At 51.0% G+C, this 57671-nt stretch carries 51 protein-coding genes (2 of these 51 running past the window's edge); 12 read left to right on the top strand and 39 right to left on the bottom strand.

All coding sequences use genetic code 11. The features are described 5' to 3' along the window. The 10 genes from DSCA_RS18135 to DSCA_RS18180 all read right to left on the bottom strand — a co-directional run. Positions 1-977, bottom strand: the 5' portion of a protein-coding gene (locus tag DSCA_RS18135) for an AMP-binding protein (protein ID WP_155317765.1). It extends 613 nt beyond the left edge of the window; the window shows 977 of its 1590 coding nt (coding positions 1-977); it begins with the start codon at positions 975-977; its stop codon lies beyond the left edge, outside the window. 20 nt (positions 978-997) lie between these two features. Then, the gene (locus DSCA_RS18140; RefSeq protein ID WP_155317766.1) at positions 998-2149 is read right to left on the bottom strand and encodes an acyl-CoA dehydrogenase family protein; all 1152 of its coding nucleotides are present in this window, start codon (positions 2147-2149) and stop codon (positions 998-1000) included. A 95-nt stretch (positions 2150-2244) separates the two neighbouring features. Further along, positions 2245-4014, bottom strand: a complete 1770-nt coding sequence (locus DSCA_RS18145; RefSeq protein WP_155317767.1) for a class I adenylate-forming enzyme family protein — start codon at positions 4012-4014, stop codon at positions 2245-2247. Between the two features lie 52 nt (positions 4015-4066). Next, positions 4067-5224, bottom strand: coding sequence for an acyl-CoA dehydrogenase family protein (locus DSCA_RS18150; RefSeq protein ID WP_155317768.1), 1158 nt, complete (start codon positions 5222-5224; stop codon positions 4067-4069). A 50-nt stretch (positions 5225-5274) separates the two neighbouring features. Beyond that, positions 5275-6066, bottom strand: a complete 792-nt coding sequence (locus DSCA_RS18155; RefSeq protein ID WP_155317769.1) for a TIGR03084 family metal-binding protein — start codon at positions 6064-6066, stop codon at positions 5275-5277. Then, positions 6063-7862: an acyclic terpene utilization AtuA family protein gene (locus DSCA_RS18160; RefSeq protein ID WP_155317770.1), complete on the bottom strand. Its 1800-nt coding sequence runs from the start codon at positions 7860-7862 to the stop codon at positions 6063-6065. The genes DSCA_RS18155 and DSCA_RS18160 overlap by 4 nt, the downstream gene beginning before the upstream one ends. Beyond that, entirely contained in the window at positions 7859-8470 is a 612-nt protein-coding gene (locus DSCA_RS18165) for a gamma carbonic anhydrase family protein (protein WP_155317771.1), read from the bottom strand. The genes DSCA_RS18160 and DSCA_RS18165 overlap by 4 nt, the downstream gene beginning before the upstream one ends. Before the next feature lie 127 nt (positions 8471-8597). Next, the gene (locus DSCA_RS18170) at positions 8598-9125 is read right to left on the bottom strand and encodes an acetyl-CoA carboxylase biotin carboxyl carrier protein subunit (RefSeq protein WP_167527850.1); all 528 of its coding nucleotides are present in this window, start codon (positions 9123-9125) and stop codon (positions 8598-8600) included. Between the two features lie 92 nt (positions 9126-9217). Next, entirely contained in the window at positions 9218-10702 is a 1485-nt protein-coding gene (accC, locus tag DSCA_RS18175; protein ID WP_155317773.1) for an acetyl-CoA carboxylase biotin carboxylase subunit, read from the bottom strand. A 49-nt stretch (positions 10703-10751) separates the two neighbouring features. Continuing rightward, the gene (locus tag DSCA_RS18180) at positions 10752-12368 is read right to left on the bottom strand and encodes a carboxyl transferase domain-containing protein (RefSeq protein ID WP_155317774.1); all 1617 of its coding nucleotides are present in this window, start codon (positions 12366-12368) and stop codon (positions 10752-10754) included. Between the two features lie 445 nt (positions 12369-12813). On the opposite strand from DSCA_RS18180, the gene DSCA_RS32965 reads away from it, so the two are divergent. Beyond that, entirely contained in the window at positions 12814-13149 is a 336-nt protein-coding gene (locus tag DSCA_RS32965) for a sigma 54-interacting transcriptional regulator (RefSeq protein WP_155317775.1), read from the top strand. Positions 13150-13530: 381 nt separating this feature from the next. Here DSCA_RS32965 and DSCA_RS18190 read toward each other — a convergent pair whose 3' ends face one another. The 17 genes from DSCA_RS18190 to DSCA_RS18270 all read right to left on the bottom strand — a co-directional run bounded on the left by DSCA_RS18190 (position 13531) and on the right by DSCA_RS18270 (position 30096). Next, a complete protein-coding gene (locus tag DSCA_RS18190) occupies positions 13531-15285 on the bottom strand; it encodes an acyclic terpene utilization AtuA family protein (RefSeq protein WP_155317776.1) in 1755 nt (584 codons plus the stop codon). A gap of 159 nt (positions 15286-15444) precedes the next feature. Beyond that, positions 15445-16215: an enoyl-CoA hydratase/isomerase family protein gene (locus DSCA_RS18195; RefSeq protein ID WP_155317777.1), complete on the bottom strand. Its 771-nt coding sequence runs from the start codon at positions 16213-16215 to the stop codon at positions 15445-15447. 228 nt (positions 16216-16443) lie between these two features. Next, positions 16444-17613 carry an acyl-CoA dehydrogenase family protein gene (locus tag DSCA_RS18200; RefSeq protein WP_155317778.1) on the bottom strand — a complete coding sequence of 390 codons (1170 nt, stop codon included), beginning with the start codon at positions 17611-17613 and terminating at the stop codon, positions 16444-16446. A 413-nt stretch (positions 17614-18026) separates the two neighbouring features. Beyond that, on the bottom strand, positions 18027-19637 hold the full coding sequence (locus DSCA_RS18205; protein ID WP_155317779.1) for an AMP-binding protein: 1611 nt from the start codon (positions 19635-19637) through the stop codon (positions 18027-18029). Between the two features lie 565 nt (positions 19638-20202). Next, a complete protein-coding gene (locus DSCA_RS18210; protein ID WP_155317780.1) occupies positions 20203-20628 on the bottom strand; it encodes an acyl-CoA dehydrogenase family protein in 426 nt (141 codons plus the stop codon). Further along, positions 20628-21092: an acyl-CoA dehydrogenase family protein gene (locus DSCA_RS18215; protein ID WP_167527851.1), complete on the bottom strand. Its 465-nt coding sequence runs from the start codon at positions 21090-21092 to the stop codon at positions 20628-20630. The genes DSCA_RS18210 and DSCA_RS18215 overlap by 1 nt, the downstream gene beginning before the upstream one ends. Then, positions 20975-21331 carry an acyl-CoA dehydrogenase family protein gene (locus DSCA_RS33255; protein ID WP_155317782.1) on the bottom strand — a complete coding sequence of 119 codons (357 nt, stop codon included), beginning with the start codon at positions 21329-21331 and terminating at the stop codon, positions 20975-20977. Before DSCA_RS33255 ends, DSCA_RS18215 begins: the two co-directional genes overlap by 118 nt. A gap of 244 nt (positions 21332-21575) precedes the next feature. Then, positions 21576-22775: an acyl-CoA dehydrogenase family protein gene (locus DSCA_RS18225; protein WP_155317783.1), complete on the bottom strand. Its 1200-nt coding sequence runs from the start codon at positions 22773-22775 to the stop codon at positions 21576-21578. 395 nt (positions 22776-23170) lie between these two features. Further along, positions 23171-23608 (bottom strand): AMP-binding enzyme, encoded by a 438-nt coding sequence (locus DSCA_RS18230; protein ID WP_155317784.1) that lies wholly within the window; start codon positions 23606-23608, stop codon positions 23171-23173. A 2-nt stretch (positions 23609-23610) separates the two neighbouring features. Next, on the bottom strand, positions 23611-24777 hold the full coding sequence (locus DSCA_RS18235; RefSeq protein ID WP_155317785.1) for an AMP-binding protein: 1167 nt from the start codon (positions 24775-24777) through the stop codon (positions 23611-23613). Positions 24778-25088: 311 nt separating this feature from the next. Further along, complete coding sequence (locus DSCA_RS33260) at positions 25089-25199, bottom strand: transposase (RefSeq protein WP_407924254.1); 111 nt, start codon at positions 25197-25199, stop codon at positions 25089-25091. Continuing rightward, positions 25150-25635, bottom strand: coding sequence for an AMP-binding protein (locus tag DSCA_RS33265; RefSeq protein ID WP_155317787.1), 486 nt, complete (start codon positions 25633-25635; stop codon positions 25150-25152). The genes DSCA_RS33260 and DSCA_RS33265 overlap by 50 nt, the downstream gene beginning before the upstream one ends. After that, positions 25526-26053, bottom strand: coding sequence for an acetyl-CoA carboxylase biotin carboxyl carrier protein subunit (locus tag DSCA_RS18250; protein WP_167527850.1), 528 nt, complete (start codon positions 26051-26053; stop codon positions 25526-25528). Before DSCA_RS18250 ends, DSCA_RS33265 begins: the two co-directional genes overlap by 110 nt. A 92-nt stretch (positions 26054-26145) precedes the next feature. Continuing rightward, complete coding sequence (gene accC / locus DSCA_RS18255) at positions 26146-27630, bottom strand: acetyl-CoA carboxylase biotin carboxylase subunit (RefSeq protein WP_155317773.1); 1485 nt, start codon at positions 27628-27630, stop codon at positions 26146-26148. A 49-nt stretch (positions 27631-27679) separates the two neighbouring features. Beyond that, positions 27680-29296: a carboxyl transferase domain-containing protein gene (locus tag DSCA_RS18260; protein WP_155317788.1), complete on the bottom strand. Its 1617-nt coding sequence runs from the start codon at positions 29294-29296 to the stop codon at positions 27680-27682. Between the two features lie 47 nt (positions 29297-29343). Beyond that, positions 29344-29790 (bottom strand): transposase, encoded by a 447-nt coding sequence (locus tag DSCA_RS18265; protein ID WP_155317789.1) that lies wholly within the window; start codon positions 29788-29790, stop codon positions 29344-29346. 15 nt (positions 29791-29805) lie between these two features. Beyond that, the gene (locus DSCA_RS18270; RefSeq protein ID WP_155317790.1) at positions 29806-30096 is read right to left on the bottom strand and encodes an IS1595 family transposase; all 291 of its coding nucleotides are present in this window, start codon (positions 30094-30096) and stop codon (positions 29806-29808) included. Between the two features lie 578 nt (positions 30097-30674). Between DSCA_RS18270 and DSCA_RS18275 the strand changes: the two genes are divergently transcribed. Then, the gene (locus tag DSCA_RS18275) at positions 30675-32111 is read left to right on the top strand and encodes a sigma-54 interaction domain-containing protein (protein ID WP_155317791.1); all 1437 of its coding nucleotides are present in this window, start codon (positions 30675-30677) and stop codon (positions 32109-32111) included. 218 nt (positions 32112-32329) lie between these two features. On the opposite strand, the gene DSCA_RS18280 is transcribed toward DSCA_RS18275, so the two are convergent. Both DSCA_RS18280 and tnpA read right to left on the bottom strand, forming a co-directional pair. Next, positions 32330-33994, bottom strand: coding sequence for an IS1634 family transposase (locus tag DSCA_RS18280; protein ID WP_155315006.1), 1665 nt, complete (start codon positions 33992-33994; stop codon positions 32330-32332). A 747-nt stretch (positions 33995-34741) separates the two neighbouring features. Continuing rightward, complete coding sequence (gene tnpA, locus DSCA_RS33270; RefSeq protein ID WP_407924197.1) at positions 34742-35047, bottom strand: IS200/IS605 family transposase; 306 nt, start codon at positions 35045-35047, stop codon at positions 34742-34744. Between the two features lie 316 nt (positions 35048-35363). On the opposite strand from tnpA, the gene DSCA_RS18290 reads away from it, so the two are divergent. From DSCA_RS18290 to DSCA_RS18330, 9 genes are all read left to right on the top strand, one after another. Then, entirely contained in the window at positions 35364-36515 is a 1152-nt protein-coding gene (locus DSCA_RS18290) for an acyl-CoA dehydrogenase family protein (protein WP_155317793.1), read from the top strand. 394 nt (positions 36516-36909) lie between these two features. After that, a complete protein-coding gene (locus DSCA_RS18295) occupies positions 36910-38556 on the top strand; it encodes an acyl-CoA synthetase (protein WP_155317794.1) in 1647 nt (548 codons plus the stop codon). A gap of 68 nt (positions 38557-38624) precedes the next feature. After that, positions 38625-39809 carry an acyl-CoA dehydrogenase family protein gene (locus DSCA_RS18300; RefSeq protein WP_155317795.1) on the top strand — a complete coding sequence of 395 codons (1185 nt, stop codon included), beginning with the start codon at positions 38625-38627 and terminating at the stop codon, positions 39807-39809. A gap of 194 nt (positions 39810-40003) precedes the next feature. After that, positions 40004-41338: a hydroxymethylglutaryl-CoA synthase family protein gene (locus DSCA_RS18305; RefSeq protein ID WP_167527853.1), complete on the top strand. Its 1335-nt coding sequence runs from the start codon at positions 40004-40006 to the stop codon at positions 41336-41338. Beyond that, positions 41339-42544, top strand: a complete 1206-nt coding sequence (locus tag DSCA_RS18310) for an acetyl-CoA acetyltransferase (RefSeq protein ID WP_155317797.1) — start codon at positions 41339-41341, stop codon at positions 42542-42544. 43 nt (positions 42545-42587) lie between these two features. Next, positions 42588-43418 carry an SDR family NAD(P)-dependent oxidoreductase gene (locus DSCA_RS18315; RefSeq protein ID WP_155317798.1) on the top strand — a complete coding sequence of 277 codons (831 nt, stop codon included), beginning with the start codon at positions 42588-42590 and terminating at the stop codon, positions 43416-43418. Positions 43419-43488: 70 nt separating this feature from the next. After that, a complete protein-coding gene (locus DSCA_RS18320; RefSeq protein ID WP_155317799.1) occupies positions 43489-44328 on the top strand; it encodes a MaoC/PaaZ C-terminal domain-containing protein in 840 nt (279 codons plus the stop codon). A 199-nt stretch (positions 44329-44527) separates the two neighbouring features. After that, a complete protein-coding gene (locus tag DSCA_RS18325; RefSeq protein ID WP_155317800.1) occupies positions 44528-45733 on the top strand; it encodes an acyl-CoA dehydrogenase family protein in 1206 nt (401 codons plus the stop codon). A 69-nt stretch (positions 45734-45802) separates the two neighbouring features. Then, positions 45803-46921 (top strand): acyl-CoA dehydrogenase family protein, encoded by a 1119-nt coding sequence (locus tag DSCA_RS18330; protein WP_155317801.1) that lies wholly within the window; start codon positions 45803-45805, stop codon positions 46919-46921. An 83-nt stretch (positions 46922-47004) separates the two neighbouring features. Here the strand turns inward: DSCA_RS18330 and DSCA_RS33275 are convergent, their stop codons facing one another. The 9 genes from DSCA_RS33275 to DSCA_RS18375 form a co-directional block, all read right to left on the bottom strand. Beyond that, complete coding sequence (locus tag DSCA_RS33275; RefSeq protein ID WP_155320478.1) at positions 47005-47310, bottom strand: transposase; 306 nt, start codon at positions 47308-47310, stop codon at positions 47005-47007. A 252-nt stretch (positions 47311-47562) separates the two neighbouring features. Beyond that, on the bottom strand, positions 47563-47775 hold the full coding sequence (locus DSCA_RS33280) for a transposase (protein ID WP_155320479.1): 213 nt from the start codon (positions 47773-47775) through the stop codon (positions 47563-47565). 87 nt (positions 47776-47862) lie between these two features. Further along, positions 47863-48987 (bottom strand): CaiB/BaiF CoA transferase family protein, encoded by a 1125-nt coding sequence (locus DSCA_RS18345; protein WP_155317802.1) that lies wholly within the window; start codon positions 48985-48987, stop codon positions 47863-47865. A 36-nt stretch (positions 48988-49023) separates the two neighbouring features. After that, the gene (locus DSCA_RS18350) at positions 49024-50193 is read right to left on the bottom strand and encodes a thiolase family protein (protein ID WP_155317803.1); all 1170 of its coding nucleotides are present in this window, start codon (positions 50191-50193) and stop codon (positions 49024-49026) included. Next, on the bottom strand, positions 50190-50609 hold the full coding sequence (locus DSCA_RS18355) for a Zn-ribbon domain-containing OB-fold protein (RefSeq protein ID WP_155317804.1): 420 nt from the start codon (positions 50607-50609) through the stop codon (positions 50190-50192). The genes DSCA_RS18350 and DSCA_RS18355 overlap by 4 nt, the downstream gene beginning before the upstream one ends. Positions 50610-50746: 137 nt before the next feature. Then, on the bottom strand, positions 50747-51898 hold the full coding sequence (locus DSCA_RS18360) for an acyl-CoA dehydrogenase family protein (protein WP_155317805.1): 1152 nt from the start codon (positions 51896-51898) through the stop codon (positions 50747-50749). Positions 51899-52019: 121 nt separating this feature from the next. Next, positions 52020-53687: a long-chain-fatty-acid--CoA ligase gene (locus DSCA_RS18365; protein ID WP_155317806.1), complete on the bottom strand. Its 1668-nt coding sequence runs from the start codon at positions 53685-53687 to the stop codon at positions 52020-52022. Positions 53688-53748: 61 nt separating this feature from the next. Beyond that, on the bottom strand, positions 53749-54531 hold the full coding sequence (locus DSCA_RS18370) for an enoyl-CoA hydratase/isomerase family protein (RefSeq protein ID WP_155317807.1): 783 nt from the start codon (positions 54529-54531) through the stop codon (positions 53749-53751). Positions 54532-54562: 31 nt separating this feature from the next. Beyond that, a complete protein-coding gene (locus DSCA_RS18375) occupies positions 54563-55330 on the bottom strand; it encodes an SDR family NAD(P)-dependent oxidoreductase (RefSeq protein ID WP_155317808.1) in 768 nt (255 codons plus the stop codon). A 287-nt stretch (positions 55331-55617) separates the two neighbouring features. Here DSCA_RS18375 and DSCA_RS18380 point away from each other — a divergent pair, with 287 nt between their 5' ends. Further along, positions 55618-57153, top strand: a complete 1536-nt coding sequence (locus DSCA_RS18380; RefSeq protein WP_155317809.1) for a sigma-54 interaction domain-containing protein — start codon at positions 55618-55620, stop codon at positions 57151-57153. A 404-nt stretch (positions 57154-57557) separates the two neighbouring features. Here DSCA_RS18380 and DSCA_RS18385 read toward each other — a convergent pair whose 3' ends face one another. Further along, positions 57558-57671, bottom strand: partial view of an acyl-CoA dehydrogenase gene (locus DSCA_RS18385; RefSeq protein ID WP_155317810.1) — the final stretch only. 1740 nt of this gene lie beyond the right edge of the window; only the last 114 of its 1854 coding nucleotides appear in the window; its start codon lies off the right edge, out of view — the gene reads right to left on this strand; the stop codon is at positions 57558-57560.

The raw sequence follows: 57671 nt of genomic DNA on the forward strand, positions 1-57671 counted from the left end.
TGCCCAGTTCCGAGAAGAAAATCAGCTCCAAACGTTTCAATCGCTTCCTCCAAAGTGCGGCGATCCATCGGCGTCATTGCGTAAACACCTGTTTTTAAGGAACTCAGATCTACCGATTTTATCTTGGGGTGATCGAGCATAGCCCGATACATCGCCGGCAGGCATAACATCATTTGAATCCGCTCTCGTTCGATCGCATCGAGAAGAAGCCCAGGATCGAACGCACGAAAGATTACCACCTTGCCTCCAAGGTGTAAGGCGCTCAGAGCAAATGTTTGTTGGGCACAGTGAAACATGGGCAAGACCGTGCAAGTGACGGTGTTCAGCCCCATATTCATTTCGATGGGGTTTGTCAGGGACATGATAAAAGTGGAAAGATGCGCTACCATCACTCCCTTAGGCAGGGATGTCGTACCGCTGGTATACAAAATCTCAAAGACATCCCGGTCTCGGATGATCACGTCTTCTACCTCATCAGGGGAGCCTTGAGAAATGAACTCTTCGAAATCGATGTAGGGCGAGCGAACCGTCTGCCCGGTCGCTGATATTCCGACCAACAATTCAAGATTCGGCAGATCCTTCCGGATCGCATCGGAAATGGCCACGAGTTGGTCGTCCACCACCAGTGCTTTTACCTCCGCATGATCCAAAATGTAGGCCACATCCTTGGGACTCAAGCCTGGATTAATGGGCACGACGGTTATACCGGCCTTGGCGCACCCGTAAAGTGAGATAAAATATTCGGTACTGTTCAGTCCAAGAAGTCCGACGCGATCCCCTTGACGAATTTCAGCATTTCTTAGTGCGCGAGCGAATTGATTCAGCTTTTGATTCAATTCTCCATAGGAAAGCCGAATTTCCTTGCCGTCACGGTTTTCTACCAGGGCTATTTTTTCTTTCGAAGTTGACGCCCGGCGGCGGAATATATCTCCTACTACCGCTCTTTCTATCAAGTTGTTGTTTAGCTCTTGAGTCATCTGGGCCTCCTTTGTGGTGGTCAAAATCCTTCGAGTTTACCCAAGGCGTCACATAATACTTCACTTGCGCCGCCGCCAATAGAATACAGCCGAGCATCCCGAAAAGCCCTCGAAATCCACATTTCGTTCATAAAGCCCATACCGCCGTACATCTGCAAGCAACCGTATGCCACTTTGTTGAACAATTCCCCACCGATGACCTTACCCTGGGAAATTTCACGGGTGGCATCCAGGCCCACGGATTTCATGCGTACAATGTGGTAGGTTAGCTGCCGAAGGCACTCGATCTCGCCAAGCCAATTCACCAAACGGTGGCGTAATACCTGCTTCTTTATTAAAGGCTCACCGAAGACGATCCGTTTCTTTAAGTAGGCTACCGTTTCGCGGATCAGTTCCTCCGCACAGGCATAGCACAACGGCAGCGTCGAGAATCGCTCGTGTTGGAACTGCTTCATTTGGTAGATGAACCCCTCGCCTTCCTGGCCGATGAGGTTCCGTGCCGGAAGACGCAGATTGTCAAAATACAACTCGGCCGTATCGCTGCTGCGCATGCCAAGCTTGTCCAGTTTCCTGCTTACTTTGAATCCTGGCAGATCCGTCGGCACGACAAACAGGCTGAAAGAGTGGTAGCCGGGATCCTCGCTGGTACGAGCCAGGAGGGTCAGAAAGTCAGCCTGGGTTCCATTGGTAATATAGGTCTTGGACCCGTTGAGAACATAATCATCGCCGTCTTTCTTGGCGTAAGTCCTCAGGGCCGCCACGTCGGAACCGGCATCTGGCTCGGTAACGGCAATCGCCCCCACCATTTCACCTTTGATAGCGGCTCGCAAATAGGTCTCTTTAAGATACTCGCTGCCGAACTCGGCGATGGCCGGGGTGGCCATGTGGGTTTGCACGGCAATGGCCATCGGAATACCGCCGCAACGGATACGGCCGCATTCTTCCAGCATGATGACGTCATACCAGTAATCCAGCCCCTCGCCTCCGTATTTCGGATCATAGCGGATTCCTAGAAACCCCAGCGCTCCCATCTCCTTAAACAGATCGTGCAGGGGTGCGATACCATCTTCTTCCCATTCTTCGACAAAGGGATTTAGGCGTTTATTGACAAAGTCCCTGATCGACTTGCGAACCTGCTCGTGTTCCTTGTTGAAATAGATAGTATGGCTCATAGCCTGGTGTCTCCTGTGAATGACTTCATGACCGGTATCGAAAAACCTGATGGGCTCTGGTTTGGAACAAGCACACAAAAGAAACAGGGGACTCGTCAGTCCCGCAATTTGCGGCGTAGAATCTTGCCGACCGCGTTTTTGGGCAACCCCTCCATGAAAACAATCTGGCGCGGTACTTTGAACGTGGCCAGGTGGGTCTTGCAGTGGTCGATGAGCTCCTGCTCGGTTACTTTGCCCTTGTGTTCCGGCTTCAGCGCCACCACGGCTTTGACGGTCTCGCCGCGGTATTCATGAGGCACACCCACCACGGCAGCTTCGGCCACGGACGGGTGTCGGTAGATTACATCTTCAACTTCGACAGGCGCGATGTTGTATCCCGAAGCCACGATCAAGTCCTTGATACGGTCCACAAAATGGACAAAATCCTCATCGTCGATAAATCCGCTGTCCCCGGTGCGGAACCATCCATCCGGAAGAAAAGCCTCGGTAGTCTGTTCGGGTTTGTTCAGGTACCCGCGGGCGACCTGCAGGCCACGATAATAGATCTCACCCTGGACATTCCTGTTCACAATGGTGCCGCTACTATCGGCGACTTTGACCTCGGCAAAAATGGGCACCCCGAGGGCATCCGACTTAGCTTTTCGGCCGGGGATTGAAAGCACTCCGCCGCTGTTGGTTTCGGTCATCCCCCATCCGTTTACCAACTCCACGCCAGTGGTTTTGGACCACTGGTCCTGAACCGCCACGGGAACAGGTGCGCCACAACCGATGGTCAGCCTCAGGCAGTCAATATCGCTGTTTTTCAACAGTTCGGCGCAGGACATCAATGCAATGAAAAATGTAGGCGGCGCGAAAATAACATTGACCCGATACTGCTCGACCACACGAATTGCATCCTTGACATCGAACATGGGGATGGGAATCACCGTCCCCCCTTGATAAATGGTCGGCAACAGGTGCAGCAAATACCCACCGGTATGAAACATGGGCATAATCGAAAAATTCACCTCCCGACCGATCCAGCCCCGCAGTCCGTGGGTGTGGGTCAACGAATTGAATACCAGATTGAAATGAGTTTCGATGACCCCCTTGCTTTTGCCTGTTGTACCAGCGGTGTATAACAATAAGGCGGTGTCCGTTATGGGGTCGCATGTGGCGTTTTCGGTCAGAGGCGCTTGTTTTTCCAGATTTTCAAAAAAATCCATTGTGTTGGGGATGGACGGCTTGGGAATATCCCACAAAGGTTTCACGGCACTGGAAACGATCGCCTCTGGGGCTGCGAAATCCTTAATATTTGTCACGATGACCTTTTCGATGACCCCCTCTTGATGCAATGCCTTGGCCTTATCGTAGAAAAGATCAAGGATAAACAGGCATTTCGCCCGGGAATCCTCGACCTGATAGGCGACCTCATCGGGCTGGTACATGACATTGATCGGGCAGTGGATCGCTCCGATCTGCCAGGCACCATACATGGCGACAATGTGCTGAAGGGAGTTGGGAAGGAGGGTGGCGATCACATCCCCTTTTTGCATGCCGATCTTTGTAAGCAGAGACGCATATTGACCCACTAGTTTATCCAGTTCCCGATAGGTGATCGCCCTATCGAAAAAGATGACCGCTACATCTTCCGGGCAGCGGTTGACGGATTCCTTGAACAGGTCAAAAATCGACATGCCTGGAATGGCCGGAAGATCCTCGGAAAACCAGGACGGATGGCTGATAACATACGCATCTTCCGGTTTGTACTGCAGGCCTTCCGCGATCCATTTCTTGGGATAACCGATCCTCTGGTAGCATTCGTGAAATGCATCGTCAAAAAACTCAGGCCCCATCTCTTTTCTCGCTCCCATGATCTTATCCATGAAAACCCTCCTTAGCTTTTTGAGAAACAATGATTGAATCCAGTCGATGCCTTCACAATAACTTGGATATTATTTCCTTCATGATTTCCGTAGTCCCGCCGCCGATGGACAAAATACGATTATCCCGGTATAGGCGTTCCACAAGGTGTCCCCGCATATACCCGTAACCACCAAATAGCTGCACCGCATCGTAAGTAACCCGGTCGCTGACGCCACACGCAAAATTCTTGGCCATTGAAATCTCTTTAACCTGATTCAAACCTGTATTCATCTTCGAGGCCACCCGGTATGTGAATTCTCGACTGACCTCGACCAGCGTGGCCATATCCACCAATTTATGGCGGGTCACCTGGAAAGCCTGAAGCGGTTTGCCAAATGCCATGCGTTCTTTTGTATAGTTGGCCGCTTCTTCCAGCGCCAGTTGGGCGGTGATGTTGGCCATGACGCTTAACTGCAACCGCTCCATCTGAAAATTTTCCATGATCGTATAAAAACCACCGTTTTCCTCCCCGATCAGATTCTCCGCCGGTACGCGGCAGTTATCGAAAAAGATCTCGGCCGTGTCCGATGCCCACCAACCGGTTTTTTTCAACCCTTGGCTTACGGAATATCCGGGGGTTTCCTTTTCGATAACGAGAAAACTTATCCCATGTGCTCCGGGTTTTCCGGTACGCACTGCACAGGTGAGTTGATCGGCCCTGATACCGCTGGTAATGAAGGTTTTAGAACCGTTAACGATATAGCAGCCACCGTCCTTTATTGCAGTCGTCTGCAGATTGGCCACATCCGATCCCCCCGAAGGTTCGGTGATGCCCAGTGCTGCAATGCGTCTGCCTTCAAGTACGGGCCTTACGAAACGCTCCTTTTGTTCTGCGGTTCCTTTCTTGACGATAGGCGGTAGAGCAATGTTCAACGACCCGATACCGGCGGCGAACCCGCCGGATCCGGACCGCATCATCTCCTCGCACATGACGATCATGTCGAAGACATCACCACCACTGCCCCCCATTTCTTCCGGATAGCTAATTCCCAGAAAACCGAGATCGCCAAACAGAGTATACAAGGCCTTGGGGAACTCACCGGCTTCCTCCCACTCATCGATAAAAGGCAGTACTTCCTTTTTTATCACATCCCTTATGGCCTTGCGGGTGAGTTCCTGCTCTTTGGTGAAATAGTTCAGTTCTTTGGTTTTCGGACTGTTCTTCTTCATAAAACCTCCATCCAATTTGCCGATCTGGCTTTAGGGAACCAGAACCGGTCTCAACGGAAAGTACCTGCCGGCGGTCCGTTGTCCGGTGGACCGGCAAAGGCCTGGGCGTTTAGCATCCACTGCCGCGCCGTCCTCCCGTCGCAGACAAGGGCTGTGTCGTCAACATGACGCCGCTGGGTCACCACCAGACAGAATTCTTCGGCCGAGCCGGTGATGGTTTCGACGGCGGTTTCATCGCCCCAGGTCCATAGATTGCCGGAAGGTGCGGTCAGGGTCACGAAAACCGGGGTGTCCGGTACGATCATGCCGCGATTCGAGAAACTCCACCCGAACGTAGTAACACCCAGATGGGCAACATGCTTCAGGCCGGGACTGACCGGCCGCTTCTTCTTCAACACATCGTAGATATCCTGCCCATGGGCCCATGTTTCCATGAGACGGGCAGAGGCGAAAGACGATGCACTCATGGGAGGACCATACCAGGAAAGACGATCATGGGGATCGAGACGGAGCAAGGCCTCTATGAGCTTTCTGCGCTCTTCCCGCCACCATTGAAGCAGCTGTTCAATAACCATGGCCCTGCCCTTGGCGAGAGAGACTTCTATAAAGTCGGCCATCTCTTTGATTTTCTGCTGAATTTCAACCAAATGCTGGTCAAAGCTTGCAGGGTCTGCGGCCGACAATCGGGCCGTATAGTCAAAGTATGCCAAATGGCAGATCTCATCCTTGACCGTCCACCCGTCGCACAAAGTAACTGCCGCCCAGTCATCCGGCTTTAAACTGGAGACCAACGTATCCAACGTGTTTTGCTCCCAAGTAAGATCACTGCAGATCTGATTCACCGGTCCTCCGTATCCTTCGAATTATTTAGTAGAATGGACTCGGGCATTTCTACTTCTTTGACTCGCAGATATTCTCCTAGAGTTTTGGCTTGGGGATCGCTGCGTACCGATGCGGCGACACCATCCCCAAGCAGACCTCGAATATAAAAGTTGATGGCCAGTAGATTGGGCAGTTCATAGCGATCGATGGAGTAGGAGCCACAGTCCGGAAGCAGTTGCACCAGTTTTTCCACTGTTAAAAAGTGACGTAAAAAACCATACGCTTCCGGGGTTTTGGCCCAGACGCCGAGATTGGCGTTACCGCCTTTGTCTCCGGAACGGGTGGCAAACGCCCGACCCAGGGGCGCACGGATAAAAGGTCCGCCGGGCAATGTTCCAGATTCGTTGATGGTGGCTAAATCAGGTTCCGTGTCATGATTTCCCGGCGCGGCGGTTACGTCGATGGAGATATCGTCGATAAATACATTCTGTCGGATGTGTCGAGCCGACACCAATGCCGGCCAATGGACTACCGCTCGTGCTCCCTTCGAAGGCGGAGCAATGACATTAAAACCAGGAATACTGGATAGGGCGAGTTCCACCACTTTGGAGGAAAATAGTCTGCCTACTTTTGACTCATCAGGGTCTATAACGGTGATGCGCAAAAATGCGCACGCCTCGTCGTTCGAGGCCGGATCCAGCTTGTCGGATCGAATCAGCTGTACATCCACCGTCTGGAACTGTTCGTCTCCCCCCAGGTTTTCGAACAGACCTTCTTTAACGATCTCGGCCTTCTCATCGATATCAAGTCCGGTCAGAACCACGGTCATGGAATTTTTATACCCGCCCAGGGTATTGATGCAGACCTTGGCGGTGTCGGTGGGAGGCTCGCCCCGTGTGCGTCCGCCCCGAACCCGGTCCGGCCCTATCTGATCCAGCGATAAAGTATCGAAGCGAGCCACCACATCCGGTGTCAGGTATCGCGGCGATGCGATTTCATAAAGCAGCTGGGCGCTTACCGTCCCCACGGAAACCAACCCGCCCGTATTTGGATGTTTGGTGATGACGAAACTGCCGTCTTCGAAAATTTCTGCAATCGGAAACCCCATATTCGAATAGGAAGGCACCTCTTTAATGAAGGAATAGTTGCCGCCCGTTGCTTGGGTGCCGCACTCAATGATGTGGCCGGCCGCGTATGCCCCTGCCAAGCGGTCCCAGTCGGTGCGTTCCCATCCGAAATGCCAGGCGCTCGGTCCCGCCACAAGGGCCGCATCGGCCACCCGTCCGCAGACCACAATATCCGCCCCCCGACCCAGCGCTTCCGCGATGCCCCAACCCCCAAGGTAGACATTGGCGGTGATGGGCATCGCACCCGAGTCCGCCAGGTCGATGCCTTTGTCGATGTGGGTAAAGGTCTCCCCCGCTCTCATTAGCTCTTTAATGCGTGGGAGCAAGTCGTCACCTTCGATATATGCAATTTTGGGTGCCAGACCGAGTCTGTCGGCAAGAAGCCGCAGTTCCCGGGCCAAACCTCGGGGATTCAGTCCGCCTGCGTTGGTCACGACTCGGATCTTTTTGTCCAGGCATTCGCCTATGACGCTTTCCATCTGCTTGAGAAATGTGGGTACGTAGCCTGCTTCTGGGGACTTGACCTTTTTCCGAAACAAAATGGCCATGGTGAGTTCGGCCAGATAGTCTCCAGTGAGAACATCGACTGGACCGCCTTGAATCATCTCCTTGGCCGCCGAGAGCCGATCACCGAAAAAGCCACTGCAGTTGGCAATGATGATCTTGTCGCTTTTTTGATGGCTGTTCATTTTTCTCCTGCGCCGGTTTGTTGTGCGTCCGGATTCGGCACGATACCAGGTCCGCCGGAAGATTCCCTTTTTCTGCATACTGAGAGTTCCACCGCTTCCAACCCGGAATCCAGATATCGCTTGGCCAGGTCCACATACAGCTGTTTGCCGAAAGACCAGATCTTCCGATCCTTGTCGGAAACCTGTCGCTTCACGGTTGCAGGATTGCCAACAGCGACCGAATTGGCGGGGATCTTCTGGCCCCATTTCACGAGGGATCCTTCCGCAACGATGGCACCTTCACCGATTTCGCTGAAAATACTAAGGACCGTCCCCATACCGATCACAGCGCCATTATCCACAAAATTACCATGTAAAATCGCACCATGACCCAAAGTAACCCGTTTTCCGATCCGGTTAAGATGATCCGGGGGCGCATGGATGATCACGCCCTCTTCCACGGCCGTGCCGTCGCCGATTTCAATACGGCCGTAATCGCCGCGTAGGATGGCTTTAGGGCCTATGTAGCAGTTGTTTCCAATGGTGACGTTTCCGATAACGGTGGCCAACTCGCTGACATAGGTATCAATTCCAACGATCGGCTGTTTCCCCTCGAACTTATAGAGCATCGTGGTTATTTTCCTTTGAATACCGGTGAGCGTTCTTCCAAGAAGGCGCTGATTCCTTCCCGATGTTTATTTCAGGGTAAAAACAAACGCGACTCCTCCCGTCGACGCAGTCCCACTCCCCTGTCTTTCAAGCCTCTGTCTGCGTCTCTTCGACAGTCGAGGGATCGATGTCCACCAATATCTGTTTGGGACTGACTTTTTCTCCCTCGGCCACATTGATTCGAGCAACGACGCCATCGAAGGGCGCCGACAGCGTGGTGTCCATTTTCATGGCGGACACCACGATCACACCCTGCCCCTTTCCGACGGCGTCTCCTTCGGCAACCAAAATTTTCGTCACCACCGCCGGCATCGGCGGCGTTATTGCCTGGTCGCCGTTCTTTGGACCGCCTCTGGTCCGGTGGGCAAGCGGTGTGTTGTTTTCTATAAACAGCCACGTGTGGCCATCCACCATCACCGCTTTTCCCTCTTCCGTATTGGCCACAAAGGCCATTTTCTGCCGCCCATCGATGGTCATGGGGATCATGTGATCCGAAATCCGACCGTAAGCCACGTCTGCCCTGTTGCCGTCGATGGTGGCCGTAAATCGGCCGTCCTCACCGGCATCCACCTGTAGGGGAATGGTTTCTTCTTGGCATTTCAGTTTGTATTCCAATGGTCTATTCTCCTGCCGGCTGTGATGCAGCCGACCGCACATATAGGTACAAGTGCGTTAATGCGGCCCTAAAACAACGATGTTATCCGCCCTCAGAGGCGCCAGGCCCTCAACGTTTGCCAGGGCCCGGGATGGTCGACCGCCGCCGTGCCCGCGGCCAATTTCCGCTTTTGCGTCATTGCGTCCGCCGCGTAAGCGATGGCGGCAAGATGCAGCGTGTCACGATCCGGTGACCACTCTGGAAAATGGGTGTCGATAAAATCGGTATAGGTCTCCCCCTCCCTGAAATGGTTGGAGGAAAGGATATCGATCAAAAAAGCGATAGGTGTTTTGACGCCCAACACCGCATAGGACCGAAGCGCACAGATCATCCGTCGAATGGCCGCATCGCGGGTTTCGGCATGGACCACCAGTTTGGATAAGATGGGATCGTACTCAACGGGAACCTCGAAACCGGAATATACACCGCAATCATTTCGGATGCCCGGTCCAGTGGGCTCTCTTAAAAAAACGATCCGTCCCGGGGACGGCATGAAATTTCGTTGCGGATCTTCGGCATAAATACGGCACTCGATGGCATGTCCCGTGCCGGAAAGATCCTCCTGGGTCAGGGAAAGTCCCTTGCCTGATGCGATATCGATCTGGTGACGCACCAGATCCATGCCGGTGATCATCTCCGTGATGGGATGTTCCACCTGCAGGCGCGTATTCACCTCCAGAAAGTAAAAATTGCCTTCCCGGTCGACGATAAATTCCACCGTACCCGCATTCACATAGCCCGCAGCCCGGGCCGCCGCCACTGCCGCTTGGCCCATCTCCGACCGCAACCGGGCATCCACTGCCGGACTGGGGGTCTCCTCGATGATCTTTTGGTGCCGCCGCTGAATGGAACACTCTCGCTCGAAAAGGTGGACCACATTGCCATGGCTGTCGGCCAGGATCTGAATCTCAACATGGCGGGATTTTGCCAGATATTTCTCCATATAGATGGCACCGTTTCCGAAAGCGGCCTCCGCTTCACGCGATGCCGATAGGCACGCTTCGGCAAGATCGTTCGGATCTTCCACAATGCGCATGCCCTTGCCGCCGCCGCCAGCCGAGGCCTTGATCAGCACAGGATAGCCGATCTGTTCGGCGTGCGCGGCCAATTTCACCATGTCTCCCGCTTCTTCGGTCGTGCCGGGTATTAAGGGCACGCCACCGTTGATCATGATTTGCCGCGCCGTGATTTTATCCCCCAGGTCACGGATCACCTGGGCCGGAGGACCGATGAAAACGATGCCCTCCTTTTCGCAGCGCTCTGCAAACATGGCATTTTCAGCTAAAAACCCGTAGCCGGGGTGAACGGCTTCCGCTCCTGTTTGTTTAATGACGGCGATCATACGATCGATGTTCAGGTAGCTCTCCGACGGTTCGGATGCGCCGATCCAAACCGCCTCGTCCGCTTCAAATACGTGCTGTGCCCGAGTGTCGACGTCCGAATAAACGGCCACGGTGCCGATTCCCATCTCCCGGCAGGTGCGCATGATCCGAACTGCGATTTCTCCACGATTGGCAATCAGAATCTTCTTAAACATTGCGTTTCCTGATGTTAGTTCTTGTCTGGACAATCCTGTTTCCATCCGGCTACATTCTGAAATTCCCATAGCCAAACACATCGTGCCGGATGGGAGCATTCAGCGCCGCGGAGATCCCCAGACCCAGCACGTCGCGGGTCTTGGCCGGATCGATGATGCCGTCATCCCACAAGTTGGTTGTGCTGTGATATGCATCGCCTTCCCTGATGGTCGCTTCGATGACCGGTTTCTGGATGGCGGCCACCTCGTCATCGGTCAACAGCGGCATGCCGGTCCGAACCCGCTGATCGTTTTGCAGCGTGACCAGCACATCGGCCGCTTGTTGCCCACCCATGACGCCGATCTGGTGGTTGGGCCAGCTCCAAAGAAATCGCGGGCCATAGGCCCTTCCGCACATCGCATAATTACCGGCGCCGAAGGACGCCCCCACCATCACCGTGAACTTGGGCACCGTGGCCGTGGCCACGGCATTGACCATTTTGTGGCCGTTTTTGGTGATGCCGCCGCGCTCGTAATCCTTTCCGATGATGAAACCGGTAATGTTCTGTAAAAACACAAGCGGTATTTTGCGGCGGTCGCACAGTTGGATGAACTGGGTGCCCTTGAGTGCACATTCGGAGAACAAAATGCCGTTATTGCCCAGAATGCCCACGGGGTAGCCGTGAATATGTGCGAAACCACAAATAAGGGTCGGCCCATACATTTCCTTGAATTCGATAAATTCGCTACCGTCGACGATTCGAATGATGACTTCCCGGATATCATACGGTGCGGCGATGTCCCGCGGAACGATTCCGTATATCTCTTTGGGATCGAACAAAGGCGGCTTGGGCGCTTTGGTGGTCAGCCGGGATTTGCGGGAGTCCGGCAGATTGGACACAAGTTGGCGAACGATCTCGATGGCATGGGCATCATCTTCGGCATAGTAATCGGAAACACCCGATTCGGCGCAGTGCAACTCCGCCCCGCCCAATTCGTCGGCCGTAACCTCCTCTCCGGTGGCCGCCTTGACCAGCGGTGGCCCGCCCAGGAAAATAGCCCCATGACCCTTGACGTGAACCACCTCATCACTCATGGCCGGGATATAGGCTCCCCCGGCCGTGCAAAGACCCATGACGGCAGTGATCTGAGGAATGCCCATTTTGCTGATAACTGCCTGATTATAAAAAACCCGCCCCCCATCGTCGAAATCAGGAAACACCTCGGCTTGAAGCGGTAAAAATGCACCAGCGGAATCCAGCAGGTTTACGATCGGCAGGCGGTTTTCCATAGCGATCGTCTGGCCGCGCAGGGTTTTCTTAACTCCCATCGGATAAAGGGCACCGCCTTTGATGCTGGGATCGCTGATCGAGACAAACACCTCCTTGCCCCCGACGATGCCGATCCCTGTGATCATTCCGGCTTTGTGAACCTTGCCGTCATAAAGGCCTCTTGCGGCCAGAGGCGCGATCTCCAAAAAGGGCGTGTTCGGATCCAGCAACCGTTCCAGTTTTTCTTTCGTTGGCAGTTTGCCGATTTCCGCAAGCCGCATCATTGCCTTTTCCGAACGTTGTTCCCATGCAGTCTTCAACTCTGTCTGCAAGCTTTCCACCAGCACCGCCATCGACTCGTAATTCTTTAAATATTCGTCCGAATGGGTATCGACTCTGGACTCGATCACGCTCATTGCGCCTGGCTCCTTCGTCATGCATGTCTATTATATAAAACCGTGAGGGGCCCAATTGCCCTCCGGACAACCGGGCTGCATCCTCTCCCGTACTAAACAATAAACGTGCCAACTGTGGCGAAACGTGCTTTAATCGATTTATTCTTTATTTATTCATGTTGTTAGCAGTATTGGACATTCTATCGTTTTGCTGTTAGCCATTAGGTGTGTTGCATCACTGTTGAAGCAGTCAGTGTTTAAACTTAACAGTCTCAAAGAAAGGAAAACGTGAATCAGTAAGGTTTGAGCTATACGTATACGGACGCCAACCCAATGTGAAACATCCAATCATTTTTCATGTTTCGATTAATAAAAATCCGGAAGGGCGGCCCGAATCGGCCAATGTGCTATTAGTGGATGAAAGCGAACAAAACAGATCCTCGCCAGCCTTGAAAAAGAAAAAAAGATGCTTGAAAAGAAAGAGCAGGAACTTTTCCACTTTCGTAGGCAACACCGGCGAAGTAATCTGTATGCCGAAATGATTGGATCCGGCTCAAAAATGGAAGCGGTTTTTGAAACAATACTCCGGTGCGCCGAGGTGGACACAAACGTATTGATCATGGGGGAAACCGGTGTTGGGAAGGAGCTCGCGGCCCGTGCGATCCACAGTCATAGCCACCGAAAAAAAGAACCATTTGTTACTGTTAACTGCGGGGCTCTTCCGGATGCGCTGATCGAATCCGAGCTTTTCGGCCACGTGAAAGGAGCCTTCACCGGAGCATCATCGAATCGTGCCGGCTGAATACGGTGTCGAAGGCCCGCCTGTCGAAATGGGAGCGCATGGACCCGCTGATCGGAAAATAAAAATCATACGGCTGAATCATTTCCACCGGGAAACCCGTGTCCTCGGCGGCCGGATCGAACAGGGGCATCAAAAAGGATAACCCGTCATGTGTCCGCCCCTGAACGAACAATCGTTGTCCCTGGATCACCCGATACCGATGAGCATTTCGGAACAGGTACAAATCGGAAAAAAATACTCCGACAGCCCGTCTCCCAGCTTCGAAAACCGGGGCTGCAGCTCGGCGCCGTGATCGATTGTCGGATCCCGGTATTCAAAACATGTCTACAATGGATTCGCCGATTCGATCGTTATGGCCATTTCTGCTGGATCGCGCCTCCTTTAGGCAAGCAGGGATGACGGCATTTCGACCATCTTTGTTCGCAGATATTCTCCCAGCGTCTTGGCCTGGGGATCCATGCGAAACGATGCCGATACGCCGTCCTGCAGCACGCCCCGGACATAAAAATTGAGGGCGAACAGGTTCGGCAGTTCATATCGTTCGATCTCGAACACCGCCATGTCCGGCAGGAGTTCTTTGAGTTTGTCAACCGTCAGAAAATCGTTCAACCAGGCATATGACGCGGGGGTCTGCCCCCAAATACCGAGATTGGCGTTGCCCCCCTTGTCACCGGATCGGGTGGCATAGATTCGGCCCAACGGCACGGAAGTCGTCGGCCCCGCCGGTACGGGTGGAATATCGACGGCGGCGGGCGGCGGCGACGGGATGTCCGATTCCGGCGGCGACGGGATGTCGAAGGTTTCGTCGCCCATAACCACCGTTTGTGGAACCTTGTCCACGGAAACCAGCGTCGGCCAGTGTTGAATGACCGGCCGACCCTTGTCCGGAGGCGCCGTCAATGCCAATCCGGGAACGGTGCAGAGCCCCAATTCGACAAATTTTGTGGAAAACATCGCCACTTTTTTGGCATCCGGATCCATGACGGAAAGCCGCAGGTAGGCGTAAGCCTCCTCATTGCTGGACGGATTGACCTTGTCCGAGCGAATCAACTGCACGTCGATGACCTGGTACGCATCCTTGCCGCCGATGCTCTGGAAAAGCGTTTCCTCAATGATTTTGGCCTGCTTCTCGATGTCCAGCCCCGCCAGCAGGAGAGTCATGGAATTACTGTGCCCGGACATGTTGTTGATGCACACCTTGGTGGTGCGCGGCGCCGGCTCCCCCCGGACGCCTTCGATCAAAACACGGTCGGGGCCTTCCTGGGAGATTTGAATGGTGTCGAACCGGGTGACGACATCCGGCGTGAGGTATCTCGGCTCCCGGATTTCATACATCAACTGGGCGGTCACGGTTCCGACGGAAACCAGCCCGCCGGTGCCGGGATGCTTGGTGATGACAAACGATCCGTCTTCGTTCATTTCGGCGATGGGAAATCCGACGTTATGGTAGGAGGGAATCTCGTGGATAAACGAATAGTTCCCACCGCAGGCCTGGCCACTGCATTCGATGATGTGTCCCGCAACGGCGGCGCCGGCCAATTTGTCCCAATCATCCGTTTGCCACCCAAAATGCCAGGCCGCCGGCCCCATCACCACGGCGGCGTCGGCCATCCGGCCGCCCACGATAATATCCGCACCGCTTTCCAGCGCTTTCACGACGCCCCATCCCCCGAGGTAGGCGTTGGCGGTAATGGGCATACCCGCCGCATCCTTTAACGCGGTGCCTTTGTCCAGGTGGGTAAAAGTCTCTCCCTGCTCCTGCAGTTCGCCGAGGCGAGGCATGAGATCGTCGCCCTCGATATACGCGACTTTCGGATGCAATCCCAGCGTTTGCGCGGTTTGTTCCAAAGCCGCCGCCAACCCCTTGGGGTTGAGTCCGCCGGCATTGGAAATCACCCGTATCTTTTTTTCCAGGCAAAGCCCCATCACCTGCTCCATTTGCTTGAGAAAGGTATGGGCGTATCCTTTTCCTGGATCCTTCATTTTTTGCTTGAGCAAAATCGCCATGGTCAGCTCCGCCAGGTAATCCCCCGTCAGGAAATCAATGGGACCGCCCTCGACCATTTCTTTTGCCGCAGAAAAGCGATCCCCGAAAAATCCACTGAAGTTGGCAATGATAAGTTTATTGTTCGACATGAGATCCTCCGAAAATAGTATAAGGGTTCAAGGGAAGGGGGCAACTTTCGAGTCTTGCAAAGTCTACATCTATTTTTTCAGCGGGCGACAGGAGTGCAGGCACGGCAAATCGAATATCATACGTTTTCCACTTGACTCCTTGAATCCTTATGGACGATATTATTTTCCTGTAAATTCCGGCTTCCTCTTCTCCATAAACGCCGTCATCCCCTCCCGGGCGTCATCGGTGGCGAGCACTTTTTTCAACCCTTCGGAAAGCAGGTCCAGGGCATCTTCAAAGGGCATGTCGGCCATCCGGTAGAAGGCCTCCTTGCCCAGCCTCAAACCAATGGGGCTTTTGCCCACCAGTTTCTGCAATACTTCGGTCACCGCTTCGTCCAACTGCTCCGCCGGAACGACGCGGGTAAGCATGCCCATCTCCAGCGCCTGCTGCGCCGTCAGCCTGTCACCCAGCAGCACCATCTCCATCGCTTTTTTGTGGGGAACGTTGCGGAAAATTACCGCACCGATCATCATGGGGAAAAGACCCACATTGACCTCCGGGGTGCCAAACTGCGCGTTGTCCACGGCAATTACGATGTCGCAAGCCAGCATGAAACCTGTGCCGCCCGCCAGACAATGCCCGTTGACGCGGGCCACGGTGGGTTTGGGAAAACCGGCGAGCCGCTTCAGCAGCGTCGCATAGCCGGCAATCGGGTCCATCCCGCTCGTGGTCATTCCCCCGCCAAGGTCCCCGCCCGAACAAAAAGCCTTCTCACCGGAACCGGTGACGCAGACTGCCCGCACCTGGTCATCTGCCTCGGCCCGGTCCAGGTACTGTAAAAATAGCTCGATTGCCTCCGCGCTGATGGCATTTCGCTGCGCTTCGCGATTTAGCGTAAAATAAGCAATCGAGGACTCGACACGATACAGCAAATGGTCTTCGGACATGATCTCACACTCCTTCCATGTTATAAATCGTCGTCATCTTTTTAAGGTACAGGGGAATCGTCGTTTTCAACGGTTCGATCCGATTGATCTTCGTTGGGGTTGATTTCCTTGTTGATAAAATCGCGGACGGCCTTTCTGACCATCTCGTGATCCTTCGGTATAATACATCTGATACGCGTCTCTTTTTTGAAGACATGGGATCACCTCCAAATCGGTTCCGGTAGAGAATCAGTACCCTTCCATTTTCGCAATAATATCACTCATCACCTCGTCCGCGCCCCCGCCGATGGACAAGATCCGTGCATCCCGATAATAGCGAGAAATCAGCATTTCGTTCATAAAGCCAAGCCCTCCGTACATCTGGAGGCATCCATCGGCGACTTTTCGAAGCAGTTTCCCGCTGTATAATTTTCCCATGGAGATCTCCTGGGTAACGTCCATCCCCGCTGCTTTCATGGTGGTGATATGGTAGGTCAGTTGTCGAAGTGCCTCGATTTCCGTCAACCAATCGGCGATGCGATGCCGGAGCACCTGCTTCGTGATCAGGGGCTTTCCGAAAACGATTCGGTTTTTGATATGCTCCACGGTCATGTCAATGATATCCTGGGAAGCGATATACACCATGGGCATCGCGGAAAACCGTTCGTGCTGAAACTGCTGCATTTGATAGATGAAACCTTCTCCTTCCTTGCCGATGAGGTGGTCTGCGGGAAGCCGAAGGTTATCGAAAAACAACTCCGCCGTATCGCTGCTGCGAATCCCCATTTTGTCGAGCTTTTTGCTGACCTGAAACCCAGGAAGATCCGTCGGTACGACAAACAGGCTGAAACAGTGGTGTCCCGGTTCGTCACCGGTTCGAGCCAGCATGGTCAGAAAATCTGCCTGGGTTCCATTCGTGATGTAGGTTTTACTGCCGTTGATGACGTATTCATCTCCTTCCCGAACGGCGGTGGTCTGGAGTGCGGCGACATCCGATCCCGCCCCCGGTTCGGTAACGGCGATGGAGCAGACCATGTCACCGGCAATGGCCGGTTTTAAATATTTTTCTTTTAGAAATTCGGATCCGAACTCGTAAATAGCCGGCGTCGCCATGTGCGTTTGCACGGCGATGGCGATTGGCACGCCGAAGCCCTGCACATGCCCCAATTCTTCCAGGAATACGAGATCACACCAATAATCGAGCCCCTCGCCGCCGTACTTTGTATCATAACGAATTCCAAGGAAGCCCAATGCCCCCATTTTTTTAAACAATTCATGAAGCGGGGCCTCCCCCGCCGCTTCCCAGTCATCGAGATTGGGATTGATCTCCTTGTCTACAAATTCCCTAACGGTCTTGCGGACCATCTCATGATCTTTTGAAAAATACAGCTGTTCGGATGTCTTTGCTCGACTGCCCATGATCGACTCCTTTTCTAATAGAATGTGACAGTGGGTAAGAGGAAGGAACCAACTTACCATCTCAACTTTAGAGTTTCGTTACAGCAAGCTGTACATGGTGATAAAAAACTGATATAATGGGTATAATCCAGCTAAGTACTTGCATTAACATTACGTAATTCTAATTCTTTCAGATTTTTATCAGATAGTCCGGCGAAGACACTGGTGCGTAATTCATTTTGGATTATAATAGGATAAGCGCTTACAAAAGAAACTTTAATGTTTGACCCAGCATTTTCAACTCTAAGAGTTGAAATCCTTTCCCTACGCTTGAAATCAAATTTTCAGAAAGATCATGACACCATTCTTTCTTCAGTCATTAACCGGATGTGAGTGGATATTAGAATCATCTTGATTGAAAAATGGAATAAGCTTTATTGCCCCTGCGAAGCGATATCTTTGTACTGTTCTCTCAACTCTCTTTTGAGAATCTTACCTGTGGGATTCCTGGGGAAATCATTAACAATAAGTACGTATTTTGGCACCTTAAATCTAGGTAAATTCTGCTTGCAGTATTGTATAATTTCCTCTTCGGCAAGATACTCATTTTGTATCGGAATCACCGCTGCAACCGATGCCTCCATCCACTCAGGGTGGGGCACGCCAAATACTGCAACCTCAGACACTTTAGGATAAGAACTGATGGCGTATTCCACACTGGCTGTAGAAATATTCTCACCCCCGCTCTTTATCATGTCTTTTTTACGGTCCACAAAGAACAGTTCTCCATTCTTGTTCAATCGCCCCAGGTCACCTGTATGAAACCAGCCACTATCAAAAACTTTGGCGGTTAATTCTGGCTGTTTGTAATATTCTTTCATGACAACGGGTCCCCTAAATACTAGCTCTCCTACGTCTCCTACAGGAACATCATTATTATTATCGTCTACGATTCTCATCTCCAGTGATGGTGCAGGTTTTCCTACCCATCCTAAATCTCCTTCCGGTATCTCATTGATAGTCTTAAAAAGTCCGACCGCCCCGCAACATGTTGGTTCACTTAGTGCGTAAAGGGAAACCCATTGAATATGGGGAGCTATCTCTCTCCCTTTGGTTATCATACGCTCAGGAATAGTAGCCCCAAAAGTCAAAAATTTCCTCATCGACGTTGCCGCCTCCTTTATTCCTTCGGTATGAAACAATCTCAGGTAAATAGTTGGTGTAAGAACTGTATAAGTCGTTTTATATTTTGCCATCATTTCAACCATTCTTGCGAGGTCAGGGGAGTAAGTACTAACGGTTGTCGCTCCCATTAATATAGGAAAAAGCCCTACACCCATGCCCCCGGTATAAAATAATGGCAATGATTCAAGCATGACTTCGTCTTCGTGAACACCCATATAACTATCTATCTGACAAGCTATCGAGATAGAGAGCCAATTTTGATGCATGAGAGCGACACCCTTAGGAAACGCCTCCGTGCCACTTGTGTAGGTGAGTGTCAGCATATCTCTGCTATCTATTTCTACTTCTGGTTCATTTTCTGGATATATGCTAATCAATTCTTCGAAATCTATCCATCCATCAGGTTTTTCATTCTTGCCGCTAAATTTGATAAACCCAGGTTTCACATTTAACAAATTGGGCAGAGCACTTAAGATTTTATCAGCAAAAGTATCTTCAACAAAGATTATTTTTGCATCACTCTGTTTAATAACATATTCCATCTCATTTCTGGTAAGTGCAGGATTAACAGGTATTATATATGCCCCGATTTTAGCTACAGCAATGGTCAAAAGTAGTTGATATGTATTCAGAGAAAAAATTGCAACGCCTTCACCTTTTTTAATTCCACAAGCGGTTAGCCCATTGGCAAGCCTATTAGCACTCTCGTTGAATTTACTGTATGTATATTCAATAGGCGATCCTTGTGGGGGTGACAAAACAAAGGCCAATTTATCCGGATTCCTTTTAGAATACCTTCTAATTACATCCCCTACCGTGTCCCGATTTAGTAGATGATTTTTTATGTCGCGATGTGTCATGTTGTCCCTCCTTTTGCCTAAAATAGGCGTTTTTAGAGTTGCACATCCATATCTCCATGCAAAACTTGGCAGACAAGTTGAGAACGCGCAATTTCCCAACTTAAATTCTCAGAGAGTCCTTTGACACCATCAGCTATATGAGCAAGTGCTTTTTATACCAGATTTTGCGCGCACCTTACCATCGGTCTTGCTATGTCTTTCTGTATCCTTTACCGGTTATGCGATAGCCGGAACTTTCGGGCACCGCCTGAACAGTTCCGGCAAACGGAGGCTTTCCAAGTAGGCCTTGGGTGGTCATGTATTCCATCGCCCCGGCCTTTTTCAGCCTGTCATCGATTGCCTGGCCTTGGCCGATATTGGTGATAATGACGGCATCAGGCCCGGATCCTGGAAGATAAAGCGGCTTACTGTCAGTTACGCAAAAAAAGTCCTCGCCGAAGGTGTAACGCCCCTCCCTCTCAGTGGTTCTCGGCTCCTAAAGGGGGCGTAAATAGGATTCGGCTATGCTAAATTCTTTGCAGGGTTACGCTTTCGTTGCGCTGAATTTACGATTGCAAATTTTAGGTTATAATCCCAAGGCATCGGCCAACCGCTCCAAATGGTAGCTGCCGTCCCCGAACGCAGTCTCTCCGGCCTTGGCCTTCCGGTAGTAGAGGTGGATATCGTTCTCTTCACAAAAAGAAATCGCGCCGTGAATCTGGTGGGCCAGCGTAGTGACCTTCCGGGCCGCCTCGCTGGTCCAGGCCTTAGCCATGGATGCCTCCACGGCAGCCGGCAGGTCTTTAGCTATCTTCCAGGCCGCCTGATAGGTCAAAAATCGTGCACCGTCCACATCCACGACCATGTTGGCACAATGGTGCTGCACGGCCTGGAAGCTGCCGATGGGTTTGCCGAACTGCCGCCGCTCCTTAGCATAGGCAACCGTTCTTTCGAACGCGGCCTGCATGCCGCCCACCATCTCGGCACATTTGGCCACTGCGGCGATTTCCATCAAATACGCCAATGCAGCCCCCGCCCCCCGAGTTCTCCCAAGACATGAGCTCTGGAGACGCTCACCTTGTCGAACACCACCTCGCACTGTTTTTCAAATGCCAGGGTGTCGAGCATCGCACAGGCGACCCCCGGACTGTTCGGGTCCACCAGAACCAGGCTCAACCCCGTATCGGCATTCCGGCCCACGGTCCGGGCGACGCAGAGGATATAGTCGGAAATATGGGCATTTTCGACAAACAACTTGGTGCCGTCGAGGATGAGATCCGGTCCATCCTCCCGGATTACGGCCTGGATATTATCCATTCCGTACCAGTTGCCCGGCTCGGTCGCCGCCAGGGAAAGAATCAATTTTCCGTTGGCCAGACGGGGCAGCAGCTCATCTTTCTGCTCATCGGAACCGAGGTTGAGGATGGCTGTGCCGCCCAGCACGACGCTGGAAAAAAAGGGCCCGGGGCAGCACACCTCCCCATGGCCTCCAGGATGATGGCCAGATCGATGAAGCTGCCTTCCATACCGTCATACTTTTCCGGAATCAGGATGCCCTGCCACCCCAGCCCGGCCATTTTCTTCCACACGTCCCGGAAATAGCCGGCCGGATCGCCTTGCATTTCCCACATCGTGGATACCGGGCACTCTTTTTTCAGGAAATCCCTTGCCGAGGACCGGATGATTTTTTGTTCTTGGGTCAATTCAAGATCCATTGGTTGCTCCCTGTATTTTCGTTGTCCGTTATAGTTTCCCGACGGATTGCGAAAAAGATTGGAGGATTCAGGTCTTCGACTATCGGCTACGCTCTCAGGCAAGGGGTCGAGGCTTCAAGTGAAAAAACATTTCTCGACAAAATCGTCCACATCACTTGATCCCTTGGACCATTTTCCTGTTTGCCGAGGTAATCAAAAACGCCCCTGATGCAAGGCATGGCCATCCAGTCTGTCTGTCGCCTGACTATCTCGCTGGCATCCCCAGCCCCCGCATGGCGATGATGTTTCGCTGAATTTCCGACGTACCGGCGCCGATGGTGCCGGAAATGCAGTCCAGGTATCCACGGGGCACCAAACCGCGAAACGGCGCATGTTTGGATCCGGTCATCAGCTGCCCGTAAGGACCCAGGATTTCCATGCAGATATCGGCCAGCTTCCGACTCAGCTCCGTTGTCACCAGCTTCAGGGCCGATGACTCCACACTCGGCACGAGCCCCTTGTCAAGCATTTCCGCCGTCCGCCAGAAAAAAAGGTATGCCACTTCCACCCGAACGGCCATCTCCGCAAGCCGCTGACGGACACCAGGGTTTTTTCCGAGCGGTGCGCCGTCGCGATCGGTCTGCTTCACAAATTCGGTGAACTGTTCCACGGTTCGCCGGAAGGCGCCGATGCTCACCATCAAGCGTTCGAAATCCAGTGCCGTCATGAGGTAGTAAAAACCCATGTTCTCATGGCCGATCATATTTCGCTTCGGAACCCGCACACTGTCGAAAAACACCTCGTTGAAGGAATGCACCCCGACGATGTTGACCAACGGGCGGATCGTAATGCCCGGCGTGTCATTGGGCACGACAAAAAGGCTGACGCTCTTGTGCCGGTGGCCTTCCGGGTCGGTCCGGGCGATCAGCCAGGCGTGGTCGAAGAAATGAGCGAAGCTGCTCCATGTTTTTTGCCCGTTGATGATATAATCGTCCCCGGAGCGAACAGCTGTGGTCCGGATGCTGGCCAGATCGGAACCGGCGTCCGGCTCGCTGTAGCCGAGCCACATTTCGACTTCCTTGTTTGCGATTTTGGAGATCCAGTCTTTCTTGTTCTCCTCGGTGCCGAAGCGCAGAATGGTGGGTCCGGCGATCCCGGTGGAAATGCTGAATGCCGGTGCCCGGTAATAGCTCATCCGCTCGTCGAAAATCGCCTGTTCCATGTAGGAGTATTCTTGTCCCCCGTATTCCCGGGGCCATGAAATCGTCGTCCACCCTTTTTCGACAAGCTTTTGTTTGAACTTCTCCGCGATTCTGCTTTCCTCTTCCGCGGCCAGTTCCATGGAGCCGTATCCACCCGGCCAGTGCATCGACAGATCCGGCCAATCGCCGGGAAGCGTATCCCGGATGAACGTTTCCACCTCGTCGCGGAACGCCTTTTCCCGCTCGCTGAATTGAAACTCCATAACCGATCCTTTCGTTTTCGCCCTGGGCCGTCATGCAGGCAATCCAAGCCCGGCACGCCCGCCGCACCGAAATGTCAATCGAATCCGTGGTTCCGACTACCGGAAAACACTCCCCGGCTAATCTCTCAGTGTCCCTTCCGGAACCACCCGCTCCCGAAGTACCGATAGTTCGGCCGCCGCCATTTTGCCTTTTCCGATGTCAGGAGGCTGGTGGCCAAGGCCGCACTGGACGATATTTTGGGTATACTTTTTCCGCAGCCGCGAAAAAGGATAGTAAATTCGTTTTTGACTAGCCTATTGCGACTGGTGGCATGATGACATTCGGGAAACTATAGTAAATAGGTTTTTTTTCTCTAATTTCCAAAACCTGCTTTACAGCTCCCCGAGTCACTGCATTATTTCCCCTTCTCTCCTTTGTAAATATCCTTATAAGTATCCCTCAACTTTCGCTTGAGTATCTTACCTGTTGGACTTACAGGAAATTCATCCCACTTTAAAAAAATAATTTTTTTAGGAATCTTGTAAGCAGCCAGATTCTTTTTGGCATATTCTATAACATCCCCTTCAGTCAAAGACTTGCTGTTGGGAATAATTGCTGCTGTGACCCCCTCAATCCAGTACGGATGAGGCGCACCAAAAACAGCGCTGACTTCGACATCCGGATGAGAATTTAATACTTCTTCCACTTCAAGACAGGCTACATTCGTGCCACCGGACTTAACCATATCTTTCATACGGTCAATGTAATAGTAGAACCCATCTTTTCCTTTCCTCAGCACATCACCTGTATGATGCCAGCCACCCTTGAAAACCTCAGCCCGTAGCTTCCTCATTCTTATAATAACCCAGCATAACGGAAGGGGTCCTCACAATGGCTTCCCCCCAGTTCGCCTTCAGGGACATCCACATCATTTTCATCGACGAGCCTTAACTCTACGTCGGGCGACAGTTTACCGATGACATTCCCCCCCTCCGGCTCTTCAAAGTACCGGCCGAACGTAAAGGTAATATTGATTTCTGTTTGACTGCAATGGCTCATCAAGATAGCCTGCGGACAGATTTCCTTCCACTCCCGAAAGACATTCATGGGTAGTGATCCACCAAACCATACGAGTTTTTTAAGAGAACTCAGATCGTATTTTCTGAGCGGCAACCCCAGCATCCCAGCATACAGGGTGGGAGGCCATATAAGATAAGTAATCCGATCCTTCTGGATAAGATCGAGCATCTCCATAGGATCACTTCCATAAGTAGCGATAATTGTGGCCCCTTGCTTAATAAAAGCAACCATAATTGACGAGGCGCCAATATGATACAAAGGTATATTCATCAGGTAAACATCTTCCAAACCAAACCAGGCAACTTCTGGATTGAGGAAATTGAGGGATTGCGAAAAGTAGCTGCTGTTTGATATCATAACACCTTTTGGAGCAGCAGTAGTCCCGCTCGTGTATATGAGTGATGCTACATCACTGTCCTCAATGATTACCTCCGGTTCAGCGTCAAAATATTTATTTGAAAACAGGTCTTCGAAGTCAACCCACCCTTTGGGCAAGTCAATACCCTTAAGATTTATCAGACCATATTGCTTTACAGCCTTGAGCTCATTCTCGACCTCTTTAACCACATTCAGGAGGGCGCTTTCCACAAAGAAAATCTTGGCACCAGCATGGTTGATCTGATAGGTAATCTCTCCTTTCCTCAACAGATAGTTCATCGGCGAATACCAAGCGCCTATTTTGAAACAGGCCCACATCAGAATAGCCATCTGGTGGCAATTCTGGGACATTACCGCCACCACATCACCTTTCTTGATCCCCAAGTCGCCGAGGGCATGGGCGACTTTGTTAACCACGGCATTAAATTCCCTGTAACTAAACCGTTTGTCCCGGAATACAAACGCCGTTTTGTCAGGTTGCCTTGCCGCTGACCTTTTTAAAAAATCCCCTACTGCCTGGCGTCTCATTAAATTCATCTGAAGGTCAAATTCTTTTTTACTCATCTTAATCCCTCCTGATTTAATTTTTTGTTAACATCCAATAGTGTTCGCATGGGCTAAGGATTGATTAAATTAAGATCTCTTTTTATGGTTAGAGCCCGTTTCAAAATTGCTTTAGCGTAATATGGTGCTTCCCAAAGGAAGACCGTTGCCGTCGACCACCACCATCCACTTCGATCCTTTGCCCCTTTTGTTTTTTCCAACCCCAAGGCCCTTTTTTTTGCCGGAGCGAAACTACCGTCGATGAAAACTTCTTCCCAGTCCAGTAAAGACTTTTCGTCAAGATCAGCTAAGAATTTGCGCCAGATATCGAGTCAAACACCCTCATCCTCCCATAGTCGCAAGCGTCGCCAGCATGTTGAATAACTTGGATATTTACTGGGTAGATCCTTCCAGTGAGCCCCAGTTCGCAGCATCCAAAGGATTCCTTGCCCCTATCTTTGCAACTGCAAATAGTAGAATAGCGTATTGAATGCAATTATGAGACATAATTGCTACTTTATCTACTTTTTCTATTCCAAATTCTATTAGTACCTTTCCTAGTTCATTTGCCTTTTTGTCCAGCTCTTTATATGTGACGCGCCTGTCTTTAAATACGAGTGCCTCCCTTTCCGGATACTTTTTGGGCACTGGCAATAGTAAAAAAAGTGTCCCCCCCCTTGATATAGAAGTTAAAAATCCTTCCCGATGTTTTTTCAGGGTAAAAACAAACGCGACTCCTCCCGTCGACGCAGTCCCACTCCCCTGTCTTTCAAGCCTCTGTCTGCGTCTCTTCGACAGTCGAGGGATCGATGTCCACCAATATCTGTTTGGGACTGACTTTTTCTCCCTCGGCCACATTGATTCGAGCAACGACGCCATCGAAGGGCGCCGACAGCGTGGTGTCCATTTTCATGGCGGACACCACGATCACACCCTGCCCCTTTCCGACGGCGTCTCCTTCGGCAACCAAAATTTTCGTCACCACCGCCGGCATCGGCGGCGTTATTGCCTGGTCGCCGTTCTTTGGACCGCCTCTGGTCCGGTGGGCAAGCGGTGTGTTGTTTTCTATAAACAGCCACGTGTGGCCATCCACCATCACCGCTTTTCCCTCTTCCGTATTGGCCACAAAGGCCATTTTCTGCCGCCCATCGATGGTCATGGGGATCATGTGATCCGAAATCCGACCGTAAGCCACGTCTGCCCTGTTGCCGTCGATGGTGGCCGTAAATCGGCCGTCCTCACCGGCATCCACCTGTAGGGGAATGGTTTCTTCTTGGCATTTCAGTTTGTATTCCAATGGTCTATTCTCCTGCCGGCTGTGATGCAGCCGACCGCACATATAGGTACAAGTGCGTTAATGCGGCCCTAAAACAACGATGTTATCCGCCCTCAGAGGCGCCAGGCCCTCAACGTTTGCCAGGGCCCGGGATGGTCGACCGCCGCCGTGCCCGCGGCCAATTTCCGCTTTTGCGTCATTGCGTCCGCCGCGTAAGCGATGGCGGCAAGATGCAGCGTGTCACGATCCGGTGACCACTCTGGAAAATGGGTGTCGATAAAATCGGTATAGGTCTCCCCCTCCCTGAAATGGTTGGAGGAAAGGATATCGATCAAAAAAGCGATAGGTGTTTTGACGCCCAACACCGCATAGGACCGAAGCGCACAGATCATCCGTCGAATGGCCGCATCGCGGGTTTCGGCATGGACCACCAGTTTGGATAAGATGGGATCGTACTCAACGGGAACCTCGAAACCGGAATATACACCGCAATCATTTCGGATGCCCGGTCCAGTGGGCTCTCTTAAAAAAACGATCCGTCCCGGGGACGGCATGAAATTTCGTTGCGGATCTTCGGCATAAATACGGCACTCGATGGCATGTCCCGTGCCGGAAAGATCCTCCTGGGTCAGGGAAAGTCCCTTGCCTGATGCGATATCGATCTGGTGACGCACCAGATCCATGCCGGTGATCATCTCCGTGATGGGATGTTCCACCTGCAGGCGCGTATTCACCTCCAGAAAGTAAAAATTGCCTTCCCGGTCGACGATAAATTCCACCGTACCCGCATTCACATAGCCCGCAGCCCGGGCCGCCGCCACTGCCGCTTGGCCCATCTCCGACCGCAACCGGGCATCCACTGCCGGACTGGGGGTCTCCTCGATGATCTTTTGGTGCCGCCGCTGAATGGAACACTCTCGCTCGAAAAGGTGGACCACATTGCCATGGCTGTCGGCCAGGATCTGAATCTCAACATGGCGGGATTTTGCCAGATATTTCTCCATATAGATGGCACCGTTTCCGAAAGCGGCCTCCGCTTCACGCGATGCCGATAGGCACGCTTCGGCAAGATCGTTCGGATCTTCCACAATGCGCATGCCCTTGCCGCCGCCGCCAGCCGAGGCCTTGATCAGCACAGGATAGCCGATCTGTTCGGCGTGCGCGGCCAATTTCACCATGTCTCCCGCTTCTTCGGTCGTGCCGGGTATTAAGGGCACGCCACCGTTGATCATGATTTGCCGCGCCGTGATTTTATCCCCCAGGTCACGGATCACCTGGGCCGGAGGACCGATGAAAACGATGCCCTCCTTTTCGCAGCGCTCTGCAAACATGGCATTTTCAGCTAAAAACCCGTAGCCGGGGTGAACGGCTTCCGCTCCTGTTTGTTTAATGACGGCGATCATACGATCGATGTTCAGGTAGCTCTCCGACGGTTCGGATGCGCCGATCCAAACCGCCTCGTCCGCTTCAAATACGTGCTGTGCCCGAGTGTCGACGTCCGAATAAACGGCCACGGTGCCGATTCCCATCTCCCGGCAGGTGCGCATGATCCGAACTGCGATTTCTCCACGATTGGCAATCAGAATCTTCTTAAACATTGCGTTTCCTGATGTTAGTTCTTGTCTGGACAATCCTGTTTCCATCCGGCTACATTCTGAAATTCCCATAGCCAAACACATCGTGCCGGATGGGAGCATTCAGCGCCGCGGAGATCCCCAGACCCAGCACGTCGCGGGTCTTGGCCGGATCGATGATGCCGTCATCCCACAAGTTGGTTGTGCTGTGATATGCATCGCCTTCCCTGATGGTCGCTTCGATGACCGGTTTCTGGATGGCGGCCACCTCGTCATCGGTCAACAGCGGCATGCCGGTCCGAACCCGCTGATCGTTTTGCAGCGTGACCAGCACATCGGCCGCTTGTTGCCCACCCATGACGCCGATCTGGTGGTTGGGCCAGCTCCAAAGAAATCGCGGGCCATAGGCCCTTCCGCACATCGCATAATTACCGGCGCCGAAGGACGCCCCCACCATCACCGTGAACTTGGGCACCGTGGCCGTGGCCACGGCATTGACCATTTTGTGGCCGTTTTTGGTGATGCCGCCGCGCTCGTAATCCTTTCCGATGATGAAACCGGTAATGTTCTGTAAAAACACAAGCGGTATTTTGCGGCGGTCGCACAGTTGGATGAACTGGGTGCCCTTGAGTGCACATTCGGAGAACAAAATGCCGTTATTGCCCAGAATGCCCACGGGGTAGCCGTGAATATGTGCGAAACCACAAATAAGGGTCGGCCCATACATTTCCTTGAATTCGATAAATTCGCTACCGTCGACGATTCGAATGATGACTTCCCGGATATCATACGGTGCGGCGATGTCCCGCGGAACGATTCCGTATATCTCTTTGGGATCGAACAAAGGCGGCTTGGGCGCTTTGGTGGTCAGCCGGGATTTGCGGGAGTCCGGCAGATTGGACACAAGTTGGCGAACGATCTCGATGGCATGGGCATCATCTTCGGCATAGTAATCGGAAACACCCGATTCGGCGCAGTGCAACTCCGCCCCGCCCAATTCGTCGGCCGTAACCTCCTCTCCGGTGGCCGCCTTGACCAGCGGTGGCCCGCCCAGGAAAATAGCCCCATGACCCTTGACGTGAACCACCTCATCACTCATGGCCGGGATATAGGCTCCCCCGGCCGTGCAAAGACCCATGACGGCAGTGATCTGAGGAATGCCCATTTTGCTGATAACTGCCTGGTTATAAAAAACCCGCCCCCCATCGTCGAAATCAGGAAACACCTCGGCTTGAAGCGGTAAAAATCCACCAGCGGAATCCAGCAGGTTTACGATCGGCAGGCGGTTTTCCATAGCGATCGTCTGGCCGCGCAGGGTTTTCTTAACTCCCATCGGATAAAGGGCACCGCCTTTGATGCTGGGATCGCTGATCGAGACAAACACCTCCTTGCCCCCGACGATGCCGATCCCTGTGATCATTCCGGCTTTGTGAACCTTGCCGTCATAAAGGCCTCTTGCAGCCAGAGGCGCGATCTCCAAAAAGGGCGTGTTCGGATCCAGCAACCGTTCCAGTTTTTCTTTCGTTGGCAGTTTGCCGATTTCCGCAAGCCGCATCATTGCCTTTTCCGAACGTTGTTCCCATGCAGTCTTCAACTCTGTCTGCAAGCTTTCCACCAGCACCGCCATCGATTCGTAATTCTCTAAATATTCGTCCGAATGGGTATCGATTCTGGACTCGATCACGCTCATTGCGCCTGGCTCCTTCGTCATGCATGTCTATTATTATATTCGGTTCTCTATAATGCTCCGGTTAATGCGTAATACTCAGAAATCGGGTCAAGATCCCATGGGATCTGTAACCAGGTTATGCGGGGTGTTCTTAGAGCCTGCTGAACGATGCGCATGAACTTTTTACCGATGTTTCGAGATTTACGGCGATTGAACCGAAAGACATACTCGTCCAGACAGTTCTGAAGGTATTTCGGTTCAAAGCGCCCTTGGTCCTTTCCCCGAATTAGTCGTTTAACCAAGGTGGTAATCAGATGAGCACCATATAGTTTGTCGTAATCGCGGCTTTTGCTTTGGTTCGTTATCTCCCGTCGATACTGTTCGTTATCAATGATGTTATAGCTTCGCCAATCACCCGTGGCGATGGTGGCACCGGGCTCAATGTTGTCGAGAATAAAGGTTTCTAAAGAATATCCGGTACAATCCAAGGCAATAAGTAAACGAATGCGAACCATTCATTTTTCGATGTCTCAACGTTCCGCGGCAACGGCAACAATGAACTTGCCTCCAGCGCCCCGGCCCCGCTTGCCGGATCGTTGACCGCCGACGAAAAACTTGTCGACTTCGACACGGCCGGATAGCTTTTCCCTTTCGTGTCGGATCGTACATCGCCGGAGCTTTTGAAGCCAAGTCCAGGCCGTTCCATAACTGCCGAAGCCCAGCAGTTCCTTGAAATTGACCGCATTGACGCCGGATTTACGGGTGGTGAACCACCACATGGCTTTGAACCAATAGGTGATCGGGCTTTTAGAGCTATCCATAATTGTATCGGCTGTCAAAGAATGCTGGTGTTCGCACTGGGTGCAAATATCCGGCTTTCATGAGCCAACCAATACCGTTTGTGGCCGCATTTTTTATACACAAAGCCATCGGGCCACTTTTGTTGGAATAGATATGCGTAACAGGCTTTAGGATTAGGAAAATGTTGGTCAAATTCGATCTCGGATCTTGGAAAGTCCTCAGTAATGGTAAAGTCTGTGATGGCGGCCTACTTTTTGTTGGTTGTGAGGCCTTCATAACGCAGCCGTGTGACAGATATGGTCACAACTGGTTCACTGAAGCTTCATAAAGAACCGGATTATTAAAAAATCGTGAGGGGCCCAATTGCCCTCCGGACAACCGGGCTGCATCCTCTCCCGAATACAACAATATTCGTGCCATTATTAGCAAAACGTTTTTAAATCGATTTATTCTTCATTTATTCATATTGTTAGTAGTATTTGACATTCTATCGTTTTGCTGTTAGCCATTAGGTGTGTTGCATCATTCCATTAGGTGTGTTGCATCACTGTTGAAGCAGTCAGTGTTTAAACTTAACAGTCTCAAAGAAAGCAAAACCATGTCCGTGAAATGGCATACGCCAAAGGAAAACGAAAAACTGAAACGCATTCTGGACTATCTAAAAATCGCCTATTGGCTGGTGGATTTAGATTTTGTTCTGCTGGATGTAAACCGTACCTTTTTGGAACTCACAGGGGCGAAACGGGAAAAAGTTATAGGGCGGGAGATGCTCACACTGGTCAACGAGGAGGAGCGGATAAATGTACAGCTTCTTTTAAAGGAATTGACCGAAGGAAAACGTGAATCAGTAAGGTTTGAGCTATACGTATACGGACGCCAACCCAATGTGAAACATCCAATCATTTTTCATGTTTCGATTAATAAAAATCCAGAAGGCCAGCCCGAATCGGCAAATGTGCTATTAGTGGATGTAAGCGAACAAAAACAGATCCTCGCCAGCCTTGAAAAAGAAAAAAAGATGCTTGAAAAGAAAGAGCAGGAACTTTTCCACTTTCGTAGGCAACACCGGCGAAGCAATCTGTATACCGAAATGATTGGATCCGGCTCAAAAATGGAAGCGGTTTTTGAAACAATACTCCGGTGCGCTGAGGTGGACACAAACGTATTGATCATGGGGGAAACCGGTGTTGGGAAGGAGCTCGCGGCCCGTGCGATCCACAGTCATAGCCACCGAAAAAAAGAACCATTTGTTACTGTTAACTGCGGGGCTCTTCCGGATGCGCTGATCGAATCCGAGCTTTTCGGCCACGTGAAAGGAGCCTTCACCGGAGCATCATCGAATCGTGCCGGGCTTTTTCGGGAGGCCCATCAAGGAACGCTGTTTCTGGACGAAATTGGAGAGCTGAACAAAAACATGCAGGTCAAAATTCTTAGAGCCTTGCAAGAGCGAGAAGTTCGCCCAGTTGGTTCGGACCGGTGTTTCCCGATTGATGTCCGCATTATTTGTGCCACTAACCGAGATCTAACATCCATGACCCAACAGGGGGACTTCCGCATAGATCTTTACTATCGTGTTGCGGTGATCTCTCTGGTGATTCCTCCTCTCAGAGAACGGCAACAGGACACTATCAAGTTAGCGATGCATTTCATCCGCAAACATCAAAAGAAAAACCGCGGGCAGCTAAAGGCCCTCGATTTAGCCACGCAACAAATGCTTCGGCGTTATCATTGGCCGGGCAATATAAGGGAACTGGAAAATGCGATTGAGCATGCACTTGCCATGAGCCACAGCACGGAGATAACACCGGAGCATTTTCCGCTGCAGGTGATTTTCCCGGAAAGCAATACTCAACGTGGTCAATCCAGCTCCTTTGCGCAATCTATCAACAGTGGAATAAATGCTAAAAGAGAAGAGGATCGACGCATAATTGCCGAAGCGTTGGATAAAAACGACGGCAATCAGACGGCTGCCGCTAAATCACTGGGAATTTCTCGCGTCACTTTGTGGCGAAAGAAGAGTATGTACAATTTATAACCCCGGCTAATGATCCAAAACGCATTGCAACAGAAACCAAGGCCTGCCCCCCGCCAGCTCATGGATCCATATCCGGCAGCAAATTAATACAGGCCCCACAAAAAACATCCCCTCTTTCAACAGCTGGAGTCATTGAGAACCTTATTCTACATGGCTGGGTAGATTTTACCGTACATTCCGCACCCCAAGCAGCAACGATTCGACTATTTTTCATCGCTTTATGGGGCTGTGAATGTGTCAGTTGTGACGCCAAGCGCTTTCAAATACTCAAGCTGAACAGCTTTCAATGGTTTTGCCAACTGTCTGTGGTTCCCGATGGAAACGACCATGATTGAAGAGAACTTGGTCGTCATCATAAAGCTGGTCGGCTTTCTGGTTTTGCGTCGCACCCAACCGGGCAACTCACAGTCATTGGTCTCGACATACTGGCGCATGGAACGCTCCATCAAACGCCAGATCAAAAGGGAGATCAGCAATACCAGGCCCAACACTTCGATCCGCTGGGCCTTTTTCAGAAAAATGCTGTTTACGATGGCCGGGTCCTTCAGGAAGCTGAAGTTCTTCTCGATGCCGATCTGGCTCTTGTAAAGGGAGAGCAGTTCCGGGGCGGACCAGTCGCCTTGTTGGTCCAAAAGATTCGTCAACAGGACAAAGCAACCGGCTTCTTCCCTGAGCGGTTGCACTTTTTGCGGGGCTTCCACAACCGTCGCCGTTACGCGATATTCGTAGCGCAAAACCTTTCGGGGCTTACCGGCCGCAGGCCGGCCGCGACCGTATTTGGGGATTTTTTCAACACCAGCTTGAAGCCGGTGGTAGCTGGACGCGGATTGACGAATCAGTTTGTCTAACGCGACCTGCGCATCGGCCTGACAATAGTACACGGTGTCCGCGAGCTTTTTGCAGTCTTTTTCAAGCTGCTTGCGGTCCTGTTTCAACATGCGATCGATGCGTTTATGACGCCGCTTGTCATGCGCGCTGGAATGCACGACGATCGCCCGGTAGGTTTTTCCGTAAAGCTCGACGGTGCCGTCATAGGCCCGATAGCGGGCAACTGAGCGATTGGGGCGGTCGCGTTCTTCGGCCAGGCGGCCGATGTCGATCCAGTCATCGGCGGCCACGGCTTCACGAATGATCCGGCCGCACTCTTTGTAGGTCGCCGGCAGGCGGGTCAGAAACCAGGTCTGACGCCTGTCGGCTTTCTTCAGATTGTCCTCGGTGACAAATGCAGAGTCGGCCACATAGACGTACGCGCCCGGTTCAAGCCCGTGTCTGGCCATGTATGCGGAGATATTGGTCAGCAGTTCGTTGTTCAAGGTCTTGTCCGAAGCGTTGCCGTCCGTCGTGGTCCCCAAAATGGGGATGTTGCGGTCGACACACAGCATCGATACCAGAAACTGTTTGAGGTCCGGTCGTTTGTCCTTGCTGTAACCATAGGTGATCTCAAACGGTGGATCAACCAGATGGTAATCGCCGAATACACTCACGGAGGTCGTATCGAAATGCAGTCGTCGCGGATCGACGGCAAAAACTGTCAATGCATTCTGCGCGATCTGAGAAAACACCTTCTGGGTACCGGTCTCGAAAATCTGATCCATGGACCGGCCCAAGTTGGTATCGCAAAAGCGTTCCGGTTCGATAGCGGTGCCCAGGAGAAGCTCCGTATCCTTTTCTTCAAAAAATTCGGTCAGACGGTAAAGCGGTGTCCGTCCCGAAAGGGTGTCGAGCACCATGCCGAATACAGCCATGCCGGGGCTCAATTCCATTTGAGAACCGACCATCCGGTCGATGGTCTCCACCAGACCGATTTTTTGTGCATAAGCCTTGACGATCGGCAGATGCCTGACCTCGGTGATGGTCAAACTTTCAGTGTCAAGCGGTGGCATGTCCCCTCCTTTGAACTGTTGTTGTCAAGATTGGGGGTAACGTACCAGCAACTAGTTGAAATGTCTAGGTATTTTTATTTTACAGTAAATACAATATGTTAAATCGCCTATGTGGTTATTTTTGAACGATAAAAAATTTCCTAAAATCGATTCTCACGGGTGCGGAATGTAAGTTTTACCGTTGATCACCGCCAGCTAAATTTGTTGGTTCAAATATCCATTCAACAGCTCCGCGTTATCGTTTTACAGACATCAAGTCCCTGAAAGATTGAGGTAGATTTGCCGCGATAGCAGGCATAGGGACCCGTAGTTGCATATGAAAAAAACCATTGTCAGGGCCAAGCTACGAAGGTCGAAGCAGGCATTGCCCACACGTTGCCAGCTATACATGGTTTTGTTTCTTTTTAAGTCGCTCAACACGGCCAACCGATTCAACAGTGATGCAACACTGTTAATAGAAAGTCGGCAAACAATAGCTTATCAATAAGTATCAACAATCTGTATTTATAGTATATTTAAATTGTTTAGCCAGTTGTGACGATTGGCATTTTTCTTGCTTTTGGTAGTCAGAGGATATGACGTGTTTTTTTTCTTTAACACTTTCAATCATAATAGTGTGGCAGTCACAGCCAAACACCGATTTAAAGTGAAAATGAAATTCTCCACCTGCAGCAGGTGGTATCAGGTTGCTCCATTGAAGAGGGCGTAAACGTTTGGAAAGCCCCGCTGGGGCTTGGTTTTAATTACCTATTCGAAATCCAGTTCCAGTTGTTGTTTCTCAGATTCCTCTTGTTGCCGGATATAGACTCGTATGGTTTCTTCATTTAATCCCAATGTGCTTACACAGTATCTGCGGGAGCAAAAACTTTTCGCGGATAGCTGCCTTTTCCGATGCATGTACCGATGGATGCGCACGGCACTTTTGCCTTTCAATAAACCAATCGTAAAGGCGATGCTATACTTGAGTGGAATGATCAGGCACATGTGCACATGGTCGGGCGTTGACTTACCTTCCAGCATTTCAATCGCTCGTTGGCGGTACAAGTCCCTCAATACCTATTCAACCATACGTTTGAATTTGCCGTACAGCTTTCTTCTCCGGTACTTCTGGGCAACCATTAAATGGTATTTACAATTCCAGCGTACATGCAATAAATTTTTCCCATCGTGCATAGGTTCTTACTCCTTTAATCCCCTTAAGGGCTTTACCGGTGAAAGAACCTATTTTATTTCTTATGGGATCGGTGGAACCTTGCCGCGTCCACCACTAAAAGTGGTGGCTTTATGCCAGAGTTAAGCGGGTTTCAAACCGTTCTAAAATAGCCAAAAGATAACTCTCTGCCCATCAGTCACCAATGGAGACGAACATATGGAATTTCACCTAACCCGGTCACAGAAAGAGATTCAGAAGGCGGCGGGGGAATTCGCCAAGGGCGAATTTGACAAGGACCTTTCCCGAGAACTCGGAAAGCAGAGCACCTTTCCGGAAGGTCTCCGCAAGAAGGCTGCCGAACTCGGATTCATCGGTATCCATTGGCCCGAGGCATACGAAGGTGGCGGCCTCGGCATTCTGGAAAACACCCTAATTGCCGAGGAATTCTGTAAAAATGATTCTTCCCTTGGAATTGCTCTATCTCTTTCTGGGTTTGCAGCAGAAAGTCTACTGCTATACGGTACCAACGAACTGAAACAAATGTACATTCCCCGAATTGCTACAGGTGAAATGGTTTCCGGTGGCGCATTTTTTGAACCCGGTGAAATGTACGATCTTTCCACAACCCAAACCACGGCCAGGGCCGACGGCGATTATTGGGTAATCGACGGAAAGAAATCCGGCGTACTCAACGGCGGACAGGCGGGATGGTATTGCGTATTATGCCATACCGGCTCGGAGAAAAAGTCGCCCGACAGCCTTAGCATGTTTCTCGTAGAAGCGGATAGTAGTGGGTTATCCGCGGCTGGTGGCCAGGATAAGTTGGGAATGCGCATGGTAGCTACGACGGATCTTCATTTTAAGGGGGTACGTGTCCCACGCTCCCATTTGATAGGAACGATGGGAATGGGCATGAAGCAGGCTAAGATTATGAGCGATCTATACCGAATCCTGGTTGCAGCCATGGCAATTGGTACGGCGCGGGGCGCATTCATCAAATCACTGACCTATGTCAAACAGAGGGAACAGTTCGGAAAAAAGATTGGGAAACTCCAGGTTACCCGACACAAGTTGGCGGAAATGGCGTTGTCCATCGAACAGTCCGCCCTGATGACCCTTAGTGCTGCCTGGCATTTCGACAAACGTAAAAAATACGAGATGGGGATTGCCATGGCGAAGCTTTCGGCCTGCCGAACCGCTTTGGCAGTCAGCGACGAAGCGATTCAACTGCTCGGCGGATATGGCTACATGACCGAATATGAAGTTGAACGCTGCTACCGCGACGCCAAGGCCCTGGCCCTATTTGAAGACAACCCAATGGGGGTGAAAGACGACGTAGCAGCGGGTTTTATCGGAAGAATCAATTAGACCTAACGTGGCTACGTCGATGTAAATCTTGAATATGGCTGGTAGGTAGCTGCGCTACACCGCTTAAAAATAATCCACATACCAAGGTAAGCACGCATATACCTTGGCGCGGTAAAGCTGCTCTAAAGATAAGGCGCTGCATTTGAAATGAAATGTCGAACATCAAGCTCACATGGACGATTGATGTTCTCATTAACACCGAATGAGTGGTCATTTTCTGACCCTACCAATTGTCAAGATGCACTCCTTCAGCACACTTAACATGACCACTGGGTATGGCTGTGGGTAGGTTGGGTGCAGCATTGCATTCACATTTATCAGGATCGTGTTTTTCACAACAAACGTAGATAATTGAGGTCAGCTGCCGACTTACACTTTTTTATGGGAGGCCAATATGACGATTTCACACGCACCTCTTTCCGAAAAGGAAAAAGGAAGATACTCCATCATTAACAAGGAAAACATCGAGTTTATCATGGAGAGAAACAACGCCACCAATCGCTGGGTCATTGCCGATATGCTCCAAAGGAGCCGATATCACTTTCCAGATAAAACCGCACTTATTTTTAACCATATCACCCGCACGTATGCTGAACTGGAAGATGAGTGCAATCAGGTTGCCAACGCGTTGACCGATCTTGGTGTCAAAAAATACGATCGGGTTGCCATTCTGGCCCACAATACCCATCACCATGTTCTCACCTGGATGGGTAGCGCCAAGATCGGCGCAATATATCTGGCGATAAACTACCTTTTGGGAGGAGATGATATCGCCTATTGTATTAACCACTCGGAAAGCAAGGTGTTTATTGTCGAAGATTCGTTCTATCCACAGGTGAAGGATGCCATTGACAACATGCCATCTGTGGAAACCTTTATCTGGTCAAAGCAGGGAGAAGGACAAAAACCTGTAGAAAAGTTTCTCGATTTCGATGATTGGTATAACACCCACCCTACAACCAAACCTGAGGTCATATTGAGGATCGAGGACCCTGTCCAGATGACCTACACCAGCGGAACCGAATCCTTGCCAAAGGGGGTCATCATTAGCAACCAGTCCCTCATATCCGAATATATGGGGTGCATTATTGACGGAAAATTTAGCAGCGATGATATTTGCATCAACGCGCTTCCTATATACCATTGCGCACAGCGGGATGTGTTTATGAATCCCATTTTCTGGCTCGGTGGGACCAACATTCTCATGGGGCCGGACATCGAGCTCATACTCAAGAATATTGCCCATTACCAGGCAAGTATGTTTTTCGCTCCGCCAACGGTTTGGATCGGCATGCTCCGCCATGCGGAGTTTACAAAATACGACCTGTCGAGTCTTGCGAAATGCTACTACGGCGCCTCCATCATGCCCCAGGAGATATTAAGGGAAATTTTACAAAAATTCCCCAATTCCGGCGTGTACAATTTTTACGGACAGACAGAATTAGCCCCCTATCACACCATCCTAAAGGCCGAAGACGCAATGAACAAAATCGGTTCTGCCGGTATGGGAGGGCTGCACATGGAGTCGAGGATCGAAGATGACGAGGGCCGCGAAATTACCGATATCGGTGTGCCTGGAGAAATCTGCGGCAGAGGCCCCCATGTGATGACTATGTATTTCAAGGAACCGGAAAAAACAGAAGAAGCCATGAAGGGCGGGTGGTTCCATTCAGGAGATCTAGGCGTTCTTGACAAAGACCGTTACATTACGGTCGTGGATCGGAAGAAGGACATGATCAAGACCGGCGGCGAAAATGTTGCCTCCAGAGAGGTAGAAGAAGCAATATACCTGCATCCGGACGTAGAGGAGGTCGCCGTTATCGGCCTGTCTCATCCCAAATGGGTGGAGGCGGTAGCTGCCGTAGTCAAGTTGAAAGCCGATACAGCTCCTTCCGAAAACGAGTTGATGGCGCATTGCAAGGCCCACCTGTCTTCTTTTAAAATTCCTAAAAAGATCATTTTTGTTGACGAACTACCTAAAACACCTACCGGTAAAATTTTAAAAAGAGACATGCGTAATTCGTATAAAGACAGCTTCTAAAGACTACAGACACAAAGAATTGTTATCAGTCGCATTCTTTCTCTTTGACTTCGATAAAGGGACCATAAATGGAAATTTTGGACTATTCGGAAGGGCACAAGGCATTCCGCCATCGACTGAAAGAATACATTGGCAGCCATATCCGGCCGAGGGTGGATCAGTGGGAGGCCCAGCATATCGTGCCCAAAGGTGACTGGAAACGCATGGGACAAAACGGCTTTTTATGCACGGCCGTTAACAAGTCTTACGGGGGCATGGAGGGCGATTTTCTTTACTCATTAATCTGTGCCGAGGAGATGGCCAAAACCCACCAAAGCGGCTTTATGACGCTTTTGCACAGTGACATCGTGGTGCCCTATATCGAAAGCTATGGGTCAGAAGCCCAGAAAAGGAAGTACCTGCCGGACTGTGTCACTGGCGAGGCCATTACCGCCATAGCCATGACCGAACCGGATGCCGGCAGCGACCTGGCATCCATGAGAACCACCGCTGTCCGGGACGGCGACGATTTTGTGATCAACGGTTCCAAAATTTTCATTTCCAATGGCGTCAACTGCGACCTTGTCGTTCTTGCAGCCAAAGACCCTGCCGCTGAAAACCCGCACAAGTCCATTTCACTGTTTATTGTTGAAGACGGCACACCTGGGTTCAAGAAAGGTACTCAGCTCGAGAAGATGGGGATGCACAGCCAGGACACGGCCGAGCTTTTTTTTTCCAATTGCCGGATTCCGACAGAAAACCTCTTGGGCGAAAAGGGTGACGGCTTTGTCATGCTCATGAAAAAATTGCAGCAGGAAAGGTTGGTCTGCTCCATCTGGGCGCTTTCACGGGCGGAACACGTTCTTCAATGGACCATCGACTACTGCCAAAGAGAAAGCATTGCAGGTGCGCCCCTGTTCAGAAACCAATCTGTTCAGTTCGATCTGGCGGAGATGGCCACACAGGTGAAGATGTCGCGGTGCTTTGTCGAAAAACTGGTAGCGGACCACATGGAAGAAAGGAATGCTGTCATGGAGACCTCCATGGCAAAGTACCAGACATCGGAAATGATCAACGAGGTCACGGGCCGCTGCATGGACATTGTAGGCCGGGATGCACTGGATGAAAGATGCCCGCTGGCCCGGGAGTGGAGGGATGTCAGAGTGATGACCATATTTGCAGGAACCAATGAAATCATGAAGGGAATCATTGCCAAGGGTTTATCACAGCATGATTTCAATATTGCGCTCAGCGCTGGACATGGGAAAAAATAATAATTTTGATGATTACATAGTTCTCTTAACATCCTTTGTTTTCAACTTACATTTAACAAGGAGGGCGAAACATGTCGGGAATCTGTTCGTATGGCGGATATGTGCCACGCTACCGCCTAAACCGGATGCAGGTCTACAAGGCCATGGGGTGGATGAATCCGGGAAACATCGCCAACGCCAAGGGAGAAAAGGCGGTGGCTAATTTTGACGAAGACAGCATTACCATGGCCGTTGCCGCCGGTCTGAATGCCCTCAACGGAAAAAATCCAACCGTTGTGGATGGGGTTTTTCTAGCATCCACCACCATGCCCTACAAAGAACGGCTCAATTCCGGCATCGTAGCCACCGCTTTGGGACTGGGGGAAGAGATCCACACAGCGGATTTCTCTGGCGGCCTCAAGGCTGGCACCGGTGCTCTCTTATCCGCCGTGGACGCGGTGGCGTCCGGACGTCTGAATAACGTGGTGGTAACCGCCGCCGAAAGCCGCCTGGGCAAGCCAGCCTCCCCCCAGGAACTGATTTTCGGCGATGCCGCCGCAGCATTCATGGTCGGCAATGACAACGTTATTGCTGAGTTCAAGGGAGCCTATTCCCTATCCTATGATTTTACCGACCACTATCGGGGGAAGGACGCCATCTACGACCGCCAGTGGGAAGACCGCTGGATACGAGATCTGGGTTTTGACCAATTCATCCCCCAGGTAGTCAATGGCCTTCTGGAAAAGCTAGATCTTAAGATTAACGATTTTGCCAAGATCATCTACGACTGCCACTACAGTGCGGCACGTAAAAAGCTGAACAAGATGCTGGGGATTGCTCCGGAAGCGGACCAAAGCAACTTCCAAATCGAAATCGGACAAAGTGGGACGGCCCAGTCTCTGTTGATGCTGGCCAGCGCACTGGAAACCGCTAATCCCGGCGACAAAATCTTGGTGGTCAGTTTCGGCAGCGGGTGCGATGCACTCTGCTTTGAGGCAACCGAGAACATCAGCGATCATCAGAACGCCGGGACCATCTCGGCGGCTCTGGCCGATAAAACCGAATTGGACAACTATACGAAATATTTAGTGTGGCGGGACATCCTGCCTATAGACGCTGGTCTTCGCTCAGAAGAGGACGTCTGGACCCGTTGGTCGGCCCTGTGGCGTTCACAGAAAATGGTGTTGGGCCTCTGGGGATCCAAATGCAAAAAATGTGGTACTCTCCAGCTGCCTCCACAGAAAATCTGTGTCAACAAAGACTGCGGAGCCGTGGGCGAGATGGAAGAGTACCGTTTTGCCGACAAGATTGGCCATGTGGCCAGCTTTACCGGCGACATGCTGGCTGCCTCCACCAACCCGCCAGCGGTGTATGGCCAGGTAGAGTTCGAAGGCGGCGGAAAGATGATGTTCGATTTCACTGACTGCAGCCTGGACGATTTAGAAACCGGCATGGCCGTCTCTATGAGCTTTCGAAGAAAATTCTACGATGAAAAGAGAGGCATTTCCGGATACTTCTGGAAGGCAGTTCCGACAAAGGAGGTGAAATAAATGGCTGATGGAATAAAAGACAAAGTAACTATACTAGGAATGGGATGCACACGTTTCGGTGAACGATGGGAATCGTATGCCGAAGACCTGGCTGCCGAAGCCCTGACTGAATGCCTGGAAGATGCAGGTATCGAGAAAAATGAAATCCAGGCGGCATATGTAGGCACTCACATTGACGAAATCAACGTAGGAAAAGCTGCGGTACCGCTGAGTGTAGCCCTAAAACTACCCTACATACCTGTCACCAGAACGGAAAACTACTGTGCCACGGCAACAGAAGCTTTTCGGGCGGCCTGCTACTCGGTGGCGGCCGGTGCCTATGACATTGTCCTGGCTTTGGGAGTAGAAAAGCTCAAAGACACAGGATACGGAGGGCTACCCGGTGGCAGCTGGCTGGGCGTCCAAAATAGTATGATGGGGGCAAATACGAGCGCACCGGGCCTTTTCGCTCAGCTAGCAACAGCATATAGCGCCAAGTGGGATGTGCCCATGGAAAAAATCAAGGATGCCATGGCCCACATTTCTGCAAAAAGTCATGCCAATGGGGTGTTAAATCCTAGAGCGCACTTGCGAAAAGTCGTATCCGAAGATCAGATCAAAGCGGCACCCATGATCGCCTACCCTTTAGGGCTGTTTGACTGCTGCGGGGTAAGCGATGGCGCCGCCTGTGCCATCGTGACCACCCCAAAGATCGCCAAAAGCCTGAAGAAAAATCAGAATATGGTCAATGTAAAGGCGCTATCCGTGTCAGTCAGTTCGGGCGAAGAATCCATTGGCAACTCCTGGGACGGCGCCCACTTTGTTACCACACGAATCGCCGCGAGTAAGGCCTATGAGGAGGCAGGAATCAAGAATCCCCGCAGAGAAATCAGTATGTGCGAAGTGCACGACTGCTTTTCCATTACCGAGATGGTCACCCTTGAGGACCTTCACATTTCACCCAAGGGCGGCGCCTACAAGGACATCATGGAAGGATATTATGACCTCGACGGCGAGGTTCCATGCCAGGTGGACGGCGGGTTAAAATGCTTCGGTCATCCCATCGGCGCATCCGGGCTGCGCATGATCTACGCTATGTACGAACAGCTGCTAGAGAGGGTTCCCGAGGAAAGAAAGGTTCAAAATGCTCGTTTTGGCTTGACCCACAATCTGGGTGGCATGCCGCATTCGAATGTTGCGGCCATATCTATAGTAGGGCTTGGATAGTAGTTCGCTTTTTCGTGATAAATTAGCGAAAGGAAAAGAATAAATGGGAGATTTACTAAAAGGGAAAGTGGCCATTATCACCGGTTCGGGACGAGGCATCGGTCAGGCGACCGCACTAAAATTTGCAAAGGAAGGAGCAAAGGTTGTGGTCAGCGACATCGATGCCCTGCCCGCGGAGGAAACGGTTGGGCGGATTATCGATTCGGGCGGTGAAGCTGTAAGCTATGTGGGCGATGTTATGGTGCCTGACTTCGCACAAGGGATCGTCCAAAAAGCCGTAGACACATGGGGCGGCCTGCACATTATCGTGAACAATGCCGGGTTCACCTGGGACGGCATGATTCATAAAATGGGCGACGAGCAGTGGGACAAAATTCTCAACATCCACCTCAAGGCCCCGTATCGAATCATCAAAGCTGCCCATCCTTACTTCTGCAATGCGGCTATGGAAGAGATTGAAAAAAAGGGCATGGCCACAGCCAGGAAGATCGTCAACGTTTCATCCGTGGCAGGTGTGGGTGGCAATCTCGGCCAAGTCAACTACAGCTCGGCCAAAGCCGGTATCATAGGATTAACCAAAACCATGAGCAAGGAATGGGCCCGCTACAACGTCCAGGCCAATTGTGTGGCATTCGGATTCATCGACACACGCTTAACCCAGGACAAGGAAAAAGGGATTGAAGTGGACACGGGCAAGGAGAAAGTGGCCGTAGGCGTTCCGGCCAAGCAAAGGGACCTCTTCATCAGGATGATTCCCATGCAACGACCCGGCACCCCGGAAGAAGCCGCCAATACGATCCTGTTCTTTGCGTCACCCCTGTCCAATTATGTTTCGGGGCAAGTACTGATATGTGGCGGAGGATTTTCCATGTAGAACAATCACGGTCGACCCTTTTCCAATCGTGACCTCGCCGCTAATAATTAATAATTGAGGACCAATAATCATGTCGCTTAACTTGGATATCGTCGGAAAGGCAATAGAAGTCGAGCCGTTCAGCTACGACCACGACACCGTAATTCTCTATGCCCTGGGCATTGGGGCGGGAATGGATGAGTTGGACTATATCTACGAAAAGAAACTGAAAGTGTTTCCCACTTTTGCCGTTGTGCCGTTTATCCCAACGTTCCTGTCGGTTTTCGTTCCTAAGGCAGGTCTGAATCTGTTTAAAGTGTTACATGGAGAACAAAAGATCATTCTCCATAAACCCATTGCCCCAGCCGGCACCATTCATACATCCATGGTATGCGAGTCAATCTACGACAAGGGCCACAACGGAGCCGTGGTCAATGTGCATCTTTCTAGCCATGACGACTCCGGCGACCTAATTTTCGAAAACCGGGCCGTTATCATTGACCGCGGGGCCGGTGGATTCGGCGGTGAACGAGGGCCTAAAAGCGAAAAAATCGTGCCGCCGAAGGATCGGGAACCCGATTTTCAGGTGGAATATCCCATTCCCCCGAATCAGACCGCCCTATATCGTCTGAGCGGCGATAAAAACCCGCTGCACATCGATCCGTCATTCGCTAAAAAAGGTGGTTTCGAAAAGCCGATCCTGCAGGGGCTCTGCACCTATGGGTATGCCGGTCGGGCTATCGTCCAGACAGTATGCGGCGGGGAACCGTCGGCGCTAAAAGCTTTCTCGGCCCGCTTTATGAACGTCGTGTTCCCCGGAGAAACCATAACGGTAGCCGGCTGGAAGCGAGAGGGCGGCAACTATATCATTCAGGTAAACACCGCCGACGGGCGTCTCGTGCTGGGCAATGCCCTGGCAGAGTTAGCGTAACCGAATCGCCAGAGTGACATAAAACCTTTTAATGTCGACGTGGCGATTTACTGTGATGGATCGCAAGCCGTGGGCCAAAAAGTACGGTTTACAAAGGCTTCCACATTGCGTTGTATCTTTCAATTACTCTAATTTTGCGTTTTAAATCCGCCTTACGCAGGAGAATGAGGCGGAATCTCAAGGAATAAGGAATGGATAAATGGATTTTAAGCTAACCATTGCAGAGGAAACAAAGAAACAGGAATTCGAGGAGTTTTTCGAACATGAAATGAAGAACGCACCGCCGCAGTTTGGCAACGGCGGCCTGGAAGGCATTTACGATACCGAGGAAGGATTCGCTTTCCACAAATACATGGCGGACAAACTGGCGCAGAAGGGCTGGCTTTCCATGGGGTGGCCCAAGAAATACGGCGGCCAGGAGGCGTCCATTATGGAGCAGGTCATCTTCGACGAGGTCAGGGGGTATTACAATGCCCCGGGCGTGGACGGTTTTGCCGTGGGTATGTTTGCCCCCACGCTGATTGCAGGCGCAACCGAGGAACAAAAGGCTCGACTGCTTCCGCCGATCAGAGAAGGCAAAGCGTTTTACTGCCAGGGCTGGAGTGAACCGGATGCAGGGTCGGACCTGGCGTCCCTGACGACTACCGCCACGCGCAAGGGTGACTACTTCGTTGTCAATGGCCAGAAAACATGGACCACTGGCGCGCACCGGGCCGACTACATGTTTTTGTTGGCCCGAACCGACCCGGATTCAAAACGGGGAAAGGGACTCTCGGTCTTTCACCTGAAAATGGATCGGCCCGGCATCCAGGTCCGGCCGCTTTTGTACATGAACGGCAAGCACGTCTTCAACGAAGTCTTTTTCAACGATGTGAAGATTCCGGCCGAGGATCTGATCGGCGTGGAAGGTGAGGGTTGGGCGCTGACGCGCCAGACCATGAATTTCGAGCGCAGCGGAGCCGGGGGGTTTTCAGGGGCCAAACGCTATCTCGAGCAATTGATCGATTACGTTAAGACGACTGTCCGGAACGGCCAGCCCCTGTCCAAAGATCCCAATGCCCGGCGAAAAATTGCAAAGCTTTTCATTGGCGCGGAAGTGGGTAAAACGCTTGCTTACAAAATAGCCTGGATGCATCAGAAAGGCGATTTTTCAGGCCTGATCACGGCTGCATCCGCTTCCAAGCTGTATTCGACGGAATTGGCCCAAAAACTGGCCAATTACGCCACCGAAATAATGGGCCTTTACGGTCAGCTGGAGGAAGATCCGTGGGCACCCATGGGCGGCACCATGACGGATCTTTACCAAATGAGCAAAGGGGCCACCATCTATGCCGGCACCAATGAGATTCAACGAAACCTGATCGCCTGGGTTGGATTGGGGTTGCCGCGTTTAAAATTAAAATAATCGTATTGATTAAAGAAAACAAACGAGCATAACCAACATGGATCATGTGCTTTTGGAGGAAGATAGCAAATGAATCTGGATTTCAGCAAAGAACAGGAAATGCTGCGAAAGTCTGTTGCAGAATTTTTGTCCAAAGAATGCCCCTTTGATAGAGTCAGGGAGATCGAAGACAGCGAAGCCGGCTTTGATAAAAAGATGTGGAAGAAAATGGCCATGCTGGGATGGATGGAGCTCTATTTTCCGACAAGCTACAGTGGGCTTGGGAGCTCTTTTACGGACATGACCATCATCTTGGAAGAGATGGGGAAAAAAGCGCATCCGAGCCCATTTTTCACAACGGTAATCCTATGCGGCCTGATCCTGATAGAGGGTGCATCGGAGAAACAGAAAAAGGAGCTTTTAACCAAGATTGCCACCGGGAAGAGAATCATGGCCCTGGCGCAATACGAAGAAGAGGCCAGCTACTTCGAGTCGGGAATCCAGCTCGAGGCCCGGCGTGAAGGTAGCGATTATTTCCTGAACGGGAAAAAGCTGTTTGTTCTGGAGGCGAACATTGCCGACGATATCATTGTTGCCGCCAGAACCGATGAAGGGGTGACGCTGTTTATAGTGGACGTTAAAAAAACCCCCGGCGTTTTCGTGCAAAAAATGAAGACCATCGGAAAGGATAACAATTGCGTGGTCACTTTCGAGAATGCGAAGGTCGCGAAGGAAGATATGATCGGTGCCCCAGGCAGCGGGTGGAAGATTTTGGAAAAGATCGCGCCTAAAGCGATCGTGGCTAAATGCGCAGAGATGCTGGGCGGGTGCGAAGCATCCATTGCCATGACCGCAGCCTATGCCAAAAAACGGGTGCAGTACAGCACGCCCATCGGCGGGTTCCAGGCTATTCAACACTACATGGCCAATATGCGCGTGGCATATGACACAAGCATCTATTACCTGCACAAGGTTGCTTGGATGGTGGATCAAGGCATGGAAGCCAGAAAAGAGGTCTCCGCACTCAAAGCGCAGGTAAACGAGCAATACAAGTTCATCACCGATCGCGCTGTACAGATTCACGGTGGTATCGGGACGACAAGGGAGTTCGATATCGGCCTGTTTTACAGACGCGCCAAAGCCTGCGAACCTGTATTGGGAGATACAGACTACCATCTAGACAAACTTGCACAGGTGTTGGAATTGTAGTTCGGTATTCGTCGACGGCCAGTCGCTGGTGGACGGATGCCTGAAAGGTCAGCAGGCAGGACAAAAAAAACCCATATGTGTTTTTACATACGACGCCCCAGAGCCGATAGTGCGCCATAGGTCCCAACCGTTTGACGGATATGAATCGCACAAATCACGCAATCGGCAGCACCGACTATGTATGGAAATCCTGTCACGGAAAAAGCCTTATAAACCGAGAGCAGGTTTTCGTGTCGAACCAACAATCGGCGATAATTTTCGATCCAGGAGAACGTTCGTTCAACGATCCAACGTTTTCTATCGCGTCGCAGCTTGCAATCATCTTGCAGCTTGGGTTTTTGCCTGTTTTTTCGATGTGGACAACTCAGATCAATCTGGCGCTTTTTCAGTTTTTTCGAAGCGGATCACTATCGTAAGCACGATATGCAATCAGACGTTTGGGGCGCATCTTCGGCCTACCCAGTTTGTTGCGAGGCACTTTGATTTGGGCCATCACCTCGTCAACAAGGGTTACTTCGTGCGGGGATGCAAAGGTAATGGTACTTCCCGAAGGAATACCTTTGCCCTTTTTTTGGCCGGAGCGAAACTGCTGTCGATGAAGGCTTCTTCCCAGTCCAACAAAGACTTATCGTCAGGATCAGCTAAGAATTTGCGCCATACATCGAGCCAAACACCCTCATTCCCCCATAGTCGCAAACGTCGCCGCATGTTGACGGGCTTGGATATTTGCTGGGCAGATCCTTCCAAGCACCCCCCGTTCGCAGAATCCAAAGGATTCCTTCCAACACGTCTCGGTTGTCAGCTTGGGGAACGGCGACACAATCCTTTCGAGGTTTTGTAAGTAAAGGTTCAATCCGTTTCCACTGCTAATCATTTACAATCTGATACATTCTATGAGTTGATTGTTCATTCCTTGGGGTTAAATTCCGCGGATTAACACTTCACACGCCTTGCAGTATACTAAGAACCTCCTCGCTATGCTGGCCGAGTTGAGGCGTCAACAGCATTTCACTTTGTTGTTTATCCGGTGATGAAAACGGGCTGGTCAAAAAGGGGCGCCCTTCATCGTCACTTGTGAGCAATGCTCGTTCTTGGCACAGGTTGGATCCAATCGTTTCGGTTAGGGTCAGCACCGGCTCACAGCAAGCGTCTGTTTTGTTGAACACTTGGACCCATTCTGCCTGAGTGCGGCTTTTGAAAATAGCAGATACTTTTTCGATGATAGCGTGCCCGCCAAATTGAAGCTCAAAAAAATCTTCCCTACCAACGGCTTTACAGAAATTTTTCCAGAATTTGGGCTCTACAGCTGCCAGAGACATCCAACGGCCGTCGCGGGTTTCATAAATTTGATAAAATGGTTGACTGCCAGACAGAAAATGCCCAACAGAAGCCGTTTGAGGATTCGCACTCATTGTTTGTAAATGACAGAGGCTTAAGACATTAAGGGCAAAGACGCCGTCAAACATGGAGATATCAACCTGTTGTCCTTTGCCGGTTCGGCTGCGTTCAATGATTGCGGCTAAAAGAGCAGACAGGGAGAGCAGACCTCCACCGGCCAGGTCGGCAACGGGAAGAGGTGGGACTCTAAGATCCTGGGAGATGGCTCCTCCAGTATCGAAACTACCAGCAAGCGCCTGAAAGTTGAGATCGTGTCCGGCACGATGGGCGTAGCTGCCCGCCTGGCCATAGCCAGTGATGGAAACATAGATAATATTAGAATATTTTGGACTGACGCTATCGTAATCAAGCTTAAGGGATTTCATCACACCCGGGCGAAATCCTTCTATGACAATATCATAATCTCCAAGTAGGGCGAGGAAAGTAGCGCGTCCTTCAGGATTTTTAAGATCCAAGAGCAGGCTTTTTTTCCCTCTGTTGACCATGTCAAAGACAGGGAAGTAGTTTTGTTGGCCCTTGTTCATAAATGCCCTGGCAAGATCGCCTCCCTTGGGCGGCTCAATTTTGAGAACCTCGGCGCCCATTTCAACCAGTAGCCATGTCATGTAAGGGCCCGGCAGGTTCATGCTCAAATCGAGGATCCGTAATCCTCGGAGGGCATTTTTCATAAGATTTCCTCAACACTTATTGAATAGTCAATCAAATTATTTTATCAACACCTGAAACCCGCCGACCACAGCCGATTCAATTCCCGACAGTACCCCCCCCAGCATTTGAGCCATGCCCACCTTGGCATCTTCCACCTGATTCTTCCCGGCCTCTCCCCATAACTGACGGGTGACATCGTTAACGACTCTGACACCGGAGGCACCGAGTGGGTGTCCCATGGACAGCAAGCCTCCGCTGGGATTCACCGGGCAACGACCGCCAAGTTCAGCGGCTCCGGAACGCGCAAAGGCAACCCCTTCTCCCGGTGGACAAAGTCCCAGCATTTCATAGGCTGCCAACTCCTCTCCGGAGAAGGCATCGTGTATCTCAAGCACATCAATATCTTTCCACGCCTCAACGCCTGCAATCTCACAGGCCTTTCGGGCGCCCTGAATATTTGTTTCCAATGCCAATGGATCGTATGAGGAATCCTCGGGGCCGCTGACTTCAATGACAGAGGATACGAGCCTGACCATAGGACGATGGTGATTTTTATTGAATTTTTTATAGTATTTCTCGCTGCAAAGGATGACCGCGGCTGCCCCGTCGCTCTGCGGGCAGCACTGAAGAACTGTTATCGGATCAGAGATCATCGGTGAATCCATGATTTCCTGGAAACTGACTTCTTTTTTATATTGGGAAAATGGATTATCCATACCAGCCTTGTGATTCTTGATAGACGGATAACAAATATCTTCCAGCGTTGCTCCGCGCTCTTCCATCAATCGGTTGCACATCATGGCAAAAAATGAGGGCATGGTAAGCGACAATTTGGCTTGAAGATCCCCTTCTATACCTATTAGCCCTTTGCCGAATTTTTTATTAAAGGCCGACATGGACTCTACACCGAGCGCCAGACCGATATCGTAAACGCCGTGTGCAATATCGCGATATAGTAAGTGCACTGCGCTTGAACCACTGGCGCAAGCGTTCTCCACCGTAAACATTGGAATCCTTGCCATCCCCAAACGAATGAGTGTTGACTGGATGACATTTGGCGGGCTGTTAATACTCCCGCAATAAGCGACTTGAAATTCTTTGGGAGAAATTTCGGCGTCGTTGACTGCAGATAGTGCCGCTGTGGCCCCCAGATCATTTACGGTGAGGCCTTCGTGCTTGCCAAAAATGGTTTGGCCAATTCCTAAAACATATACATCTCGATTCATTTAATACCTCCACATCCATTCTTACAGGGCACATAGTAATAGCCAAGGACTTCTGTTCCATCTTTTTCGGTCCAAATCACCCCGGTTTTCATTTCTACCTGAAGCCCGTTTTTTAGATCTTCGATATCCGCGTGGATCTGTCCGAATACACGCGTGCCCTCTGGCAGATCAATATAACCGGCGATAATCGGTGGTTTGTAAGGACCGACCGGAACCCTTGTTATCGTGTAGGAAAACACGGTACCGGTTTTGCTCAGTTGCTTTTTTTTCCCCTTTCCAGAGGAGCAAAAAGGGCAAAGCTCAACTACGGGATAGGATGTTTTTCCACAAGCATCACATTTGAATCCCATCTGGACCCACTTGTCGTTTTTTTTTTCCAAAGCATCCGAGTGAAATATTATTTGGTTTTTCGGCATTCATTCCTGCCTTTCTTTGCTTGTCGGCTTAAAATTGCACGGCTTTTTCTGCAACGGTTCACGAGCACTAGAAAGTGACTTCCCGTTTGCCATTTGCCATCAACCAATACCAAATCAGAATCGCTCTTTGGCGGCGTTCATTTTCGCTTTTTGAGAATTCTTCCTATGACGAGGCGCTGAATTTCCGATGTCCCTTCAACGATTTGAAGGATCTTGGCGCCCCTATAGTACCGGGCAATAGGATACTCCTCCATTAAACCGTACCCCCCATGGATCGATAGGGCGTCGCTGGCCGCCTTTTCAGCCATTTCCGATGCATAAAGCTTGGCGGCCGATGCCTCGAAGGCATGGGAGCGTCCCTGATCCTTTAGCCAGGCTGCTTTCAAATACTGATTTCTGGCCAGTTCGATCGCCACGGCCATATCCGCCAGTTTGAACTGAATCGTCTGAAAGTCGAATATCGGCCGACCGAACTGATGCCTGCCCTGTGCATACTTGAGACTTTCGTCCAAGCAGGCTTGGGCCAGACCGACGGCCATTGCGGCGATGCTGATCCGGCCGGTTTCCAGAACAGTGAGATGTTGTGCAAATCCGCGATTCGGATCCCCCAGAAGATTTTCTTCGGGCACACGGCAATTGGAAAGGATCACTTCATGGGTTGCCGAATGGTGCCATGCAATTTTTCTGTATCTCTCCCCCAGCTTGAATCCGGGCGCATCCTTGGGAACGATAAAGGTCGAAATGGTATCGGCGTTGTCCCCATCCTTGACTCGTGCCGCCACAATGGTCATGGACGCATTGTCAAGTCCGATATTGGTGATGAACTGTTTGGTACCGTTGAGCACCCATTCTCCGTTCTTTAATTCTGCCGTCGTCTGCAACGCCCCCGCATCAGAGCCCGAATCCGGTTCGGTCAGCCCGAAGGCGCCAATCTCCTTCCCTTGGGCCAATGGAACGAGCCACTTTTTTTTCTGCTCTTCCGTACCAAATACGGCGATTTCCTGCGCTACGACACTGGTGGTTACATCGAGAAGACCACCCAGGGAGGCGTCAATACGCGATATTTCTTCGATGCACAAATGCATGCCTACCCAGTCCCCGCCCATGCCTCCATATTTTTCGGGGAAGGGAATTCCCATAAGACCGAGTTCCGCCATTTTACTCATGATGTCATAGGGGTATTCTCCGTTGCGTTCGCACTCCTCGATCCTCGGGGCGACCTCTTTCTGTGCGAAACGGCGGACCTCCTTGCGAATCATCTGCTGTTCTTTTGTAAGACTAAAATCCATTCATTGCCTCCATGGTGAAGATAGCGGTGCGCTTAACGCGGGCTGCCCTGAAAGATCATGATGCGAATCAGCAAGAGGCACACCCCTATTTTTATATTCAAAACGTCTCCAAAAGATACCGCTATTCATCTAAGAAGAACCTCTCGTGCTCTTTCCGCGCGACTTTTTTGTCGAATTTCCCCACACTCGTCTTCGGAATTTCATCAACAAAAATGACATCGTCGGGAAGTTGCCATTTAGCGAAATGGGCACCGATCGAACCGATAATGTCTTCCGGTGTGACTGATCCCGCCATCCCTTCCCGCAGAACGACCAAGGCCAAGGGCCGTTCCTGCCATTTGGGATGGGATAGACCGATGACACAGGCCTCGAGTACATTTTCATTTGCCATTATCGCATTTTCGAGATCGATGGACGATATCCATTCCCCACCGCTTTTGATTACATCTTTGAACCTGTCCGTAATTTTAACGTATCCGTTTTTGTCAATGGTCGCCGCATCCCCGCTCTGCCAATATCCGTCTTCATCAAAACAATCTGCAGTACGCGCATCGTTGTGGTAGCTTGCAGTGATCCATGGGCCCCGAACAAGGAGTTCACCGACCGTTTCTCCGTCGGCAGTAACCTCGTTACCATCGGCGCCGACGATTTTAAGGTCGATCCCACACAATGGTAAGCCCTGTTTTTTCTGGTTGCCCCATTCCTTCTCCTGGGTCCATCCCTTGATGGTCGGCTTGAAACGATTTATCAGAACAAGCGGTGTGGTTTCAGTAGCACCGTATGCATGAAGGATTTCGGCCTTGCCCAGATCCCAATACCCCCGCATCATTGAGAGAGGGGGTTCCGTAGCACCGGAAATCATGCGAAGGCCTGTGAAATCAGGTTTTTCCGGCAGGCTACGGATGTATTCGAGCATCGGCATGAAGATGGCCGGGGCGCCGCCGTTAAAGGTCACCTTTTCCGATACCATCAGATCCACCAGGATCTCGGTTGTTTCCATGGTATATCGTCCGGGGAAAACGAGCTTTGCCCCCACCATCGGTGCTCCGAGCCAGATCCCCCACCCCTGGCCGTGAAACATCGGAACCGTCTGCATGACCACGTCGTCCATTTTCAGCCCGACGCTATACGCAAACACCATCGTATGCAGGTAGATGCATCGGTGGGAATAGTATACGCCTTTGGGCTTTCCAGTAGTTCCCGATGTATAACAGGCGCTGTAGGCGGAATTTTCATTGATCATCGGCCATTGGAATACGGGTTCTTCCTTTTCAAGAAGCGCTTCATAGCTTTTTGGCGAATCAAGGCTGGTTTCGATATCCGCCAAATCCTTGTCCGTAATTACCGCAAAACCCTCAACCGTATTAAGCTGATCGGCGACGGCCTCCACTAACGGCAGGAGGGTGTCGCCTACGAAAATATAGCGGGCCTCGCTGTGATTGATAACGTAGGACAGATCAGCGGGTGATAAACGAAGGTTCATCTGAAGTACCACGGCACCGATACCCGAGATGGCGAAATAGAGTTCGAAATGCCTGTAAGTGTTCCATTCCATTACCCCGACCCTGTCTCCAGGCTTGATACCAAGCCTTTTCAATGCATTGGCCAGTTTCTGGATCCTCTCGTAGGCTTGACCGTAATTGTAGCGGAAAAGCGATCCGTCATTCTTCCGGGAAACGATCTCAACTTCCGGGTAGGTTTTTGCCGCGCTTTTGATCATTGAAATGGTATTCAATGGGTAGTTATTACCAGATGTTGACGGACAGCCATCAATAATCGTGTAGCTCATTTTTCCTCCTTCGAGTCCTGACTTTGTTAAGCTTAAATGTTTTCGGAACACATCCCACCGGCTAATTGCCGGTAAATAACGGCTTGCGCTTTTCAAGGAATGCCCGCATGCCTTCTTTTAAATCATGTGTTGAAAAAAGCATTTCAAAGCACCGAGCCTCGTAGGCAAGTGCTGAATACAGGTCCACATTGATGCCATTTGAGGCGGCAGTCTTATTCGCCTTGAGCGCCAGTCGGGGGCGTTTTGCAAACTTTCGGGCCAAGTTGATGGCTTCGTTCATAAGAGACGCTGCCGGAAAGACACGGTTGACCAGCCCGATCCGGAATGCTTCCTGCGCATCGATCGGATCGCCCGAAAAAAGCATCTCCTTGGCCCTTCCCAGACCTATTAGGCGAGACAGACGCTGGGTTCCGCCTGCCCCGGGAATCACACCAATTTTGATCTCAGGCAGACCGAATATGGCGTTATCTGCAGCCAGGCGGATATCGCAGGCTAGGGCCAACTCGCAGCCGCCCCCCAAAGCCATCCCCGTTACCGCAGCGATCACAGGGATTTCGATCTTTTCGATTTTGTTCATTACAGCTTGGGCCTTAATCACAAAATCGTGGGCTGCAACAGGGGATTCAAGTTGGCTCACTTGGTGAATATCAGCGCCCGCGGCAAAACTTTTTTGCCCACCAGTGATGATGACGGTTGCGATATCAATATCTTTTGCGATGCTGTCAGCCACTTGTTCCAGCTCGGCCAGCATTTCAATGCTCAAAGCATTCATGTGACTGGGGCGATTGAGGGTGATCAATGCTCGATTCTCATCTTTTTCATACAAGATCGTCTCGTAAGGCATCCGTTTATCCTTTATCGGTTGTCTTGCTTGGTTACCGCGCAGCCATTCTAAGAGCAGCGTCTAGACGGATCGTCTCTCCATTCAATACCGGATTTTCAATGATTTGCCGGGCCAGTTGGGCAAATTCACCTGGCAAACCTAAACGTTTGGGGAAAGGAATTGTCTCCGCTAAAGCAGCTTTAACGTTTTCTGAAAGCCCTGCCAAAATCGGGGTTTCGAACAGGCCCGGGGCGATGGTCATCACCCGGATGCCATAGTCAGCGAACTCACGAGCGATCGGTAACGTCATGCCCACAACGCCAGCTTTAGAAGCACTGTAGGCGGCCTGGCCAATCTGCCCTTCAAAGGCCGCAACGGATGCCGTATTGATTACCACGCCTTTTTCGCCATCGGCGTTGGGTGCATTGCGTAGCATTTTATCTGCGGCCTGGCTCAAGACGTTCATGGTGCCGACCAAGTTGATCATGATCACCTGACTGAAGCGGTCCATAGGCATGGGGCCCTTTTTTCCAATCACCTTCATGGGCGTTCCAACGCCAGCACAATTGATCACCACATGTACCGCACCAAAAGTATCAACCACCTTATTGACTGATGCTTTTACGGAACCTGGATCCACCACGTCGGTATTGCAAAAAAGGGCATTGTCGCCTACTTCGGCTGCAATTTTCTTTCCCCGTTGTTCGTCCAAGTCGAAAATAGCTGCAGTTGCACCTTTGTTGACGAACTGGCGAATGCAAGCCTCTCCCAGTCCAGAAGCCCCTCCGGTGACAATTATCGTAGCCCCCTCAAGATCCATACGAGTTTCTCCTTTCACCTAGTTTGGTTGTCTTTGAACCTGGTGGTACCATGCAATTTTTTTCAACTGATATGTACTGACTCAATTTCATGCTCCAAGAATAGTGCCAGAAAATCATTATGAAAAAGCCGCATAATATCAAATTGTTGCGCCTCCACTCTAACTATCCCCTACAATCCGGAAAAATTTCGTCATATACGATGATTTTGGTTGTCATATATGGCGAAATCATCATATGTTGTGTTGTATAGTCTCCCCTATTTAAAATTAAGAAAGAGGCAAAACCGATGGAATTTTTTTTCAGGGAAGCAACGCTTGCCATTTGCGGAAGCCTCGATATTGAAGAGGCTCTCTGGCAATGCCTGCTCTGCATTCGTAAATACATACCCGCTGACATGCTCTCTCTTCATATTTACGAACAGGAAACAGGCCTTTTGGAAACAGTGGCATATACGACGGAAAGCGGTGGAGTAGAATGTTCATTCAAAAACACACTTCCCGTCAATGTGATCAAAGATTTGGAGGAAAGGCGATCCATTGGGGCCTGGATGGTCGATCGGCTGGGGGATCACGACGGAACACGAGAAGCCGCCGCCTATTTTAATGGGACGGAAATGGCGGGTATCATCATGGATCTCGTTCTGGGAAAAAAGCTGATGGGGGTAATTGTGGTTGCCGGTAAAGACCCCAAACGATTTTTGCCAAATCATCTCAATCTTTTAGAATTGCTGAACAAACCGATTGCGGTAGCACTGACCAACAGCATGCGCCATCGGGAACTCAAACGGCTCAAAGATTTACTGGCAGACGATAGTCGCTATTTCCAGAACGAACTCCGGCGCCGTGTTGGACAGGACGTTATCGGTACAGAGTTGGGCCTTTACAGTACCATGGAGATGGTCCGGAAAGTCGCACCGATAAACAGCCCCGTCCTTTTGCTGGGAGAGACTGGCGTTGGCAAAGAGCTCATCGCAGGGGCTATTCACAACTCATCTTCAAGGAAGACAGGCCCTATGATCAGCTTCAATTGTGGCGCCATTCCACCGACCCTTATGGACAGCGAACTGTTCGGTTATGAGAAGGGCGCTTTTACTGGCGCCACCTCACAAAAACGGGGTGTCTTCGAGCGGGCCCAGCATGGCACCATATTTCTGGATGAAATTGGTGAACTGGCTCCCGATGCGCAGATAAGGCTGCTCAGAGTCCTGCAGCAAAAAGAGATACAACGGGTAGGCGGGGTTGAGATAGTGAAGTTGGACATTCGGGTGATTGCGGCGACCCACCGCGACCTGAAGGATATGATGGGGGAAAAAAAATTCCGCAAAGATCTTTTCTTCCGGCTGAATGTTTTCCCGATCACCATTCCCCCCCTGCGAGAACGTAAGGAGGACATCCCGGCTCTTGTGCAGCATTTTATATTGGAAAAGGCGAGGGAGATGAAACTGAGAAAAATTCCCCAGTTGATGCCTGATGACGCGACCCGGCTGATGGACTACGAATGGCCGGGTAACATCCGAGAACTCGAAAATGCCGTTGAGAGGGCTTTGATTCTCAACAAAGGACAATTTCTAACATTTGAAGACTTTCCGTTCAATCAAATGAAGGAACCTTCGTATACTGGAGAGCTACCCACCCCATCTTTGACGCTGCCTCTCGATACGGTTATTTCGAAATACATTCAAGATACCCTTGCGATCACTAAAGGTAAAATATATGGGAAAGGTGGTGCCGCTGAGCTTTTGTCAGTCAATCCCAGCACCTTGAGGCACAGGATGAAAAAACTTGGCATCACCTCCAAGAAAACATACTATCAATCGCATTGATGATTTTCTGATTTTTGAACTACCCAACCTCGATTGATTCCAGGAATAACTGTTAACTGAAGTTTTACAATTAGGGCGCCAAATCGGTCCTTCAGCGTGCATAACCTATTGTAATTGTTAGACCGAGCTAAAATTTCTCCCAAAAAGACAGTGCCACATAATTGGTGCATAATTATCGATATTTCTCGACTGCCCCAGAATCAGGAATACCATCGAAACATGGTCCTATTCCTCTCAACTCATCGAGAATGCAGTCATTAAACCAGGGTTAAAAAATAAAAAGGTTCCGGGCCGGGCACCAGGATTGTCCCGACCCGAAAACACCGGCCCGAAAAGGTTGTTCCGGAAATCCGGCATCATTCTTTTACGGGGGATGGCACCCCGCCGTAAAAGTAAATTATCCATTAGGTGCCGAATGAAAGTTCGGGCATATCGACTACGGCCGAATCCATGGCTTTAATGGCATCCATTTTCCCGTTGGTTACGGGCAGGATGGACTGGATAAAATATTGGGCTGT

This window comes from Desulfosarcina alkanivorans (genome assembly GCF_009688945.1).
Taxonomy (GTDB): domain Bacteria; phylum Desulfobacterota; class Desulfobacteria; order Desulfobacterales; family Desulfosarcinaceae; genus Desulfosarcina; species Desulfosarcina alkanivorans.

Excerpts from the sequence above, each read along its gene's own strand:
- DSCA_RS18140 (WP_155317766.1), bottom strand. The coding sequence starts at position 2,149 with ATGAGCCATACTATCTATTTCAACAAGGAACACGAGCAGGTTCGCAAG.
- DSCA_RS18145 (WP_155317767.1), bottom strand. The coding sequence starts at position 4,014 with ATGGATAAGATCATGGGAGCGAGAAAAGAGATGGGGCCTGAGTTTTTT.
- DSCA_RS18150 (WP_155317768.1), bottom strand. The coding sequence starts at position 5,224 with ATGAAGAAGAACAGTCCGAAAACCAAAGAACTGAACTATTTCACCAAA.
- DSCA_RS18160 (WP_155317770.1), bottom strand. The coding sequence starts at position 7,862 with ATGAACAGCCATCAAAAAAGCGACAAGATCATCATTGCCAACTGCAGT.
- DSCA_RS18165 (WP_155317771.1), bottom strand. The coding sequence starts at position 8,470 with ATGCTCTATAAGTTCGAGGGGAAACAGCCGATCGTTGGAATTGATACC.
- accC (WP_155317773.1), bottom strand. The coding sequence starts at position 10,702 with ATGTTTAAGAAGATTCTGATTGCCAATCGTGGAGAAATCGCAGTTCGG.
- DSCA_RS18180 (WP_155317774.1), bottom strand. The coding sequence starts at position 12,368 with ATGAGCGTGATCGAGTCCAGAGTCGATACCCATTCGGACGAATATTTA.
- DSCA_RS32965 (WP_155317775.1), top strand. The coding sequence starts at position 12,814 with ATGCTTGAAAAGAAAGAGCAGGAACTTTTCCACTTTCGTAGGCAACAC.
- DSCA_RS18190 (WP_155317776.1), bottom strand. The coding sequence starts at position 15,285 with ATGTCGAACAATAAACTTATCATTGCCAACTTCAGTGGATTTTTCGGG.
- DSCA_RS18195 (WP_155317777.1), bottom strand. The coding sequence starts at position 16,215 with ATGTCCGAAGACCATTTGCTGTATCGTGTCGAGTCCTCGATTGCTTAT.
- DSCA_RS18200 (WP_155317778.1), bottom strand. The coding sequence starts at position 17,613 with ATGGGCAGTCGAGCAAAGACATCCGAACAGCTGTATTTTTCAAAAGAT.
- DSCA_RS18205 (WP_155317779.1), bottom strand. The coding sequence starts at position 19,637 with ATGACACATCGCGACATAAAAAATCATCTACTAAATCGGGACACGGTA.
- DSCA_RS18210 (WP_155317780.1), bottom strand. The coding sequence starts at position 20,628 with ATGGAAATCGCCGCAGTGGCCAAATGTGCCGAGATGGTGGGCGGCATG.
- DSCA_RS33255 (WP_155317782.1), bottom strand. The coding sequence starts at position 21,331 with ATGGATCTTGAATTGACCCAAGAACAAAAAATCATCCGGTCCTCGGCA.
- DSCA_RS18225 (WP_155317783.1), bottom strand. The coding sequence starts at position 22,775 with ATGGAGTTTCAATTCAGCGAGCGGGAAAAGGCGTTCCGCGACGAGGTG.
- DSCA_RS18230 (WP_155317784.1), bottom strand. The coding sequence starts at position 23,608 with ATGAGGAAGCTACGGGCTGAGGTTTTCAAGGGTGGCTGGCATCATACA.
- DSCA_RS18235 (WP_155317785.1), bottom strand. The coding sequence starts at position 24,777 with ATGAGTAAAAAAGAATTTGACCTTCAGATGAATTTAATGAGACGCCAG.
- DSCA_RS33265 (WP_155317787.1), bottom strand. The coding sequence starts at position 25,635 with ATGGCGTCGTTGCTCGAATCAATGTGGCCGAGGGAGAAAAAGTCAGTC.
- accC (WP_155317773.1), bottom strand. The coding sequence starts at position 27,630 with ATGTTTAAGAAGATTCTGATTGCCAATCGTGGAGAAATCGCAGTTCGG.
- DSCA_RS18260 (WP_155317788.1), bottom strand. The coding sequence starts at position 29,296 with ATGAGCGTGATCGAGTCCAGAATCGATACCCATTCGGACGAATATTTA.
- DSCA_RS18265 (WP_155317789.1), bottom strand. The coding sequence starts at position 29,790 with ATGGTTCGCATTCGTTTACTTATTGCCTTGGATTGTACCGGATATTCT.
- DSCA_RS18270 (WP_155317790.1), bottom strand. The coding sequence starts at position 30,096 with ATGGATAGCTCTAAAAGCCCGATCACCTATTGGTTCAAAGCCATGTGG.
- DSCA_RS18275 (WP_155317791.1), top strand. The coding sequence starts at position 30,675 with ATGTCCGTGAAATGGCATACGCCAAAGGAAAACGAAAAACTGAAACGC.
- DSCA_RS18280 (WP_155315006.1), bottom strand. The coding sequence starts at position 33,994 with ATGCCACCGCTTGACACTGAAAGTTTGACCATCACCGAGGTCAGGCAT.
- DSCA_RS18290 (WP_155317793.1), top strand. The coding sequence starts at position 35,364 with ATGGAATTTCACCTAACCCGGTCACAGAAAGAGATTCAGAAGGCGGCG.
- DSCA_RS18295 (WP_155317794.1), top strand. The coding sequence starts at position 36,910 with ATGACGATTTCACACGCACCTCTTTCCGAAAAGGAAAAAGGAAGATAC.
- DSCA_RS18300 (WP_155317795.1), top strand. The coding sequence starts at position 38,625 with ATGGAAATTTTGGACTATTCGGAAGGGCACAAGGCATTCCGCCATCGA.
- DSCA_RS18310 (WP_155317797.1), top strand. The coding sequence starts at position 41,339 with ATGGCTGATGGAATAAAAGACAAAGTAACTATACTAGGAATGGGATGC.
- DSCA_RS18315 (WP_155317798.1), top strand. The coding sequence starts at position 42,588 with ATGGGAGATTTACTAAAAGGGAAAGTGGCCATTATCACCGGTTCGGGA.
- DSCA_RS18320 (WP_155317799.1), top strand. The coding sequence starts at position 43,489 with ATGTCGCTTAACTTGGATATCGTCGGAAAGGCAATAGAAGTCGAGCCG.
- DSCA_RS18325 (WP_155317800.1), top strand. The coding sequence starts at position 44,528 with ATGGATTTTAAGCTAACCATTGCAGAGGAAACAAAGAAACAGGAATTC.
- DSCA_RS18330 (WP_155317801.1), top strand. The coding sequence starts at position 45,803 with ATGAATCTGGATTTCAGCAAAGAACAGGAAATGCTGCGAAAGTCTGTT.
- DSCA_RS18345 (WP_155317802.1), bottom strand. The coding sequence starts at position 48,987 with ATGAAAAATGCCCTCCGAGGATTACGGATCCTCGATTTGAGCATGAAC.
- DSCA_RS18350 (WP_155317803.1), bottom strand. The coding sequence starts at position 50,193 with ATGAATCGAGATGTATATGTTTTAGGAATTGGCCAAACCATTTTTGGC.
- DSCA_RS18355 (WP_155317804.1), bottom strand. The coding sequence starts at position 50,609 with ATGCCGAAAAACCAAATAATATTTCACTCGGATGCTTTGGAAAAAAAA.
- DSCA_RS18360 (WP_155317805.1), bottom strand. The coding sequence starts at position 51,898 with ATGGATTTTAGTCTTACAAAAGAACAGCAGATGATTCGCAAGGAGGTC.
- DSCA_RS18365 (WP_155317806.1), bottom strand. The coding sequence starts at position 53,687 with ATGAGCTACACGATTATTGATGGCTGTCCGTCAACATCTGGTAATAAC.
- DSCA_RS18370 (WP_155317807.1), bottom strand. The coding sequence starts at position 54,531 with ATGCCTTACGAGACGATCTTGTATGAAAAAGATGAGAATCGAGCATTG.
- DSCA_RS18375 (WP_155317808.1), bottom strand. The coding sequence starts at position 55,330 with ATGGATCTTGAGGGGGCTACGATAATTGTCACCGGAGGGGCTTCTGGA.
- DSCA_RS18380 (WP_155317809.1), top strand. The coding sequence starts at position 55,618 with ATGGAATTTTTTTTCAGGGAAGCAACGCTTGCCATTTGCGGAAGCCTC.